Origin of the sequence: Streptomyces sp. NPDC056224, assembly GCF_042267665.1 — a bacterium.
Taxonomy (GTDB): domain Bacteria; phylum Actinomycetota; class Actinomycetes; order Streptomycetales; family Streptomycetaceae; genus Streptomyces.
In genome coordinates, this window is record NZ_JBHJTK010000017.1 from 57,367 (window position 1) to 115,037 (window position 57,671).

Below are 57,671 nucleotides of genomic sequence, written 5' to 3' on the forward strand. Positions count from 1 at the left end.
CTCGCCACGCTGCTGCTGGTGTTCCTGCTCACCGGGAGCCTGCTGATACCGGTCCAGGCGGTGCTCCTCAACGCGCTGAGCCTGACCGCGATGTTCGGGGCGGTGGTGTGGGTCTTCCAGGAGGGACATCTCTCCCGGCTGCTCTCCTTCACCTCCACCGGGGACATAGAGACCACCCTGCCGGTGCTGATGTTCTGCATCGCCTTCGGCCTCTCCATGGACTACGGGGTGTTCCTCATATCCCGGATCAAGGAGGAGCACGACCGGACCGGCGACCACGAAGGGGCCGTGCGCACCGGACTGGCCCGCACCGGCGGGCTGATCACAGCGGCGGCCGTGATCCTGGCCGTGGTGATGGTGGCCATCGGTACCTCGCGGGTGACCAACACCAAGATGCTGGGGCTCGGGATCGCGCTCGCGGTGCTGATGGACGCCATGGTCGTGCGCAGCCTCCTGGTCCCGGCGGTCATGAAGCTGACCGGGAAGGCCACCTGGTGGGCGCCGGGCCCGCTGCGCAGGCTGCACGAGAGGTTCGGACTGAGCGAGGGGGAGTCGTCGCCGCCGGCGGACGTGCCCGCCGAGCCGGAGCGGGTGCCCGCAGGGGCCGCCTAGCGGGGCCTGGGGGACCGGGACCCGGGGAGGCTCCGTCCCCGGGTGAGCGGTGCGGGGTGAGCGGTGGGAGGTGCGGGGCTCACGGGATCCGGGGTACGGGTCAGTCGTCGCGGCGGCCCCGGTTGCCGGGGCGGCGGGCCACCCAGACGCGGATCGTGTCGGCGTGCCAATAGGGCTTGCCGCTCTCCACGTGATCGGGTGGGGGGAGCAGTCCGTGCTTGCGGTAGGAGCGCACGGTGTCCGGCTGGACCCGGATGTGGGCGGCGATCTCCTTGTACGACCACAGCTGTCGGTCGCTCATTGCACGACACCTCCTTGTCCACGCCGCCGGGCCGGCCGGAAGGCCGTCGGGGGAGCCGGGGCGTGGGCAGTGACGATCACTCGGGTTGTGCCCGGGCAACGACGCGGGGTGGGGGCAGGGGAGGGGCTGTAGACCGCCTGTGACGGAAAGCCCGCGTAATGCGGATATGTGTGACACAAAGACGACCTCTGTGACAGATGCGGCACAGAGGTCGCCGGGCAGGAACACGGACGGAGGGGGCAGCGGGAGACCGGGGTCAGCGGTAGAGGGTGGGCCGTTCCACCAGCTCCACGAGGGTCCGTGCGCCGGTGCGCGCGGCTGCGAGCCCCGCCTCCGAGACGGCGGCCGCCGCGTAGCCGTCCCACGCGTCCGGTCCGGCCACCGTGCCCCGCGCGGCCGCGGCCACCCAGCCGCGCAGCTGCCGGTCGTAGGCATCCGCGAAGCGCACCGTGAAGTCCTGGTCGATCTCGCCGCCCCACCGGCCCGCCGCCTGCACCACCATCGCGTGACCGTCGCCGATCCGGGCGCTCCCGGACTCGCCGACCGCCTCGCACTGCACCTGGTAGCCGAAGCCGCAGTTGACGAAGATCTCCACGTCGACGACGGCCCCGCCGGACGTCTCCAGCAGCACCAGCCGGGGATCGCGCAGCCCCTCGGGAGCCGCCGAGGACGGAGTGGGGGAGAGCACGGTGACCGCCGTGATCTCCTGCCCCAGCAGCCAGCGGGCCGCGTCCACCTCGTGCACCACGGAGTCGCTGATCAGCATGTCGCTGGTGAAGAAGGACGGCGAGGCGGCGTTACGGTGCCGGCAGTGCAAGAAGAGCGGCCGCCCGATCCCGCCCGCGTCCAGCAGCTCCTTCAGCCGCCCGTACTCAGCGTCGTACCGGCGCATGAACCCCACCTGCACCAGGCGTCGCCCCAACCGCCGCTCGGCCTCCATGATGCGCACCGCCCCCGCCGGGTCCGGGGTGAGCGGCTTCTCGCACAGCACGGGCAGCCCCCGTTCCAGGGCCAGCCCGATGGCCTCCTCGTGGGCGGGCCCCGGGGAGGCGATCAGTACGGCCTCCACCCCGGGCGCCGCTATCGCGGCCGCCGGGTCGGTGTGCGCGCCCGCGCCGTCCAGGGCGCCCGCGACCTCCTTGACCCGGTCACCGTCCGGGTCGGCCACGGCCACCACCCGGGCCCCGCCGACGGTCCGGCCGATCCTGCGGACGTGGTCGGCGCCCATCTTCCCCGTGCCGATGACGGCGATACCGAGCGTGCTCATGTCGTGTTCCTCCCGGGATGGGTCAGCGGGCGCCACAGGAGCGCAGGTAGGCACGGGTGCGGCGGGCGATCGGCAGCGGCCGGTCGGGCTCGCAGGGGTACATGTCCTGTTCCACGATGGCGAACAGGTCCACGCCGAGCCGCTGGGCCGCCGCCAGCACCGGTTCCAGCGCCGGCACCCCCGACGGCGGTTCGCACATCACCCCGCGGCCCACCGCCGGACCGAAGGGCAGCTGCTCCGCGACGACTGCGGCGAGGATCCGCGGGTCCACCTGCTTGAGGTGGAGGTAGCCGATCCGCTCGCCGAAGGTCTCGATCGCCCGGACGCTGTCGCCCCCGCAGTACGCGTAGTGCCCGGTGTCCAGGCACAGCGAGACCAGGCCCGGGTCGGTGGCGTCGAGGAAGCGCGCCACGTTCGAAGGGGTGTCGATGTGCGTGTCGGCGTGCGGGTGCACCACGATCCGCAGCCCGTACCGGTCCTGGACCTCCCGGCCCAGCCGCTCGGTCTGGGCGGCCAGTTCACGCCATTGACCGGGGGTCAGGACGCGGTCCTCCAGCACCTCGCCGGTCTTGTCGTCCCGCCAGAAGGAGGGGATGACCACGAGGTGGGCCGCGCCCACGGCCCGGGTGAGCGCCGCGATCCGCGACACGTGCTCCCAGGTGTCCTCCCATACGGCGGGCCCGTGATGGAGTCCGGTGAAGACCGTTCCGGCCGAAACCCGCAGCCCGCGCTTGGCCGTCTCCTCGGCGAGTCGCGCGGGATCGGTGGGCAGATAGCCGTAGGGGCCGAGCTCGATCCACTCGTACCCGGCGTCGGCGACCTCGTCGAGGAACCGCTCCCAGGGCGTCTGGCGGGGGTCGTCGGGAAACCAGACGCCCCAGGAGTCCGGAGCCGAACCGACGCGGATACGGGTCAACGCGTGCGGGGAGGACGTCATAGCGGCCACCTTAGGGTGCGAGGCTCGAAGGGACGGTGAGGACGAGTGGGAGGACTGGATGTGACCGGCGACCCGATCAGGTTCGACCTGATCACGATGGGGCGGATCGGGGTGGATCTCTACCCGCTGACGCCCGGCGTACCACTGGCCGAGGCCGAGACCTTCGGCAAGTTCCTGGGCGGCTCCCCGGCCAACGTGGCCGTCGCCGCCGCCCGGCTGGGGCGACGCGTGGCGGTGATCACCCGTACCGGCGCGGATCCCTTCGGCGCGTATCTGCGCGCCGAGCTGCGGGGGTTCGGCGTGGACGACCGGTGGGCGGCGGAGGTCGCCGGGCTCCCCACCCCGATCACCTTCTGCGAGATCTTCCCGCCCGACCGCTTCCCGCTGTACTTCTACCGGCTGCCCAAGGCCCCCGACCTGGAGATCGCGACGGAGGAGCTGGACCTGGAGGCGGTACGCGAGGCCCGGGTGTTCTGGATGACGGGCACCGGCCTGAGCGAGGAGCCGAGCCGCGCCGCCACCCTGGCGGCGCTGGACGCCCGCGCGAAGTCCGGGACCACGGTCTTCGACCTGGACTGGCGGCCGGTGCTGTGGCGCGAGAAACCCGGGCCGTACTACGAGCGGGCGCTGGCCGGCGCGACGGTGGCCGTCGGCAACACCGAGGAGTGCGCGATCGCCACCGGTGAGTCCGAGCCGTACGCGGCGGCGCGGGCGCTGCTCGCGGCCGGGGTGGAACTGGCGGTGGTCAAGCGGGGCCCGCAGGGCGTGCTGGCGGTGCACCGCGACGGGACGGTGGCCGAGGTCCCGCCGGTGCCGGTGGAGGTGGTCAACGGGCTCGGCGCGGGAGACGCGTTCGGGGGCGCTCTGTGCCACGGGCTGCTCGCCGGATGGGAGCTGGAGCGGACCATGCGTTTCGCGAACGCGGCCGGGGCGATCGTGGCTTCGCGGCTGGCGTGCTCGGCCGCGATGCCGTTCCCCGACGAGGTCGAGGAGGTGCTGGGCCGTGCCGGTCGTGTCTGAGTGGAGGATGGACTGGACGAGGCTGGTCGTCCTCGACCTCGCGCCGGGGGAGGTGTACGCGCACGCGTGCGGGGACTCGGAGTGGATCGTCCTCCCCTTGGCGGGCGGGTGCGAGGTCCGCTGCCGGGACTTTGCGCCGCACACCCCGGCGAGCCCGGAAGGCGCGGCGGGCCAAGGCGGTGGGGCCGGGCCGGGCGGCGGGGCGCGGCCGGAGTCGCCGCCGCGCGGCAGCCGGCCCGCCGGGGCGCCCCCCGGAGGGGACGCGCGGAGCGCCGTACCGGCCCCGCCGGGCGGGATCGAGCCGGCCTCGTCGGGCGGGATCGAGCCGGCCTCGTCGGGCGGGATCGAGTCGGCCCCGCGGGGCGAGCGGCACCGGCCGGATCCCGCCCCGCCGGCGTCGGGGGCGCGGGGTCCGGGGCGGAACCCCGCCAGCGGACCGGAGGTGTTCGAACTGCGAGGGCGCGCCGGGGTGTTCGACGCCGTCACCGACTTCGCCTACCTGCCCCGCGACGGGCACGCGGAGGTCGTATCGGCCCGAGGGGGCCGGTTCGCTCTCGCCGGGGCCCGGTGCGACAACCGGCTGCCCGCCCGGTACGGGCCGGCCGAGGCCGTGCCCGTCGAACTGCGCGGCGCCGGGCAGTGCTCCCGCCAGGTCAACAACTTCGCCGCCGCGGGCCCCGCCGGGTTCGGGTGCGACCGGCTCATCGCCGTCGAGGTCCTCACCCCCGGAGGCAACTGGTCCTCGTACCCGCCCCACAAACACGACGAGCACCATCCCGGCGAGGAGTCCCGGCTGGAGGAGATCTACTACTTCGAGATCGCCCCGCACGGGGACACCCCCGGGCTCGGCTACCAGCGCGTCACCCCCTCCCCGGCCGGGAAGACCGACATCCTCACCGAGGTGCGCACCGGGGACGCGGTGCTCATCCCCGACGGCTGGCACGGCCCGTCCATCGCCACCCCCGGCCACGACATGTACTACCTCAACGTGATGGCCGGTCCGGGCGCGACCAGGGAGTGGCTGATCCGCGACCACCCCGGGCACGGCTGGATCCGGTCCACCTGGGACGGCCAGGACATCGACCCCCGGCTGCCCTTTCCCAAGGCGGAGGCACCCCGATGAAACTCACCGTCGCCCAGGCCCTCGTCGCCTTCCTCGCCCGGCAGTACACCGAGCGCGACGGACAGCGCCGCCGGCTGATCGCCGCCACCTGGGGGATCTTCGGACACGGGAACGTCGCCGGGCTGGGGCAGGCCCTCCTGGAGACCGGCCAGGACGCCATGCCCTTCCTCCAGGGCCGCAACGAACAGGCCATGGTGCATGCGGCCGTCGGGTACGCCCGGCAGAGCGGACGGCTCTCCGCGCACGCCGTCACCACCTCCATCGGGCCCGGCGCCACCAACCTCGTCACCGGCGCCGCCCTCGCCACGGTCAACCGGATCCCGGTGCTCCTGCTGCCCGGCGACACCTTCGCCACCCGCCCCGCCGACCCCGTGCTCCAGCAGCTGGAGGTCCCCCACGCCGGGGACGTCTCCGTCAACGACACCCTTCGGCCCGTCTCCCGCCACTTCGACCGGATCACCCGCCCCGAAGCCCTGATCCCGGCCGCCCTCCAGGCGATGCGGGTGCTCACCGACCCCGTGCAGACCGGCGCCGTCACCCTCGCGCTGCCGCAGGACGTGCAGGCGGAGGCGTACGACTGGCCCGAGGAGTTCTTCGCCGAGCGCGTCTGGGGCGTGCGACGGCCCCGGCCCGACCGCCACGAGCTCGCCGCGGCCGCCGAGGCGGTACGGGCCTCCGCGCGGCCGCTGATCGTCGCGGGCGGCGGGATCCGGCACAGCGCGGCCCAGGCGGCCCTCGCCGCCCTCGCCGAGGCCACCGGGATCCCGGTGGCGGTCACCCAGGCGGGCAAGGGCGTCCTCCCGTACGATCACCCCGCCGACATGGGCGGGATCGGGCACACGGGGACCGACGCCGCCGACGCCCTGGCCCGGGAGGCCGATCTCGTCATCGCCGCCGGGACCCGGCTGACCGACTTCACCACCGCCTCCGCGACCCTCTTCCGGCATCCGCGTGTCCGGTTCATCGGCCTCAACCTCGATCCGTACGACGCCCACAAACTCGCCGCCCGGCCCCTGGTCGCCGACGCCCGCGAAGGCCTCGACGAGCTGCGGCTCGCGCTGTCCGGCCACCGGGTGGATCCCGCCTACCGGACGGCCTACCGCCAGGGGCGGGGCCGCTGGGAGGCCCGCGTCGACCGGGCCTACGCCGTGCCCGCCGCCGACGAGGACCTGCCGCCCACCCAGGTGCAGGTGCTCGGCCTGCTCGACGCCCTCGCCGACGGCACCGACATCCTGATCAACGCGGCCGGCTCGCTCCCCGGCGACCTGCACAAGCTGTGGCGGGCCCGGTCGGCGGACCAGTACCACGTGGAGTACGGGTACTCCTGCATGGGCTACGAGATCCCGGCCGCGATCGGGGTCGCCCTCGCCGCGCCCGGCCGCCCGGTGTGGGCGCTGGTCGGCGACGGCACGTACCTGATGAACCCGACCGAGATCGTCACGGCCGTACAGGAGGGCGTCCCACTCAAGCTGGTGATCCTCGACAACCACGGCTACGCGTCGATCGGAGGCCTCTCCGGGGCCGTCGGCGCCGAGGGTTTCGCCACGGCGTACCGCTTCCGGGCACCGGACGCCTCGTACACGGGCGAGCCCCTCCCGGTGGACCTCGCGGCCAACGCGGCCTCCCTGGGGATGTCCGTGATCCGCGCCCGAACCGTACGTGACCTGCGGGAAGCCCTCGCCGAGGCTCGCTCGGCAACATGTCCCACATGTGTCTACGTACAGACCCGAACGCCCGACACTGTGTCGGGCCCGCCCCCCGCACAGGCGTGGTGGGATGTTCCTGTGGCCGAGACCGCGACCCGCAAGGCGGCGGCGCAGGCCCGTGAAGAGTACGACCGGCAAGCCGCGCAGCGACGTCGCCATCTGTGAAGGAGCAAAGGCATGAAGACCGTCAACCACTGGATCGGTGGCAAGACCGTCGAGGGCGCGTCGGGCAACTACGGCCCGGTCACCGACCCGGCCACCGGCGAGGTCACCACGCAGGTCGCGCTCGCCTCGGCCGCCGAGGTCGACGCGGCCGTGCAGGTGGCCAAGGAGGCGTATCTGACCTGGGGCCAGTCTTCGCTGGCCGCCCGCACCAAGGTGCTGTTCGCCTACCGCGCCCTGCTGGACGCCAACCGCGACGCCATCGCCGAGCTGATCACCGCCGAGCACGGCAAGGTCCACTCGGACGCGCTGGGCGAGGTGGCACGCGGCCTGGAGATCGTCGAGCTGGCCTGCGGGATCACCACCCAGCTCAAGGGCGAGCTGTCGACCTCGGTCTCCAGCCGCGTCGACGTCGCCTCCATCCGCCAGCCGCTGGGCGTGGTCGCGGGCATCACCCCGTTCAACTTCCCGGCGATGGTGCCGATGTGGATGTTCCCGCTGGCCGTGGCCTGCGGAAACACCTTCATCCTCAAGCCGAGCGAGAAGGACCCCTCCGCCGCCAACAAGCTCGCCGAGCTGATGAGCGAGGCGGGCCTGCCGGCGGGCGTGCTGAACGTCGTGCACGGTGACAAGGTGGCCGTGGACGCGCTCCTGGCGCACCCCGACATCGCGGCCGTCTCCTTCGTCGGCTCGACCCCGATCGCCCGGCACATCCACACCACCGCCTCCGCCAACGGCAAGCGCGTACAGGCGCTCGGCGGCGCCAAGAACCACATGCTGGTGCTCCCGGACGCCGACCTGGACGCGGCCGCCGACGCGGCGGTCTCCGCCGCCTACGGCTCGGCGGGCGAGCGCTGCATGGCGATCTCCGCCGTCGTGGCCGTCGGCTCCATCGCCGACACCCTCGTCGACAAGATCCGCGAGCGCGCCGAGAAGATCAAGATCGGCCCCGGCAACGACCCGACCTCCGAGATGGGCCCGCTGATCACCGCCGCCCACCGCGACAAGGTCGCCTCGTACGTGAAGGGCGCGGCCGACCAGGGCGCCGACGTGGTCCTGGACGGCACCGGCTACACCGTCGAGGGCAACGAGAACGGCCACTGGATCGGCCTGTCCCTGCTCGACAACGTGCGGACCGACTCCGACGCCTACCGCGACGAGATCTTCGGCCCGGTGCTGTGCGTCCTGCGCACGGAGACCTACGAGGAGGGCGTGGCCCTCATCAACGCCTCGCCGTTCGGCAACGGGACCGCGATCTTCACCCGCGACGGCGGCGCGGCCCGCCGCTTCCAGATGGAGATCGAGGCGGGCATGGTCGGCGTCAACGTGCCGATCCCGGTCCCGGTGGGCTACCACTCCTTCGGTGGCTGGAAGGACTCGCTCTTCGGCGACCACCACATCTACGGCAACGACGGCATCCACTTCTACACGCGCGGCAAGGTCGTCACGACCCGCTGGCCGGACCCCGCGGACGCCCCCGCGGGCGTGGACCTGGGCTTCCCCCGCAACCACTGACCGCCCTCAGCTGACCGCACACGGGCCCATAGGGTCCGCTCGCCCCCCGCACCCTCACGGCGGGGGGCGAGTCCCTTTCCCGGCCCCCTCGGCACAGCGGCGACCAGACGTCGGCGCTGCCTCCCCCGTCGTACGGTGCCTCCCCCGTCGTACGGTGCCGGTCCGACGCCGTCACCCGGGGACCCTCTGCCGGTCAGCGTGAGCGGGCCAAGTCCGGTGCGGAAGCGGCGTGTTCCGGGACGACGCTGCGCCGGCGCCGCACCACCCGGAAGGCGATGCCGGCGCCCGCGAGCACCAGGACCGCGCCCACCGCCGGCCACGGGACGGCGACGAAGTCCGTCCCGGACTCCGAGGCGAGATCGGGATGGGCGCTCGCCCCGGCGGCCACCGTGACGGTCACCCAGTCCGACTGCGGCGCGTCCGGCCACGGTTCGGTCAGCTCGACCCGCTGGCCCGGCAGCAGCACCAGCTTCAGCTCGCGCGCCGGCCGGTTCAGCACCCGACGCCCGAACAGCCCCTCGGCGAAGACGCCCACCTTCGGCTCGACGACCACGTTGCCCCGGTTGACCAGGGCGTACGAGATGGTGGCGCGGGCGTCGCGGACCCAGGGCAGCAGCGGGGCCGACCGGCTGACCTTCACGTCCTCCACGCTCAGCCCCGGGGTCAGCGGCCCCGGCACCCTGAAGTACAGCCGGGCGCCCACCGAGCGCTTCACCCCCACCTGGACCCTGCCCTCCTGCTGCACGCCCTCCACGGCGGTGTTCAGGGCGACGATCCCGCCGACGTGGTCGCCGGGCGTCGCGTCCGCGGGGACCCTGATGCTGAACGGGACGTCCTTGCGGCCCTTGGGCGGCACGGTCACCGTGGTCGCGGTCTCCGGAGGCAGCGCGATCCACGCGCCGACGTCCTTGGGCCTGGTCTCCGCCGGCAGCAGGGCGAAGGCGCCGCCCACCGGGGTGTTCACGGCGTCGGTGGCGAAGATCTGGAACGTCAGCTCCCTGTCGGAGGAGTTCAGGATCGTCGCGCTGTCCTGGACGGTGGTCCCGGCCGCGCCCTGGTGGAAGAAGTACGCGCGGTCGGTCATCGCCGCACCCGCCGGGGGCGTGGGGAAGACGCCCCAGGTGCCGTTGTCCGCCGCCGTCGCGGTGGCGGCGGGGAGCAGGCCCGCGCCCAGCAGCAAGAGGCCGATGAGCAGACCGTACAGAGAGGTGCGGGTGCGCATGGGCGGTTCTCCCGTCGGCACGGAAAGGGGGAAGGGGTGGTGCGGCGCCGGAGCACCGCACCACCCCGGGGGCCCGGGAGCCCGGGGGCCTGGGGGCCGGTCAGGCGATCGAGAAGGTCACGACCGTCTGGTAGGTGTCGGCGAACATGAACGGCGGGAGCTGGATCATCCCGGCGCCGCCGACGGCGAACTCACCACCAGTCAGCTCGTCCCCGCCCGCGGCCTGGGAGGCCACCTTCATCGGGGTCTCGGAGATCGCGCCGGGCGTGCCCGCGGTGCAGGTGCTCGGGCTGTCCGGGTTGGTCACGGTGCAGGACGGCTGGATGCCGATCTGCGCCTTCGCCATCGAGTGGCCGGTCGCCTGGTTCAGGAACGGCGTACGGGTCGCCGTCACGTCCCAGCCGAGCGAACCGCCGCGGAAGTCCTGGACGGTCGCGGCGTTGAAGACGCCGACCACCGACTGGGCCTTGCCGTTGATGGTCACCGCACCGAAGCTGACGGCCGGCTGTCCGTCCTTCGGGCCGAGGGCCAGAGGCCCGGGCAGGACCTCGACGTCGACCGGATTCCTGACGCCCGCCTGCTGCTCCAGGAACACGAAGGCCTTGTACGGGGTGACGGATCCGTCGATCTTGATCGCGTCGGCCTTCTTGGTGACCGTGATGTCGCAGGTGGCGGCGCCGGACGCGGCCGCCGTGCCGGTACCGGTGTCACCGGTCGCCACGCCCGCGAGCAGGGCGGAACAGGTGACGGGGCCGGCCGGGAAGTTGGCGCCGGTGACGACGACGGCGGTGCCCGCCGGGCCGCTGTTGGGCGTCAGCCTGGTGGTGACGGGGTCCTTGGGCAGGGCTTCGACGGCGACCGAGCCGAGGGAGGCGCTGGGGCGCGGCGCCGGGGTACAGGTGGTGGTGAAGACCGAACCGGAGAGGTCCGCGTCGGTCACCGCCAGGTCGAGTGCGACGTCGACCGTGGTGCCCTCGGTGCCGTCGGGGATCTTGATGGTTCCGGAGAACGCCTTGGGGTCCAGCGGCTGCCCGGCCACGACGGTGACGGTCTCGGGCGGACTGGTCACCACTTGCGTGGTCGTCCCCACCTTGAGGGTGATCTTGGAGGTGTTCACCGTGGTGACGGAGAAGCCGGGGACCAGCGGGCTCGCACCCGGGTCGATCGTGATCGGGACGACGTCGCCGGCCTTGGCGCCGTCGGGCAGCGTGATCGTGTAGTTCTGGTTGCCCGAACCGTCCGGCTGCGGCGCCGGGGCGTCGCAGTTCTCGAACACCGCGGTGGTCTTGGTCGCGGCCTCGGCGGAGCCTGCCAGGCCCACCACACCGCCCGTCAGGGCCAGGGAAAGGGCTCCCGCCCCGGCCAGCACTCTTCGTCTGAGCGTTTGGGTACTCACTGGGTCGCGACTCCTTCGTCATGACGAACCCCTCCCCCCACCCGCTGTGTGGGGGAGGCCGAGCCGGTGCGGTGGCCGACATTGACGCGTCGCGGTGATGAGAAGTCAATGACTTGTTTTCGCCCGAAGCACACAGAAATTGATGTGCCATCAGAGCGGGGCTGATGGCACATCGGATACCGACTGGTCGGTGACCGCCGCTAGCGGTCGGTCGGGGTGTGCAGCAGGAGGTTCGGGGTCCCGGCCGGGAGCGCGGTGATCCGGTCCCGCACGGCGCTGCGTACCAGTGCCTCGGACACCTGCGCCGGGGTCTTCGCCGTGCCGTCGGCGAGGACGAGCGCCGCGACTCCGGCCACGTGCGGGGCCGCCATCGAGGTGCCGGAGGCCCGTGCGGTGGCGGTGGCGGAGCCCTTCCAGGCCGAGGTGACGGACACGCCGGGAGCCGAGAGGTCCACGCAGCGGCCGTGGTTGGAGAACGGCGCGCGCCGGTCCGCGGCGTCGGTCGCGCCGACCGTGACGGCCTGCGGGACGCGGGCCGGGGATCCGGCACAGGCGTCCTCGCCGTCGTTGCCGGCGGCCACGGTGAAGGTGATCCCGGCGGCGACGGCCCGCGTGACCGCTGCGTCGAGGGCGTAGCTGGGGGTGCCGCCCATGCTCAGGTTCGCCACCGCCGGGGTGGAGGGGGACCTGGCGGCGTTCTTCACCATCCACTCGATCCCGCCGACCATGGCCGACAGGCGTCCGCCGCCGGAGCAGTCGGCCACCTTCACCGCGACGAGGGAGACCCCCTTCGCGACGCCGTACGTCCGGCCGCCCACGGTCGCCGCGACGTGTGTCCCGTGACCGTTGCAGTCGCGGGAGGTTTCGAGGAACACCCCGTTGTAGCCGGTGCGGGCGCGGCCGCCGAACTCCTGGTGGGCGGCGTTGATCCCGGTGTCCAGGAGGTAGACGGTGACGCCCTCGGCCCTGGTCGGGTACGAGTACGAGCCGTCGAGCGGGAGTTCGCGCTGGTCGATCCGGTCCAGCGGCCAGGGCGCCTGCGGCTGGGTGTCGGTGATGCGGAACTCCGCGTCCGGCTCTACAGAGGCCACCCGGGGGTCGGCGGCCAGGGCGGCCGCCCGGGCGGCGGTGGTACGGACGGCGAAGCCGCTCAGGACGGTGTCGTAGACGGCGACGACCTGGTCACCGGCCTGAGCCGCCTCGTCGGCCAGCGCGCGGGCCGGGGTCCGGGAGACGGTGTCTTTCAGGACGACGACGTACGGGGCGGCGGTGTCGGTGGTGTCGGCGGTGTCGGAGGGCGGCGGCAGGGCGGTGGCCGTCGTGGCCGCCGCGAGGAGGGCGGCGGCGGCCGGGAGGAGGGCGGCAAATGCGATCATGTGGCCGATGCTCGGCGACGGGCGGCGCAGGCGCGCGGAGGGTGCGCCGACTGGGCGCACGACACGCCGCCGCGGGAGCTACCTCGCCTACGGGGGTCGGCCGCGCAGGGCGAGGACGCCCTCGTGGCGGACTCCGGCGGAGGCGTACGTGGCCGGGGCCGCCCCGTCGTCCGTGTCGGCCCCCACCCGCATGCCGTAACGGCCGTGCGGCCGGGCCTCGTCGGCGAGCGCCAGGTCGAAGGGGCAGGGCGAGTGGTCAGGGCGAGGGGTCAGGGCGCGGCCGATCCTGCGGCGCCGACGGCCCTCGTCCGCGAAGAGCTCGTACAGGCACATCTCCGTGCCCTTCGCAGCGGTGGCTCATCCCATGCCGGAGCCACCGAGCTGGCCCGCGGGAGCCGGAGACCCTGACGCACCACCACAGCACCGCACCGCCGCACCACGACAGCACCGCACCCCGGCACCGTCGGACCCGAGATGACGGCCCACCACGACTCCCCGCCGCCGCCCGACCGCCCCTGCCCACGGCCGCGTCAGTGCGGGAACGGAGGCCGGACCCGGCCCCGGCCCCGACCGCCGTGGCGGTCAGGCGCGTCAGGCCAGCACGGCCACGGCCACGGCCGCCGCGTAGCCCGCGGGGGCCGGGAGGTCCCGTAGCGTCCAGCCCGGTACGGGGGCCGGGGCCGGGGCGGAGCCTACGTACGGTTCGGTCAGGCCGAGGGCCAGGCCCGTGCCTTCGGCCTTGAGGCAGGCCTCCTTGCGGCTCCAGACACGGGCGAGGGCGGGCCGGCGGGCGGCCTCCGGCAGGGCGGTCAGCTCGGCGACCTCGTCCGGGTGCAGCATGGGCAGCACGTCGGCCACCGCGTTCTCGCCCGGCGTCTCCTCCACGTCGACGCCGACCGGCACCCCGGCGAAGGCGAGGTAGGCCATGTCGCCGCTGTGCGAGAGGGAGAAGTGGACCGCGCCGCCGGCCACGGCGGGCCGCCCGTGCGGGCCGCCGCAGCACGGACAGTCCTCCCGCACCAGGACGACCTGCTCCGGAGCCTGCCCCAGGTAGCTGCCGAGCAGCACGCGCAGCGCCAGGTGCGAGGCGAGGTACCGCTGCCGGTCCTCGGGCCTCAACAGCTTCCCGGCGCGGTCCTGTTCGCCCGCGTCCAGCAGCGCCGCGGCCTCGGCCACCCGGTGTCCGCCGACCGACTCCAGCGAGGTGTCCAGGGACCACACCACGACGGCCGCGCCCTCGGGGGGCGTGCCGGTCCGCGGTGCGTCGCCGCCGAGCTGGTTCATGTACTCGATCACCTGACCGAGGGTAGACGAGCCGGGACGAGCCGGGATGAGCCGGGACGCGCCCGTCGGGGGCTGGCTATCCTCGGCCCGGAGGTACCGGAAGGTACCTGGAGCGCCGGGAAGTACCGGGAAGCACCTGCAAGTCCCTGCACATACGGGGAAGTACACGGGGGAGCACATCGTGCGAAGCGCTGCCGTCACCGCGAACGGCGACCGGATCCGCTGGGTCGAGCTGCCGGGGGAGGAACCGGCCCGCGTGTACGTGCACGGGCTCGGGGCCGGATCGCCCGCCTACTTCGCGGCGAGCGCCGTCCATCCGCTGCTGGCGGGGCGTCGTTCGCTGCTGGTCGACCTGCTGGGCCACGGGTACAGCGACCGGCCCGAGGACTTCTCCTACACCCTCGAGGCGCACGCCGACGCGCTGGCGGCCGCCCTCACCGAGGCCGGGGCGGAAGGCGCCGAACTGATCGCGCACAGCATGGGCGGCTCCGTCGCCATCGTGCTCGCCGACCGGCATCCCCGCCTGGTGTCCCGGCTGGTGCTCGTCGACGCCAACCTGGATCCGCTGCCCCGCGTACCGGGTGCGTCCGGGAGCAGCGGGATCGCCTCCTACACCGAGGAGGAGTTCCTGGCGGGCGGGTGGGCCGAGGTGCGCGACCGCGTCGGGGCGCACTGGTGGTCCACGATGCGGCTGGCCGGGCGGACCGCACTGCACCGCAGCGCCGTCCACCTGGCCGCGGGCACCGAGCCCACGATGCGCGAACTCCTGCTGGGGCTGCAGATTCCGCGCGGCTTCCTGCTGCCCGAGGCGGACGGTCCGCTCCCTGGAGCCGACGCGCTCCGGGCGGCGGGTGTCGCCGTACTGGCCGTCCCCGACTGCGGGCACAACATCATGCTGGACAACCCGGACGGCTTCGCCGGGGCGGCCGCCCGGATTCTGGCGCGGGACGGGGACGGGGACGGGGACGGGGCCCGGGACGGTGACGGGGCCGGTGACCTCGCCCTCTGACGAACGAGCCGAGTGCCGCTCGGCGGTGACGGGTTGCCGCCCCTGACCGCGCGCCCTCCGCGGCCGGGGGCCGACTCACCCGCCCGGTCATGGCAGAGGCGGCAGGCGGTACGGAGCGGCCCCGTCCCTCGTTGAGAAGGCGGCGCAGGGCGACGAGGCGCGGTCCGTGGCCGCACGGGGAGTCCGGGCGCCGTCCGCTGCCCGCTCCAGGAGGAACGTCATGCGCCGCCGCCTCACCCCCGTCCCCGCCTTTGCCGCTGCCGCCATGGCCGCTGTCCTCGCCGTCGCCACCCCGGCGTCGGCCGTCCCCGCGGACAAGCCCCGGGTGCTCAGCACCTGGACGCAGACCAGCGCGGCGAGCTACGAGGCCTGGGCGGCGGCGCGCGGGAACCGGGCCGGCTGGTCCGCGTACGGATTCGACTGGTCGACCGACTACTGCACCAGCTCCCCTGAAAACCCCTTCGGCTTCCCCTTCCGGATGGCCTGCGCGCGCCACGACTTCGGCTACCGCAACCACCGGGCGGCGGGTCTGTTTCCGGCCGCCAAGTCCCGGCTGGACGAGGCCTTCCACGCAGACCTGAAGCGGGTCTGTGCGCACTACTCGGGCAGCCGCAGAGGCTCCTGCGACAGCACGGCGTGGACGTACTACCAGGCGGTCCGGATCCTCGGGATCTCCTAGCCCCCACGCGCCCGGCACGGCCCGAGCACCCCGCAGGCCGGATCGTGTGGAGGGCCGATCCGGCAGCCGGCAGACGCGGTTGAGCACGGGCGTGTCCGGTCCGGGAGCCGAGACGACCCGAGTGGACGGCCGGTACGGGTGATCCGGCGGTGGCCTCGCCGAATGCGCCCGTACGTGCACGGTTACGCCGGCTACCGGGCGGTGGCGAACTCGCCCTGCCGGGTTCGGCTGACGAACGCGGGGGGCGGGCCACCGGATCGCAGACCCGCCCTCCGCGATGTGCGCGCGGCGCGTCCAGTGCCCAACGCCCCGCGTATCCACCGGAGGAACGCGGTCCGGTATGGCCAACGGTGGTCATGCCTTCCCCGTCGCGCCGCGGCTCCCCCTGTTTCGGAGAGCCTGCTGGTTGCGGCGATCTCCGATGGTCTTTGGAAGTCTGCGAACTGTGCGCGGTCGCTCGTCGCGCTTTAACGGCAGGTCCACAAACTGCACGGCGATACCGGCATAAGGGGTGGCCGAGGAAAGCAGCCTCAGCGATCGGGAGCCCAACATTTCCAAGATGCCCGGTCGTAGAAACTATCTAGCCCTGCCACGGCATCCCGCCTGGAATACTGCCACACGCAAAGGCGATCCATGTCAATACTCACCATTCGACCACCAGGGTAAACGCATCGCCAATCGTATGCATTTCCGCCGAGGGCGGTGAAAGTCGGAGCACCAAGCGACTGACAATAGCCCGACAAATTAGGCTTCCCCAAAAATGCGCCGCGAGTAGATGGCGACTGACTGCCCTTACGGTGGACAACCTCAAGATCCCAGGATCCAGTATTATCGACGAAGCTGTTATACTCGTCATTAATCCCAAGATAGAGTTTTCCGTCAGCCCGTACGGAGAATTCCTTTCCTTTGGTGACCTCGAAGATGGGGCCCTCTCCGATTCGCGCAATGAGGGCATAGCAGTGCAGTCCTGGCGCGGTCCACTGGCCTCCAAAGGTTTTCTGGTCTGCAACGCAGGATTCTTTTCGGAACGGGGTCCTGTCCTCACCTCTGTACGCAACGCGGATCGTCCCGCCGATATATGCGACACGGAACATCCCTTCATGGAGAATGATCCCGGTGTCAGTCCAGGGATCGCCGCCTGTAACGGTCACCCCTGTTCTCGATTCGGAGACTCCTCCGCAGGAGAGCTTGAATACTCCACTCAAATACAGGATCAGGAGCAGGATGGCGATGGCCGTGAATGGAACTAGTGTCCACCACAGGGTGGCCTTCCATCTTTCCCGAGTCGAATGATGACGCTCCGAATAGTAGACGCCACCCCCTACCGCCACTAGAGATAGAATGACAGGGATAATTACGCTGCCGATAAGTGTATTGCTACTGCAATCCATTATGTGAGCCCCGATTGATTCGACCCAGTCATCGAATTCAGATGTGTGATCGCGTCGTTGAACCGGCCGGTGATCTGCCCCTGCTCCGCGATCCGCAGTTCTCTGTTGCGCCGGCTCCAGTCCCCGTTGCCCTGCCTCGAGAGCGGCTGCGGCGGCAAGCCCAGGCAGAATGGAGCCAATGATCAATGAAGGGGAGGTGCCCGAGCGGCCATGGTGGTCCTCACCAGCCTTCAGACTCCTTCCCCGCCTCCGGAGCCGTGATCGATCTTCCGTCACCTCTCTATGGCACCTGAAGAGGCGTGATCCTGGGCTTCAGGCGCGCCCTGTGTCGGCTTGCCTCGGCCTCGGACGGCCCAGAGGTGACCCCAGGGGCCTTGCGCCGGCCGACAAACTCGGTCAGGCATTGGGCCTGACAGCAAATGTGGTCGAGTGGCCCCTGATCATGCTCGACCCCAAGCCGGGCAGGACACCGGCCAAAGCGCTCCGCGACCTCTGGGCTACCTTGAGGCCGTGAACAAAGACGTAAGCGAGTGTCATCGGCCGATGAGCTTGTATGCCTGCGACGCGTCGAACGAAGGCCCACGCAGCGGCCAAGAAAGATTGGCTCAGCTTCCTTCCTGACCCGCCAGAAGCCGCATCGTCGCAGCAAGCCGTCAACGCGGTGGCCCGCCACTTCCGCGTCACCCACTTCCATGGGTGGGTGCATCGGACACGACTGATGGAAGTGCCCCGGAGGGGCGCGTGCCTTACTCGTGCCCGATGCGCTGGGGCGGGGTCGGTCCCGGCAGGAGGCATGGAAGCGGCCCCCGACCGTTCATGGCGGTTTCTAGGGGCCGTTCACGTGCGGTGTGTGCGGGATTTGAACCCACGGTGACTCGCGCCACGGGTTTTGAGATCGTCGCAATCTGTGATCGAAGATGCCCCACTGCTACTCGCTCGTAAAGGGCATGGTGTCAGCACGGGAATTACTTCATGCACGTAACCCCGAATGGTAGATCCAGTGGATCTGTGTTGACCGCAAATGCACCGCCTCCGTATTCGAATTCGCATGCTTCATCCCACGACAAAGATCCACCATTCGTGATAGGCGTTGTCCTGTTTCCTGGTCCCTTACATTTCCAGTCCTTGACCCTCTCGACGTCTTGGGGGTAGCTCGCCCGCTCGAACCCCTTGGACTGGCAGTAGCCGGTGAGCTCTACTCCACCAACCTCGTGCGGCTCACTTGGCGGTGACGTCTGCATCTGAACCCAAAGGCCAAGCACTGAGATACTCGTACCCAAGGCTAGGCCAATTTTCTCAAGAGTGATCGGCCCCCGGTGCGTAATCATAGTGACGACACAGGCAATGATCAGCACTGCCCCCCCCGGTCATAAGCAATATCGCAAGGATTTTGCTTAGCATTGAGGATCTGCCGTTCCTGTCGAAGAAGGCGGCGGGTCAATCGGGTCCGGCTTACCCACGTCTACGTTACCGAGCGCTCGGCAGCTAGCCACTCGGACTGCCCCTGCCCGTAGCGCTCACCCAGAACACGTAGCTGACGACGTCACCCATTTGCCTGGCTCGTGCTCGGCCAAAGCCGCTTGACCCTGGTGGGCCGAGTGCAGCAGCGGATGCAGCAACCATGGTCATCGCCCACGTTCGGAGGCGTCGCTCAGCAACCCCGCAGCGGCCGGAATGACCGTCGCCGAGCGATCCGGCTAGAGCTACGGACCAGATGGCGGGGCCGTGCCCTTCTCGTGCCCGTTCCGCGGGAACCGCGGGGAATAGTGGCGCCAGAAGACAACACTCATATGGAAACCGGCACATGCCCTGACCTGTACTTCAAGAGACTTTCACTCGGTCGAACCTCGCGAGCTGGCCAAAGGCTGGTCATGAGCCGTGATCAGGGACAGTTCGGGGGGGCCGGTGCCGTCGGCGGGTGCCAGGAAGACGGAGACTCCCCGTCCTGGCCGCCGTGGCTGCTAGGCGGTCTTCGGCGCAGTGGCATTGAGGTGCGTTCGGGCCGCCAGGATGAAGCTGCTGAGAGCTGTGTCCATCTTTGCCTGCACCGAGCTCAGCAGATCTCCGACACTGCACTCCTGTTTACCGGCGTGCCGGACGATGGCCTCCACCTCGCCCTCAGCGAGGATCCCCTCCTCCACGTAGGGCAGCAGCAGGGACTTGGCGCGCAATAATTCTGTACGGCATCGGGCGCCGATCCCCTCGATCGCGTCTGCAGTCGACAGGATGTTGGGGCTGCACATCAGGTGCATGCGGTCCTGCAGGAACGGCTCCCCAGTGATGGCCCGCAGTCGGTCTAGAGACCCGATGGCCGGGAAGTCCCTGAGAGTATCGTCGAAGTGCATCGCCACTTGTTCATTGCACGGTAGACATGCCCGCCGACTTCCAGACGTTCTTGAAAAACGAAGGATTCGCGCGCGAACTCTATGGCCCTCACCAACACCACTTCAGGCCCTTCCAACTCCACTGCAAAGGCTGTTTGGATCTGATGAAGAGGCTCACTCAGGTCCTGAGCGCTACGGTCACGATCCCCCTCAGAGGTGCGTGTGTACTCGGCACGACGCACGAAGTCTCTGGCTACGGCCAAGAAGCCGACGCATGCAGTCCTCTGAGCAGCTCGATTCTGCTGTTCTAGGGCGGCTGCATACTGCCTGGTAGCCGTCGTCTGGGCCGCCCGAAAGGTCGCGTCTGCCTGAGCGTGACTGTCCTTGGCCTGGATGCGTGCGGCAGAGAGGGTGCCTGCGATGCCTAGTGCAACGCCAGCCAGGGTGGCTATCGCGGTGATCAGTTCCGGGGACATGCCCGGCATCATCCCCCGAGCCATGAAGGGCGCGCTGCCCTTCGGCCGGACTGGCAGGGAGTACCGGCGAGACGCCCCGGGCAGCCTCCGGACGTTTGCCCCGTGCCCCAATATCAACGGGAAGAGAGATAGGTAATGGCCGACTCCCCCGAGCTGGCTCCCGACTACGCTGGCTGGTGCCGACCGATGAACGGGGAGAGTGCTCTGAGGATGGGACCGAAGTGCTCCTGCGGTCGCCAGTGCCCAGCACGTTCGACCCCGTGGTCGTGCGCACGGCGCTGCGGGAGTTCGCTTTCAACGCCCGCCGACGGGGTGACACACCTCCTGAGATTGACTCCATCCTGAGGTGGGTCGAGCGCAACTGCCTGACCATGGCGGCCTGGGAAGACCCGTCGCGGGTGGACGCGGTTTTGCGCGCGGTGTCGAGTCGGCTCGACGGCTCCGTGACAGCGGCCAGCACCATCAAGCGCAGTCGGCGGGTGCTTGACCGCATGCTGGAGCATGCGGTCAAGCAGAACGTACTGCGAACCAAGCCCTTACCTAAGGGGCGAGGGACGACACCGAAGACGTCTCTCGCCGTTGATAAGCGATCTCTGATCAATCGCTCGCAGGCGGCCGGTCTGCTGGGCTGGGTACGCCGACGGCCCCGCGGTGGGGCGCGCCTACATGCTTTCTTCGCCACGATGTATTGGGCCGGGCCGAGGCCGGAAGAAGTGGTCGCCATGTACGTCATGGATGCCCGGCTCCCCCCGGCGGACGCCGGCGACCAAATGGGGTGAGCTGCTCATCCACACTGCTCAACCCGAAGTGGGGAAGCACTGGACGAACGATGGTGCCATCCACGAGGAGAGGGGCCTGAAGGGGCGAGCCAAGGACGACATGCGGACGGTTCCGTGCCGCCCTGCCCTGACGAAGGTCCTGAGGGAACACACCGAGCGCGAGGGGTTGAAGCCGGGCGATCTGGTCTTTCCGGGTGAGAAGGGGGAGATGCTCGCGGGGTCCGTCATCCGGCGTGCATGGCGCTCTGCTCGCCAGGAGACCCTCACCCCCGAGGAGTTCGCGTCCCCCTGGGTAAGCGCGTGTACGACCTGCGGAACACCTGCCTGACGAACTGGCTCAACGATGGCGTTCCGCTGGCGCAGGTAGCTGAGTGGGCGGGCAACAGTGTTCCGGTGCTCCTGGCGGTGTACGCCCGATGCATCGTGGGCCATCTGAAGGACCTGAAGCAGCGCATTGAGGCTGGAGGAGACCTCCCCGAGGTCTGAGCCTCGCGCCCGGGAACGCCACCGCGTATCCACCGTGGCAACCCGTGGAAAGCGGGAATCAGCCGGATAGAGCCGGACTGCCGTTCGAGCTTACCGGGCGGCTGTCCGGCTCTTACCTCGCTGCTACGAACGTCTCGATAAACTGCCCTGACCTGCACGAAAGCCCTCCGCGAGGGAGGGCTGAAGGTGGTGCGGAAAGAGTGCCCCCGGCAGGACTCGAACCTGCGGCCAAGTGCTTAGAAGGCACCTGCTCTATCCACTGAGCTACGGGGGCCGGAAGGTGGCCGTGGTGGGCCTGGAGCCCCTGGTGGGGGTGGGACTGCGGTCCGTGCCGGGTCAAGGATAGGGCTCCGGTCGCCTTGTCCCGGTTGCTTCACCCGCGTGCCACGATGTGGAGGTTCGGTGAAGCGGTCCCGATAATCGCAGGCAGGTGCGATTCTCGCATCGCTTTTGCGCCGCGGCGCCCCTGGTGTTGTGCACTCGTTATGCCTGCGCCCCACTCGTCCGCCGTGTCCAGGATGTCCCGCTGGAGTAGCGCTCGGCGCGCAGAGGACGTATAAGCTTCAAAAATGGTCCTAAATTGGGCATTCTTCGCATGTGGTGACCTTGGATGTTCGGCCTCAGCTGCTCGATGCCCTGTCCGCCCTGCGCGACCGGGTCGCGTCCGTGCGTCTGCCGCTGCCCCTGCCCGGCGCTCCGCGCGCCCGCCAGACCAGAGCCGAGCTGCTCGCACAGCTCGATGACTACCTCGTACCCCGGCTGAAGGCGCCCGAGGCGCCGATGCTCGCCGTCGTCGGCGGGTCCACCGGGGCCGGAAAGTCCACCCTCGTCAACTCGCTCGTCGGACGGCAGGTCAGCGAGGCGGGGGTACTGCGTCCCACCACGCGTACGCCCGTGCTCGTCTGCCATCCGGATGATCATCACTGGTTCGCCGGGATGCGGGTACTGCCCGACCTCATGCGGGTCTGGGTGCCGCACGGCGAGGAGGAGCCGCCCCCCGCCGCCAAGACCCGGCCCCGGGAGCGCGGTCACCCGCACGGCCACCGTCCCCCGAACAACCACGGTCACGCCACCCGCGAGATGCGGATCGAGACCGTCTCCACCCTCCCGCGCGGACTCGCCATCCTCGACGCCCCCGACATCGACTCCCTCGTGGTCGAGAACCGGACACTCGCCGCCGAACTCATCTGCGCCGCCGACGTCTGGGTGATGGTCACCACCGCCTCGCGGTACGCCGACGCCGTCCCCTGGCACCTGCTGCGCACCGCCAAGCAGTACAAGGCCACCCTCGTCACCGTCCTCGACCGGGTGCCGCACCAGGTGCTCGCCGAGGTCTCCCGGCAGTACGGGGCCCTGCTCACCCGGGCCGGGCTGGGCGACGTACCGCGCTTCACCGTGCCCGAACTCCCGGAATCGGCCGGCGGCGGCGGACTGCTCCCGGGCAGCGCCGTCGCGCCGCTCGCCGCCTGGCTCGCCCACCACGCCCAGGACCCAGCCGCCCGGCAGTACGCCGTCGGGCGGACCGCGCTCGGCGCGCTCGACTCCCTCGGCCGCCGGATGCCCGAACTCGCCTCCGCCGTCGCCGCCCAGTACGCCGCCGCCGTACGGCTGACCTCCGCCGTGGAACAGGCGTACAAGAGGGAGGGCAAGCGCGTCCGCAACCGACTCGACCAGGGGGCGGTGCTGGCCGGCGACGCGCTGACCCGGTGGCGCGGCTACCCCCTCGACACGACCGCCGACGAACTTCTCGATTCGCTCGCCGAATCCCTCACCGCACTGCTCCAGTGCGCCGTCGCCGCCGCCGACGAGCGGATCGCCGAGTCCTGGCGGCGCGAACCCGCCGCGGGCGCCGTGCCCCTGCCCACGCCCGACAAGGAGGCGGGGGAACGTATCGGCCTGGCCGTACGGCGCTGGCGGCGCGTGCTGGAGGAACTCGCCGAGGAGGAGGTCGCGCAGCTCGACCGGCAGCCCGCCCCCGACCCCGACGCCGTCGCGGCGCTGCTCGTCGCAGCCCTCCTCGGCGGCAAGCGGGCCAGGCCCGCGGGGGAGAAACTCGCCGAACGGATCGGCGCCCAGGCCGCCCTGCGGCTGCGCGACCGGGGCGCGGAGCTGGTCGGCGACCACCTCGACCAAGTGCTGCGCGCCGAACGCGACCGCCGGCTCGCCCCGCTGGAGGCGCTCGAAGTGACCCCGGAACCACAGGCCGAGCTGATTGCCGCGCTGTCCGTACTGCAGAAGGAGAGGTGACGAGGTGACCGCCCTGACCGACCGCACCGACGACCGCTGGGACGACGGACTCATCGCGCGCTCGCGCCCCAAGGCCGTCGAGGCCGCCGCGGCCGACGGCGAAGACAGCGAAGGCAGGGAGGGCAGGGAGGGCAGCGAGGGCGACGAAGGCGACGAGGCCCTCGTCCGGGCCGTCTCCGGCGCCGGCAGCGACGGCGGCAAGGCCACCGCACCGCCGCTCAGCCCCGAGGGGCGGGCCCTGCGCCTGCGCCTGGACGCGCTGCGCCAGCTGGTCGGACTGTCCCGGACCCGGCTCGACGGCAAAACTCTCGCCGAGGCGGGCCGGGTGCTGGACGAAGCGGCGGCGCGGCGCGGGCTGTCACCGCAGCACACGGTCGTCGCGATCGCCGGAGCCACCGGAAGCGGCAAGTCCACACTCTTCAATTCACTCGCGGGGGTGCAGATCTCCGAGACCGGCCTGCGCCGGCCGACCACCGCCGCCCCCATCGCGTGCAGCTGGTCGGACGGGGCCGCCGGACTGCTGGACCGGCTGGAGATCCCGGGCCGGCTGCGGCGCCGGCCCCGCGAGACCTCGGAGGCGGAGGCGCTGCGCGGGATGGTCCTCGTCGACCTGCCCGACCTGGACTCGGCCGTCGGCGCGCACCGCGACCACGTGGACCGCGTACTGGCGCTGGTCGACGCGGTGGTGTGGGTGGTGGACCCGGAGAAGTACGCGGACGCGGTGCTGCACGAGCGGTACCTGCGGCCGCTGGCCGGGCACGCGGAGGTGACCTTCGTCGTGCTCAACCAGGTGGACCGGCTGCCCGGAGAGTCCGCCGACCTCGTACTGGACGACCTGCGCAGGCTCCTCGACGAGGACGGGATCGCGCTCGGCGAGCACGGGGAGCCGGGAGCCACGGTGCTCGGACTTTCCGCCCTGACGGGTGAAGGCGTCGGGGAACTGCGCGAACTCCTCGGACAGTTCACGCAGGAGAAGGGCGCCGCGACCCGGCGGATCTCCGCCGACGTCGACCGCGCGGCCGTGCGCCTGCGGCCGCTCTACGTGGCAGCCGGGCACTCCGGGCCGGAGATCGGGGAGGCGGCGCGCGCCGAGTTCGAGGACCGGCTCGCCGAGGCCGTCGGGGCCTATGCGGCCGGGCTGGCGGCCGAGCGGGCCTGGCGGCGCAATGCCGGAAAGGCGTGCGGAACGCCGTGGCTGCGGCTGTGGCGGTGGTACGAGAGCCGGCGCGCACCGCGCACGCTGGCGGGCCTGGCCGCCCTCGCGGTGATCGGCGGGCGGGGCACGCCGGTCGCCGAGGCGCCCGTCGAGGAAGAGGTGACCGCGCGCCAGAAGGTGGAGCAGGCCGTGCGGGCGGTCGCCGACGAGGCGGTCACCGGCCTGCCCGAGCCTTGGGCGCAGGCGGTACGGGAGACGGCCGTGCGCGGTGCCGAACGGCTCCCGGAGGCGCTGGACGAGCTGGCGGTGACCCTCGGGGCGGCCGTCGCGGTGCCGAGCGTCAAGCCGCCGCGGCCCACGTGGTGGCCGGCGGCGGTACTGGGGCAGGCGGCGATGACGCTCCTGCAGATCTTCGGCGGGCTGTGGCTGGCGGGGCAGATCATCGGGGTCCTGGAGCCGCGGCTGCTGCCGCCGGTGCTGCTGATGGTGGCGGGCATCATCGGCGGACCGCTGGTGGAATGGGCCTGCTCGATCGCGGCCCGCGGCCCGGCGCGCAGGTACGGGCAGGACGCGGAGCAGAGGCTGCGGCAGGCTGCCGCCGGGTGCGGGCGGGCCCGGGTTCTGGAGCCGGTGGCGGCGGAGCTGCTGCGCTACCGGGAGGTGCGGGAGCAGTACGCCGCTGTCGCCGCAGGGGGGACGAGGTTGTCCACAACCCGCCAGTAGTCCACAGGCCGGAGCGGGAACGGGCGGGCGGCCCCAGCATGGTGCGTACCTCGTGCGGATGGTCCGTACGGGTGCGAATCACGGGGGAGGGCGGCCGGGATGAACGACACCCAGGTGACGCTCGTGGGGTACGTGGCGACCCAGATCGACTACAAGGAAACGGTCAACGGCCCGTCGGCGAGGTTCCGTTTCGCCGTGACGCCGAGGTACTACGACCGGCGCAAGGAGGCCTGGACCGACGGGTTCACCAGCTTCTACACGGTGCGGGCGCGGCGCACCCTCGCGGTGAACCTGGCCGGTTCCGTGGCGGTCGGCGAGCCGCTCGTGGTGCACGGCCGGCTGAGGGTGCGGGAGGACCCGCCCGACGGGGAGGGTCACCGGTGGGTATCGGCGGAAATCGACGCCACGGCCGTCGGGCACGACCTCAACCGGGGGACGGCCGCGTTCCGCCGCGTCGTCAAGACCGATACGCCGCTGATGGACACTCAGAAGGCGGCGGTGGTCTGAGTGTTCGAGGCGGATAGGATTCCCCGGTACTCACGGGCACCTGGGTCTTTGGCCCGAAGGGGAAGACTGTGTCGATTGCCGTTCCCGCATCCTCCGTTCCTGCTTCCGTTCCAGTTCCGGCTCGCTCCTCCGGCCGTCCTCCCGGTCGTTCCGCCGCTCTTTCATCCGCTCCTTCTTCTGCTGCTGCCTCCGTTCCCGAGGCCGCTCCCGAACCCGTTTCCGCTCCCGAACCCGTTCCCGGTGTCGTTCCGGTACGGGGCTCCGCGCGCCGTCCGCTGGCGGTGGCCCTGCTGGCCGCGGCCCTCGCCGCCGCGCCCGGCGCCCAGGCGGCCGCCGACTCCGAACCGGCGGCTTCCCGGGTGCCGGAGGGTGCGAGCGCCGTGCTGGACGGGCTGAAGACCTACGGGCAGGCGGTCCTCCGTTCCGGTGACGGCTCGGTCCGGCAGATCCCGGCCGGCCTCTACGAGATGCGGGTCGACGGCGGCGGGATGCTCCAGACGTACGGGGTCGGCGTCGCGGGCAACGCGCAGCCCCAGGCGCGGTACACCGAAAGCGGCTGGGCCGGCAGTCCGCTGGCCGGGAACAGGGAGGCGGGCCGGATCCGCTGGGTCCTGGAGCACTCCTATCCGCAGCTGAACGATCTGGCCGGGCTCGCCAAGGTGGCGGGGGCCGGGGCGCTCACCGCGGAGAGCGCGGCGGCCGGGACCCAGGTGGCGATCTGGCGGCTGGCGGACGGGGTGCAGGTGGAGGCCGCGGACCCGGCGGCGGAGAAGCTGGCCGACTACCTGCAGCGGCAGGCCGGACAGCTGCCGGAGCCGCCCGCCTCGCTGCGGCTCGACCCGGGCGGTGTGACCGGGGCGGTGGGCACCCGGCTCGGCCCGGTGACCGTGCGGACCGGGGCGCGGAGCGTGTCGGTCATCCCCGACGCGGCGGCCGTCGCGATGGGGGTGCGGGTGGTGGACGCCGAGGGGCGGCCGCTGGACTCCGTCGGCAACGGCAGCCGGCTGTACTTCGAGGTACCCGCGGGCACCCCGGACGGGACGGCCTCGGTCACCGTCCAGGGCGCGACCAAGGTGCCGGTCGGGCGGGTGTTCACCAGCGGGGTGCCCGCCCAGGCGCAGATCGTGGCGGGCTCCAGCGAATCCGCGGCCGCCGCCACGGCCACGGCGGTCTGGCCCGAGCCCCCGGTGGTCGGGACGGCCGCCACGGCCGCCGGGAACGCGGTCACGCCCACCGGGCAGCAGGGCAACCAGTCCGCCGCCGTCCAGGCCACACCGGACTCCCCGGACGAGGAGCGGCTGGCCACCAGCGGCAGCTCGGCGGCCACCCCGGTCATCGCCTCCCTGGCGGTGGGCCTGGTGGTCCTCGGCGGTCTGGTGGTCCTCCTGCTCCGCAAGCGCCCGCTGGACGAGGGGGAGGACGGCCGGTCCTGATTTCGGATCCCCGCCCCGGGGTAGGGGCAGGCAATGGTGGATCAAGAGCTGACCTGGCAGGGCGCGTTCGCACGGTGGGACCGCCGACTGTTCGACATGGTGGCCCGGCGGCACTGGCCGGGGGCCGACCGGGTGCTGCCGCGGCTGGGGCGGGCCGCGAACCACGGGGTGCTGTGGGGCGGGGCCGCCGCCGCGCTCGCCGTCTTCGGATCGGCCCGGGCCCGCAAGGCCGCCGTGCGCGGGGCCGCCTCGCTGGCACTGGCCTCCGCGACCATCAACACCGTCGGCAAATGGTCCGTACGCCGCCCGCGGCCGCTCCTGCACGGCGTACCCGCGGTGCGGCAGCTGGCCACGCAGCCGCAGACCACCTCCTTTCCCTCCGGGCACTCCGCGTCGGCCTTCGCCTTCACCGCGGGACTGGCGCTGGCGTCCCCGGGCTGGGGTGCCGCGCTGGCCCCGGTGGCCGCTGCCGTGGCCTTCTCCCGCGTGTACACCGGCGTGCACTACCCCTCCGACGTGCTCGCGGGGGCCGCGCTGGGCGTGACGGCGGGCTTCGTCGTGGACCGGCTCGCGCGGGACGCCCAGGAGGCCAGGATCGTGCCGGGCGACGAGCGGACCGCCACCGGCGTGCCCGCGCTGCCCGACGGGGAGGGACTCGTCGTGGTGGTCAACACCGGCTCGGGGACGGCCGGGACCGCCGGACTCGACGTACTGCGCACCCGGCTCCCCAAGGCCGAGGTGGTCGAGTGCGAGGGTTCGGACCTGGCCGCCCGGCTGGACGAGGCGGCCTCCCGGGCCACCGTCCTCGGAGTCTGCGGCGGTGACGGCACGGTCAACGCGGCCGCCACCGCCGCACTGCGCGCCGGGCTGCCGCTGGCGGTGTTCCCCGGGGGCACCCTCAACCACTTCGCGCTGGACCTCGGCCTCGGCGGACCCGAGGACACCTGCCGCGCGGTGGCCTCCGGCCACGCCGTCCACATCGGCGTGGGCCGCTTCACCCCCGGACCGGAGGGCCGGCCGGGGTATTTCCTGAACAACTTCAGCATCGGCGCCTACCCGGAGCTGCTACGCCACCGGCTGCGCTGGGGCCCGCGCATCGGCGGCGCCCCCGCCGCGCTGCTGGCGGCCTGGAAGGTGCTGCGCGCCGAGCGCCCCGTGCGGCTGCGGCTGGCCGGGCGGTCCCGGAGCGTATGGCTGCTCTTCGCGGGCAACGGCACCTACCACGGGACCGGTCCCACCCCCAGGCGCCGCGACAGCCTCGGCGAGGGCCTGCTCGACGTCCGGCTCGTCTACGGCGGCGGCCGCCCCGGCCCCCGCCTGCTGGCCGCCGCCTTCGCGGGCCCGCTGTCCCGTTCCCCCGTCCACACCGCGACCCGGCTGCGGAGCCTGCGGATCGGGGACATCCCGGCGGGCACCCCCCTCGCCTACGACGGCGAGTACGCCGAGACCCACGAGGCCCTCGTCCTCGACGAGCTCCCCGACGCCCTCACCGTCTACCGGCCGCGGACGTGACCGGTAGCGGCCGGGGCGGCCGCGACCGTCACCTCCCCCGCGGTCGCCGCCCAGGTCAGGCGGCCGGGACCATACGGGTTTCCCCCGAGGTATGGACGGCTGGCAAGATGGGGTGTATCTGCCCACCCATCGATCTGCCGGACGGTTTCTCTTGGCTGAGTTCATCTACACCATGCGCAAGACGCGCAAGGCGCACGGCGACAAGGTGATTCTTGATGACGTCACCTTGAACTTCCTGCCCGGCGCGAAGATCGGTGTGGTCGGCCCGAACGGCGCCGGTAAGTCCACCGTTCTGAAGATCATGGCGGGCCTGGAGCAGCCGTCCAACGGCGACGCCTTCCTGTCGCCCGGCTTCACCGTCGGCATCCTCATGCAGGAGCCCAAGCTCGACGAGTCGAAGACCGTCCTGGAGAACGTCCAGGACGGCGCCGCCGAGATCATGGGCAAGCTCAAGCGCTTCAACGAGGTCGCCGAGGAAATGGCGACCGACTACACCGATGCGCTCATGGACGAGATGGGCAAGCTCCAGGAAGTCCTGGACCACGCCAACGCCTGGGACCTCGACGCCCAGCTGGAGCAGGCCATGGACGCCCTGGGCTGCCCGCCCGGCGACTGGCCCGTCACCAACCTCTCCGGTGGCGAGAAGCGCCGCGTGGCGCTGTGCAAGCTGCTGATCGAGGCCCCGGACCTGCTCCTCCTCGACGAGCCCACCAACCACCTCGACGCCGAGTCGGTGAACTGGCTGGAGCAGCACCTCTCGCAGTACAAGGGCGCCGTCGTGGCCGTGACCCACGACCGGTACTTCCTGAACAACGTCGCCGAGTGGATCCTCGAACTCGACCGCGGCCGTGCCCACCCCTACGAGGGCAACTACTCCACCTACCTGGAGAAGAAGGCCACCCGCCTCAAGGTCGAGGGCCGCAAGGACGAGAAGCGCCAGAAGCGCCTCAAGGAAGAGCTGGAGTGGGTCCGCTCCAACGCCAAGGGCCGCCAGACCAAGTCCAAGGCCCGTCTCGCCCGCTACGAGGAGATGGCGGCCGAGGCGGACAAGATGCGCAAGCTCGACTTCGAGGAGATCCAGATCCCGCCGGGCCCGCGTCTGGGCTCGATCGTGGTCGAGGTCAACAACCTCTCCAAGGCGTTCGGCGACAAGGTCCTCATCGACGACCTGTCGTTCACGCTGCCGCGCAACGGCATCGTGGGCATCATCGGCCCGAACGGCGCCGGCAAGACCACGCTCTTCAAGATGATCCAGGGCCTGGAGGCGCCGGACTCCGGCTCCGTCAAGATCGGCGAGACCGTCAAGATCTCGTACGTCGACCAGAGCCGCGCCAACATCGACCCCAAGAAGACCCTCTGGGCGGTCGTGTCGGACGAGCTGGACTACATCAACGTGGGCCAGGTCGAGATGCCGTCCCGCGCGTACGTCAGCGCCTTCGGCTTCAAGGGCCCGGACCAGCAGAAGCCGGCCGGCGTCCTGTCCGGTGGTGAGCGCAACCGCCTCAACCTGGCGCTGACGCTCAAGGAGGGCGGCAACCTGCTGCTCCTCGACGAGCCCACCAACGACCTCGACGTCGAGACCCTGTCCTCGCTCGAGAACGCGCTGCTGGAGTTCCCCGGCGCGGCCGTGGTCATCTCCCACGACCGCTGGTTCCTCGACCGGGTCGCCACGCACATCCTGGCGTACGAGGGCGAGTCCAAGTGGTACTGGTTCGAGGGCAACTTCGAGTCGTACGAGAAGAACAAGGTCGAGCGTCTCGGTGCGGACGCGACCCGTCCGCACCGTGCCACCTACAAGAAGCTCACCCGAGGCTGAGGTCCGCACCATGGCCAGACACCACTACCGGTGCCCCCTGCGCTGGTCGGACATGGACTCCTTCGGACACGTGAACAACGTGGTCTTCCTCCGCTACCTGGAGGAGGCGAGGATCGACTTCATGTTCCGGCTGGCGCCGGGGGAGGGCAGCGAGTCCTTCACGGGCGGGTCCGTCGTGGCCCGGCACGAGATCGACTACAAGCTGCCCCTCGTGCACCGGCACGAGCCGGTGCTCATCGAGTCCTGGGTGACCCGGATAGGCGCCGCGTCCCTGACCATCGGCTACGAGGTCAAGGACGAGGCGACCGAGGACGCGCCCGAGAAGATCTACGTGCGCGCCTCGACCGTGGTCGTGCCCTACAACCTCGCCGAGGGGCGGCCCCGCCGCATCACGGCCGAGGAGAAGCACTTCCTCGAGAAGTACCTCGACGAGCCGGACGGCCCGGAAGGACGCCTCGCGGCATGAACGAACGGCTGCACTTCGCCGACTCCGGGGAGGCGGCGGACCTCGCCGCCTTCCTGGGCCGGCTGGTGCACTACGACCGCGCCGCCGTCGTCCGCCTGCAGGGCGGCGGCGGCGCGCTCGCCGTCTTCGGACGGCCGCCGTCCTTCGAGGTCCTGGCCATCCGCACGGTGCGGCTCGCCGCGCCGGTGGAGACGCCGCTCGACCTGACGGTCTCCGCCGGTGAACTCCTGGAATCCGTGGACGAGGCGTCGGCCGCGGCCACGGTGCCGCGGCCGGTCACCGGGCCGCCGTGGACCGGGGTGCTCCCGCCGCGCGGCGGCTGGCGGCAGCTGTCCGGGCTGCCCGGGGCCGAGGAGATGGGGGCGGCCGTCGCCGGCGCCGTCGCCGAGTTCCGCGCCCGCGACGAGGCCCTGCCCGCACAGCACCGGACCCGGTCCGAGCGCGACCGCATCGGCCGCGAGATCTGGTCCCGGACGCTGGGCGACACCGAGCTCCCGCTGCGCGTCGTGCACGCCGCCCAGTCCCTGGGCTTCCTGCGGCCGGTACGGTCCACCGTGCCCGCCGCCACCCCGCGTACGGCCGCGAACCCGCGTCCGGCGACCGCCCCCGACCCGGTGGCCCTGCTCGCCGCCGGGAGCTGGCTGCGGCTGCGCACCCCGTACGGTTCCGTCGCCATGCGCCGCCCCGGCCTGGGCGGCGGCCTCGGCGCCCTCCAGGTCCGCCCGGTCCGGACCTCGGGCTGAACAGCCAAGGGCTGGCCCGTAGTCCCCGGCGGGCCCACGACGTCGGCCACGGCACGTCGCCGCGTTGTCGGAACGCCCGAATACGCCCAGATGCGGGGGCGCCCCTCCGCCTTGCGACGCACCGCATCTGACGCCGTGCCCTGACCCACCGGGCACTACGAGACAGCCTCAGCCCGCCGTGTTGATCATCGATGCGGCGGCGTAGGTGAGGTACTTCCACAGCTGCGCCTCGTGCTCCGGCGCCAGGCCCAGCTCGTCCAGCGCGACCCGCATGTGGCCCAGCCAGGCGTCGTGCGCCTCCGCGTCCACCTGGAACGGGGCGTGCCGCATCCGCAGGCGCGGATGGCCGCGGTGCTCGCTGTAGGTGGTCGGGCCGCCCCAGTACTGCATCAGGAAGAGCGTGAACCGCTCCTCGGCCGGGCCCAGGTCCTCCTCCGGGTACATCGGACGCAGCAGCGGGTCCTCCGCGACCCCCTGGTAGAAGCGCCGGACGAGGCGGCGGAAGGTCTCCTCGCCGCCCACCTGCTCGTAAAAGGTCTGCTCCTGAAGCGTGCCCCGCGGAATCTCGTTCACCCGACCATCGTCTCAGACGCCCGGACGGAGGACCGGGGTCCTAGGACCCCGGGCACCGCGCCCGTGCGGACTCCGCGAGGTCGCACCCGAGCGCGGCCCGCAGGACAGTTGAGTCATGGGCGCACACACCACACGCACCACCCGCGCACGGGACCTGCGCGAGACCGCGCACGCCGCCCAGGTCCGCGAGCTGACGGCGGCCGGGGTGCTGGACGACCCGGCCTGGCGGGCTGCGTTCGCCGCCGTTCCCCGGCACGTCTTCGTCCCCTACTTCTGGACCGGCCGCGGCGCCGGCCACGAGCGGCTGTGGGCCGAGGACCCCGATCCCGAGCGCCGGGCCCGCTGGCTGCGCGGCGTCTACGAGGACACCCCGCTCGCGACCCGGCTGCGCGACGGCCAGCTGGTCTCCTCCAGCAGCCAGCCCTCGCTGATGGCGAAGATGCTCCATGCCCTGGACGTGCGCGACGGCGACGACGTGCTGGAGATCGGCGCGGGCACCGGCTACAACGCCGCCCTGCTGTGCCACCGGCTCGGCGATGACCACGTCACCACCGTGGACCTGGAGGAGGAGATCACCGAGTCCGCGCGGACCCACCTGGCCGAGCTCGGATACCACCCGGTGGTGGTCACGGGCGACGGGGCGCGCGGCTGCCCCGCCCGGGCCCCGTTCGACCGGATCATGGTGACCTGCGCGCTGCCGCTCGTCCCGCACGCCTGGCCGTCCCAGTGCCGGACCGGGGCGCGGATCCTGGCCCCGCTGTCGACCGGGCTGATCGCGCTCACGGTCGGGGACGCCGACTTCGCCGAGGGCCGCTTCCTGCACAATCCGGCGTACTTCCTGCCGCTGCGCGGGGCCACGGCGGCGCCGCAGCCGCCGGCCGGGGTGCCGTACGGGCTCCCGTACGAGCTGGTGGAGAACGACCGTTTCCAGTTCATGCTCGTGCTGACTGCGGGCGCCTTGCACCCCCGCGAGGCCCTGGACCTGTGGCGGCGCGAGGACCGCCCGGGCCGGGAGCGCTTCGGGGTCACCGTCACCGCCGAGGGCCAGTGGTCGTGGCTCGACGATCCCCAGGGGCCCTACACATGGCCCCTGGGGGAGGGGTGAATCAGCCCCGGCGGATGGTGATCGTGGTCCAGGCGCCCACATGAACGCGGTCGCCGTCGGCGAGCGGGACCGGGACGTAGGGCTGGATCGGCTCCTCGCCCCCGTTGATGGTGGTGCCGTTGGTGGAGTTCTGGTCCACCACCGCCCAGCTGAGGTCGGGCTGCTGGACGAGGACCGCGTGCTGGTGGGAGACGCCCGGGTCCTCCGGGGGCACCGACAGGTCGATGTCCGGGGACTCGCCCGTGGAGGCACGGCGGCGGCCGATGGTGATCTGGCCGCCGGCGAGCGGCAGGTGCTGCTCCGGGGAGTACGCGGGCAGGTTGAGCCCGGCCGCCTCGGGGCCGCTGCGCTGCATCATCGCCATGAAGTACGAGCGGTCGGGGCCGATCGTCACGGCCCACGAGCCGCCCTGGGGCGAGTAGGACTGCTGCTGTGGCGGAGGCTGCTGCTGGTACTGCTGCGGCTGCGGGGGCTGGTGCTGCGCGGGCTGGTGCTGCTGGTACTCCTGCTGGTACTCCCGCTGCTGCGGCGGCGCCGGGGGCTGCTGCTGGTACTGAGGCTGCGCGGGCTGCTGGTACTCGTGCTGCGGCTCGTGAGCGGGAGGCGGCAGCAGCCAGTCGTCCTCGCGCTGGAGCGGCTCGGCCGGCCGGTTGACCCGGGACGGCCGCGAGCCCTGGTACTCGAAGTGGTCCTGGGAGTACGCCCCGGGCGTCGGCACCGGCGGCGGAGGCGTGGACGGCGCCGCGGACGGGGGTGCGGACGGTGGCGTGGCGCCGCTCCCCTGGGGCCCCGGGTCCGGGGTGAGAGGGGTGTACGACGTCGCCGTGCGCGTCAGGAAGTTGTACCGGCACTCCTCGCAGAACGGGGCCATGGCCTCGCGCGGGGTCCGGCACTGGGGGCAGAGCTCCGCCTGGGCGGTCGGCTCACCGGCGGTCGGGGGGAAGCCGTAGCCGTAGGAGGGAGCCGGAGGGGGACCCTCCGAAGCAGCCATGCGGTGGCCGCAGACCTCGCACCAGTCGTCGGAGGCGGACTGGTGCCCGTTCGGGCAGGTCGGCATGGCGGCGCTTCCCCCTTCTTCTCCCTGCGTCATCGCGTCAGGTCTTCTCAGGTCTTCTTCACTCGGACGGTCTGCGTCGAACGCGTTTCGAGAGTCATCTCGTCGGCGTCCGCAACCTTCGCTTTCAGGCGCACAGTACCCGCCGCCGCATCCACGACATCCACCACCTTCGCGAGGAGTTTCGCAGTGTCGGCGTTTCCGGACGCGCTCGCAAGCTGCACGGCCCGGCCGAGTTTGGCCGTGGCCCCGCCCACATCGCCCAGTTTGCGGGCCTCCAGTCCCTGCTGGATGGCCTGCGCGAGCTCCGCCTGCCCGGTGTAGTGGGCGACCTGCGGGTTGATCGCGGTGGAGGCGGCCAGATCGTCCGTCCACACCGCGCGCACCAGCCCCTGCGCGAGGACGAGCGGTCCCTGATCCGGCGTGCCCTGCGTGCCCTGCGTGCCCGGCAGGACGAGCGTGGCGCGGGCGGCGAGCATCTCCTGGCCCACGGAGGCACTCGGGACGCGGACGCACACGTGGTAGTCGCGTGACTCGTCGCCCCAGGAGCCGGTCGGGTAGTCGCCGGCGCGCGGGCCCGCCCCGGTGCGGCGGCCGGTCAGGTCCTGGACGGCGGGCGCGACCTGCTTGACGTACTGGATCTCCGCCCCGACCGGGGTCCACAGGCGCAGCGCGACGTCCGCGACCTCCTTGCCCATGACGTTCTCCATCATGCGCGTGAAGTCCTCGGCGAGGTGGGCGGGATCGGCCACGATGTCGGCGGAGCCGAGCAGCGCGCCCGCGATACCGGTGACCTCCTTGACCTCCCAGTCGGTGCCCACCCCGCGGGCGTCGCAGGTGAAGCGGCCCGCGCACGCGTCGAGGGTGGCGCGCAGCACGGCCGGGTCCTCGTGCTCGTTGCGGCCGTCGGTGAGCAGGACGCCGTGCCGTATGGCGGCGGGCGACTGGCGCAGCAGGCCGTCGGCCAGGCGCAGCCAGGTGCCGATCGCGGTGCCGCCGCCGGAGCTGAGCCCGCGCAGCGCCTCCTTGGCCTGGGCGCGGGTGACCGGGTCGGCGACGGCGAGGCGGCCCTGGCCCGGGTAGACCTCCTTGGCCACGTGCGTACCGGCGATCACGGCGAAGGAGGTGCCGTCGCGCAGGGTGTCGACGGCCGCGGCCGTGGCCTCGCGGGCGCCGCGCATCTTCTCCGGCGGGTAGTCCATCGAGCCCGAACAGTCGACCATGATCACGACGGCCGCCGTGCCCCGGGCGGCCGTCGCGCGGGTGGCGGTGGCACCGCCGGTGGAGGTGACCGTGACGATGGCGTGGACGTCCCGCCCGCCCTGCGGGAGGAACTCGTTCTGGTACACCTCCACGCTGAAGCGCGGGGCGCTGGGCTTGGCGAAGTTCGCCATCGGTGGGACTCCTAGGGGCTGGCTCGGGCAGGCGGGTCAGGCCTGGGGGCGCACTTCCGGTTCCGCTCGTGTCCCCGGGCCCGGTTCCGGTTCCGCGCCCGGTTCCGGTTCCGGCCCGCTCTGCGCGGAGGGCTCGGCGGCGAACGGCACCACGGCCACGGTGACGTTGTCGTGTCCGCCGCCGTCGAGGGCGTGCCCGACCAGGACCTGCGCGCTGTGCAGGGGTCTGACGGCAGCGTCCGCGGGCAGCACCTGGGCCATCTCCCGGGCGGACTCCGCGTAGTTCCACAGGCCGTCGGTGCAGACGACGACCACGCCGGGGTGGTCCGGCTTGAAGATGGCGGTGTGCGGTTCGAGTTCGTACGCGTCGGCGCCGAGCCAGCCGGTGATGGCGTGGGCGCGGACGTCGGCGTAGGCCTCGGCCTCGCCCATCAGCCCGGCCGCGACCATCTGGGCGGCCCAGGAGTCGTCCTCGGTGAGCCGGCGGGGCAGGGCGGCACGGTCGTCGGGGACCCAGTACGCGCGGCTGTCACCCACCCAGCCGATGGTCAGCAGGCCGCCGCTGACGACGGCGCCGACCAGGGTGCAGGCGGGGGCGTTCTGCGCGCCGGGGCTCTGCGGTGCCAGCGCGTTGACCGCGGCGGCCGCGGCCAGGATCGCGTCGTGCATGGCCTCCTGGGGGTGGGCGCCGCGCGGGAGCGCGTCGAGGAGGGCCTCGTTGGCGGCGGCGGCCGCGGCGGCCGACGCCTCGTCGGGGCGGCTCGCGGAGGAGACGCCGTCGCAGACGATGGCCACGGTGGCGGCGGAACCGTCGGGCAGGGCGGTGGCGGCGACCGCGAACGAGTCCTCGTTGCGGTGGTGGCGCAGCCCGCGGTCGCTGACGGCGGCGACGCTCCCGAGCTCTTCCTCGAGGTGGTCACGCTCCCGCGGCTGGGCGTGCCCGCAGTGTTCGCAGTACCCGTCGGTGTCCACGTAGCCCGAGCGGCAGGCGACGCAGGTCTTGCCCCCGTCCGCCTGCGCCGGCGGGGTGCCGTACGGGGTTTCGTGCTCGGGCCCGGCGTCCCGCGGGTTCTCCTCCGGGGGCGTGCCGGCGCCGCCGGGTGTGTCGTACCGGGCCTGCGGACCGTCCGGCGCGGCGCCGTGCGCGTGCTCGGCCGAGCTCCACGGGGTGCCCTGCGACGGCGTGCCGGCGGGGTGCGGGCCCTCGCCCGCCCCCCACGGCGTCCCCTCGGGGGGCGTGCCGGCGCCGCCGGGCAGGTCGTACCGCCCGGCCGGGGCGGCGGCCGGCACCGCGGGCACGGGCGCGGCCGGGCGCGGCTCGGGCTCGGGCTCCGGCGCGGGGGCGGTCCAGTCGGCCGGGCCGTCGACCAGGGTCGGCGCGGCCGCGGCCACGCTGCCCCACCCGGGCGCGGGCCCGGGAGCCGGCCCGGCGGCGGCAACGGGTGGCGCCGTCGGCAGGGGGATCGTCGGATGGTCCGCGGACGCGGCCGGGGGAGGGGCGGTGACGGCGTAACCGCAGACGCCGCAGAAGCGGTCACCCTCCTCCAGCGGTTCCGCGCAGCTGGGGCAGCCCGACAGCCGATGCATCGACATCAATCACACCCACGTCCGGGGACGGAAACGGTTTGCCCGCTCCACCAGTTCGATCCTTTCCTCGCCCCGCTGCGCCAGCCGTGCGAGTACGCGGTACGAGCGCTCCAGTCCGAAGCGCAGGCCCCGTTCGTCCAGTTGACTGCCGAGCAGCGAAGTACTTCCGGGGTCGCGGCCCCGGCCACCCGACAGTACCCAGTCGAGGGCCGAGCCCAGAACTTCCGTCGTGAGCCGCTCGTGGCGCTCCGGGTCCAGCCCGAACCGCCGCAGCGCCTCCACCTGGGAGGCGGCGGCCGTCAGATCGCCCAACAGGGGCTCCTGCGGGGACCGGTCGCGCAGACGTGCGCGTACGGCCGCCACCCGCGCGGCGGTGTAGTGGATGGAGGCCTCCGGTACGGACTCCAGCGTGCGCACGGCTCCGGCCCGGTCACCGGCGGCCAACTGGACCCGGGCCAGCCCGAAGGCCGCGCTCACGAATCCGGGGTCGGTGATCCAGACGAGGCGGTAGTACTCGGCGGCGTTGTCCAGCTGGCCCAGGACCTCCGCGCACAGCCCGAGGGCCAGCTTCGGCGCGGGCTCGCCCGGGAAGGCGTCGTAGATCGCGTCGAAGGACAGGGCCGCGATCTCGTCCTCCCCGGTGGCCAGCGAGGCGATCCCGCGGGCCCACACCACCCGCCAGTCGTCCGGATGCCGGGCCTCCAGCTCGGCCAGGGCGCGGCCGGCCGCGGCCGGTTCGCCCAGTTCCAGCCGCGCCCGCAGCTCCCGCAGCCGCAGCTCGGCCGAATCGGCGGGCGCCGAGGCGAGGGCGCCCAGGAGGTCGCCGGGGGCGGTCGCCAGCAGGCCGGCGAGGAAACCGGCATTGGGGTCGGCCGCGTCCACGAGCGGTACGGGCAGCGCCAGCGCGGTGTCGCGTGCGTCGAGCATCGTCGCTCTCGCGGGCGGCGGCGGGGACACGGGCGCGGTCCCCGGTGCCCCGGCCGGAGCGGTCGGCCGGGAACGCGCGGACGGATCGGGCGGATTCGGCGCCGTCCCCGGTGACCCGGGCGCCGACCGCGGACCGGGCACGGGCGCACCCGCCACGTGCGTGGCCGTGGTCCCCAGCGGGGGCGGAGCCGCTGCGCCGGGCGGGGTCCCGCCCAGGGGCGGGTGCGGCCACGGGCCGGGTGCGCCGGCCGCCGCGAGCGGGGCAGCGCCTGCCGACGGCCCGGTCGCGGGAGCCGCCGCGGCGAGGGCGACGGCGGGGGCGACGGCCGGGGCACGGCCGGAGCCGAACAGCCTGCTCCGCCGGGAGGTGACGACCCGCTCGCCCAGCCGGGAGACCGCGGCCCCCGGCGCGTCGGTGAACAGCCGGGTGTCCGCAACGCGCAGCTCCGGGCCGAAGAGCGTGGACAACTGCGGCCGTGGCCGGCCCGTCTGGAGGGCGACCACCTCCCGCAGCACGCCCGTCAGCTGGTCGGCCATCTCCTGCGCGGACGAGAACCGCCGCCCCGGATCCGGGTCGGTGGCCCGTACGAGCAGCCGGTAGAAGGACTCGTACCGCCCGAACACCTCGATGTGCTCCGGGTCCGGGAGCGAGTCCACGAACACGTTGGTGTAGCCCTGGAAGTCGAAGGTCAGGACGGCCAGCGTGCGCGCCACCGTGTACAGGTCGGAGGCGACCGAGGGGCCCAGCTCCGCGACCTCCGGGGCCTGGTAGCCCACCGTGCCGTAGATGGCCGACTCCTGATCGTCCATCCGCCGCACCGCGCCCATGTCGATCAGCTTCAGCTGGTCCTGCTGCTGGATCGCGTTGTCGACCTTGAAGTCGCAGTACAGAAGGTTTCTGCTGTGCAGGTGACCGAGGGCCTCCAGGGCCTCGATGCCGTACGCGCACGCCTGCTCCACCGGCAGCGGGTCACGCCGGCCGTCCGGCCGGCGCCGCTCGTTCGCGATCTCCTTCAGCGATTTGCCGCCCACGTACTCCATGACGATGTACCCGTCCAGCGAACCGGTGCGCTGGTCCAGGTGCTCCACGAAGTTGTAGATCCGCACGATGTTGGAGTGCTCGATCTCGGCGAGGAAGCGCCGCTCGGAGATCGCGGCCTCCATCGCGTCCTGGTCCCCCGTGTCCAGCAGGCCCTTGAGCACCACCCACCGGTCCGAGACCGCCCGGTCCACCGCGAGGTACACCCAGCCGAGTCCGCCGTGCGCGAGGCAGCCGGCCACCTCGTACTGGCCGTGCACCACATCGCCCGCGCGCAGCTTGGGCACGAAGGAGTACGGGTGCCCGCACTTGGTGCAGAACCCCTCCGTACGGCCCGGCCGCTCGCCCCGGGCCCGCCCGACCGGGGCGCCGCAGTCCGAGCGCGAGCAGAACCGCTTGCGCTCCGGCACCTCCGGGTTCGCCAGGACCGCCGCCGACGGATCCGGACGGGGTACTTCCGGTACGTTGACCAGCCCGGCCCCGAGCCGCCCGCGCCCCGAGGACGAGGGCGCCGAGCCCGAACTGCGCACCGACACCGACCGGGTGGAAGCGCCGCCCGACAGCGAGCGCGAGAGCCGCCCCGAGACCGAGCGGCGGGACGACGACGAGCGCGACGAGCGGGCCGAGGCCGAGGACCGTGCCGAACCGTGCGAGCCCTGAGAACCGTGCGAGCCCTGAGACCCCTGAGACCCGTGTGAACCGAACGACCCCCGGGACCCCCGGGACCCCGCGGACCCCAGGGAGCCGCGCGCCGCGCTCGTCATCCCCGTCGGCGGCGACACGAGCTCCTCCGCCCCCGCCGCGACGGAGCCGACGGGCGCCAGCCCGCAGGTGTCGCAGTACAGTTCGCCGCCGCCCATGTCCTCGTACGTCCCCGGGCAGCCCGGGCGAACGCACGCCGTTCCGATCAGGCTCATGCGCCGTCCTTTCCGGGAGCCCCCGTGCCCTGCAACGCCTCGGCCGCCGACTGCTGGTAGCGCAGCACGGCCTGTTCGGCGGCCCGCAGGTCGCAGGGCGCGCTCCACAGCATCCGCCGGGCCGTGTCGTACCGCTCCATCAGCAGCGGGTCCTCCGACAGCCCGTGCCGGGCCACCTTCGCCTTGTACGCGTCGAGCCGGCCGCGCAGTTCGGCCCGTACCGCCAGCGGCGCCGTCACCGCCGTCAACGATTCACGGGCCCTGCGGAGTTCCTCCTCGGCCCGCTCCTCCAGCGACTCCAGCAGCGGCGAGAGCCGGTGCCAGCGGGACCGGCGCCGGTGCTCGGCCGCCGCCGCGAGCTGCTCCTGCAGAGCCGTCGGCGGGCCGCTCACCGCGGGCACCTCCGACGCGGCGATCTTCGCCAGCACCTCGCCGCGCGCGGTCCGCGCCTCCGCGAGCGTCCGGTCGGCCCGCGAGAGCACGTCCCGCAGGCTGATCAGCCGCTGCTCGGCGTCCTGCCGGACGTCCAGCACCGCCTCGACCTCCCGGCGCACGTCCTCCAGCGCGAGCGCGGCCCGGTCGTAGCGGCCGGTGTCGGGGCGGCCGCCGCCGGGCGCGGAACTGCCCGCCGCCGGCACCCAGAACGCCAGCGGGTCCGCGATGACCTGCGCGCGCAGCTCCGCCAGCTCGGCGGTGATGGCCTCCAGGTCGTCGCCGGAAGGGTGTTCACCCGGGCGCACCCCCACCGAGTGGGCCAGCGAGCGGGTGCGGTGGAGCTCGGCGGCGAGCAGGTCGATCCGCGCGGGCAGCGCCGACCACACCGCGTCGGCAGCGACCACCACGTCCAGCGAGCCCGCGTACAGCTCGTTCATCCGGGCCACCAGCTCGGCGAGCGAGAGCCGCTCCGCCAGCGCGACGCCCTCCTCGGCGGCGCCGGCGATCAGCACGCCGGGCCCGCGCAGCCGCTCGGTCAGCTCGACCAGGTCCTCGCGGTTCGGCCAGCGGCGCCGCTCCCGGACCTCCCGGGCGGCGCTCAGGGCCCCGCTGTAGGCGTCGAAGTACCGCCACAGCCGGGTGATGTCCGCGTCGGCCGCCGCCCACCGCTCCTTGGTGATCCCGGTCAGCCCGGCGCCTTCCAGCAGCCGGCGCCCCGCGTGGTCCTGGAGGGCCAGCAAGGAGGTCTCGACGGCCTCGTGCTCCGCGCCCAGCCGGGCCAGCGCGCGGTCGACGCCGTCCCGGTCCATCACTGCCGACCACGCCTCCAACGACTGTGCCTCCGCTTCCGCCTCCGTGTCCGGCCGGGTGCCCGGCCGGGTGTCCGGCCCGGTGTCCCGCTCCGCGCCCGGTCCTCTGCCCGCCACCGGCCTCAGCCGTCCCGGTACTTGGGCGCGGGCGGTCCGGTCACACCGGGCAGTACGGGCGCCAGGTGCTTGAGGTAGGACCTCATCCACGGGCTGTCATTGCCGCCCGCACGGTAGCCCTCCAGCACCTTGTTGACCCGGCGGACCAGGTCGGAGGCGTCCTTGTTCATCGCCACGCCGTAGAACTCACGGGTGAAGGGCGAGCCGACCAGCCGCACCGAGGGGTCCTGCGCGGCCTGGCCGGCCGCGAGGGCGTTGTCCGTGATGATGCCGTCCACCTCGCCCAGCTGGAGGCGGACCAGGCAGTCCAGCTGGTTGGGCACGGTGACCGGCACCGAGCCGTACGGCTGCGACTTCAGCGCGGCCTCCGCCGTGGAGCCGGAGGCGAAGCAGATCCGCTTGTCCTTCAGGGACGGGTCGTACCCGGTGATCGGCGAACCCTTGGGGGCCAGCACCTGCTGCCCGGCCTCGAAGTAGGCCGTCGAGAAGGCGACGTCCTCCAGCCGCTTGCAGTTGATGGTCATGGTTCGCACGACGATGTCGACGCGGCCCTCCTGGAGCGCCGGTACGCGCTGACTGGTGGGGATGGCCCGGTAGATCACCGCGTTCGGGTCGCCCAGGATGTCCTGCGCGATGGCCTTCACCAGGTCGATGTCGAAGCCGTCGAGGCCGCCGCCCTCCCTGGCCTGGTTGCGGTAGCCCCAGCGGAAGCTGTTCTGGTCCACGCCCGCGACGAGCTTGCCCGCCGCCTTGATCCGGGCGATCGCCGCGCCGTCCAGACCGGACGGGCGCAAGCTGGCCTCCGGGTCCGGGCAGGTGTCGGTGAGCACCCAGGGCGCGGCCGGCGCCACCGCGACCGAGGCGGGTTCGCGGAACGCCGGCGGGCGGCCGGCGTCCGGTGTCGCCCGGGCCATCGGCAGCAGCACGGCCCCCGCCGTCACGGCGCAGGCGGCGGCCATCGCGGTCACCCCGCCCCAGCCCCGCAGCCGGCCCGCCAGCCGCCGCATCCCGGACACCCGGGGCGCCCGCGGCGCGCCGGACGTCTCGCCCCCGCCGTTCCCGTGTCCGCCGCCGGCCCGCACCGCTCGTATCCGCATCGCTCTCACCTGTACTCCGAAAGCCTGCGCCCGATACCGAGCAGCGCCGCCGCCGCGCCGAGGACCGCGAGGGCCGCGGTGCCGGTCGGCAGACCGCCCAGCGCGCCGAGCCCATCCCGGGCCGCACCGGTGAACTCCTGCTGCTCGTGGGCGACCGCCTGCTCCAGGGAGGCGTCCACGACGTCGAAGGCGGCCCCGCTGCTGTCCTTGTGGTCCTTGTCGCCGACGACCTGGGGCAGGGCGGCCTCGTAGTCCCCCTTCAAGTCCGCCTCCCGAGCCGCCGTGTGCCGCTGCTTCCACTGCTCCACGCCGTCCGCGGCGCGGGTCACCGGCGCCCGGCCCGCCTCGTCGTCGGCCAGCCGCAGCGCGGTCGCCAGCCCGGCGTCCAGCGCCTTCATGTTGGCGGTGAAGTCCACGTCGTACTTGTCGGACTTCTTGTCCTCGGCCAGGACGGCGCCCCGCGCGATCAGCGTCAGATTCTCGCCCGCCCGCGCCTGGAGGGAGGCGATCCGCGCGTCGTTGAGCACCTTCAGGGACTCCTGCCCCTGCGCGCGGGCCTCACTCAGCGAGGACCGCGCCACCGTGTGCCCCACGGCCAGCCACAGCAGCACCACCACGGACGCGGCCGTCGCCGCCAGCAGACCGTGGTTGAAGACCCTGTTCGTACGCCGGTAGTTGCGCCGCTGCGCCCACGCCAGGGCTGCGAGCGCGACCAGGCCCGCGGCGAGCGAGGCCAGCGGCCAGGACCGGGCGTCGTCGTAGTCCGTGTAGAGCCGGCCCGTCTCGGCCTCGTACAGCCGCTGCGCGGCCGGCAGCAGCTGGGTGGTCATCTGCTCGTTGGCGTAGCGGAGATAGGCGCCGCCCAGTGGCAGGCCCTGCCGGTTGGCGGCCCTGGCCTGCTCGATCAGGCCGGTGTAGCGCGGCAGCTGCTCGCTCAGCAGGGTGATCTGGGCGCGCCCGTCCTGGCTGCCCCCGGTGTTGGCGGCCGCACTCACCAGCAGCCTGGAGGCGTTGGCGATGTCCTTCTCGTACCGCTGGCGGACCTCGCGCTCGTCCGTGGCGCCCAGCAGGAAGCCGCTGGAGGAGGCGGTGTCGGCGTCCGCGAGGGAGCGGTAGATGCTCGCCGCGTCCGCGCTCAGCGGCTGGCTGTGGCCCACGACGTCGTCGGCGGCGGCGGACCGGCCGGAGATCTCCCAGACGGCGACCGCGCCGAAGAGCAGGACCAGGGCGGCCAGCGCGGCGCCGATGATCCTCAGCCGGCCGGGTTCGGTCGTCGCCGCGACGCGCAGCCGCTCCACGCCCTCGGCCCAGGCGGTGCCCCGCCCCGGCGGGGCGCCCGGCGGCATCGCCTGCGGCCCGGCGGGCGGCACGGCGAGACCGCCCCCCGGCGCGGGCGCGCGTGATGTGATGGCCACCGTGACCTCCCCCTCGGTCCTGCCCCTGCTCGTCCTGTCCGTGCTCCGCAGCAGTATGGACGTAGCGACGGCCGACCACAGCACCCGGTGCCGGATCCCGGGTGGTCCGCCCCCGCCCTCCCTTCACCGTCTATACGCCCGTACGACCGCCACGGTTCCAGACAGGACGCCCCCCGGGGCGGGTTCACCCGAAATGGGCACGGAGTTTTCCGTGGGCGGACGGCGGGGCCCCGAGGGCGTCCAGCCCGAGCAGTCCGGCGCCCAGTACCGGAGGGGCCGTCACGACCGAGACCCTCGCGCGCGGGGCCCGTTCGGAGAGCCCCTGCGCGATCCGGTCGTCCAGCTGCGGGTGCCGGGCGGCCAGCACACCGCCGCCCAGTACGACCGGCACCTCCTGCTCCAGCAGGCCCAGGCGGCCCAGCGCCACCGCCGCCATGGCCACGATCTCGTCCGCCTGCCGGTGCACCAGCGACAGCGCCACCGGGTCCCCGGCGGCCGCCACCGCGAACAGCAGCGGGGTCAGCTCGTGCCGGCGCGTGCCCGGGATGCGGCCCAGGTGCAGCTCCTCGACCAGTGCGTACACCGTGTCGTGGCCGAAGTGCGCGGGCAGCGCCCGGGCCAGCTCCGTCGCCTCGCCCCGCCCGTCCTCGGCGCGGGACGCGAACCACAGGGCCTCCTCGGCCAGCCCGCCCCCGCCGCCCCAGTCGCCGGAGATCCGGCCGACCGCGGGGAAGCGTGCCGTCCGCCCGTCGGGGGTCATCCCGACGCAGTTGATGCCCGCCCCGCACACCACCGCGACGCCGCACGGCTCGGCGTCCACGGGCAGTCCGGCGCGCAGCAGCGCGAAGGTGTCGTTGTGCACCGCCGTCGCCCGGCCCCAGTTCCGGCCGCGGATCTCCCGGGCCAGCTCCCGCTCCTCCACCGGGAAATCGGCGTTGGCCAGACAGGCCGACACGTGCAGGGCGCCCGGTCCGCGATCCGCGCCGATCCGCAGCCCGGCCGCGGCGATCGCCTCGGCCAGCACGTCGACGGCCGCGGGCACCCCCGTCCGGAACGGCTGGAAGCCCCCGGCCTGCCCGGAGCGCAGCACCGAGCCGTCCGGACCGAGGAGCGCCACGTCCGTCTTGCTGTTGCCCGCGTCGATCGCCAGCACGGAAGGGAGGGCGGGCGGGGCGGGGAGGGCGGGGAGCACGGGGAGGGTCACGCCCATGCCAGGTGCTCCTTGTTGTGCGCGAGGAGCCGGTCCGTCAGCCCCTCGGCACGGTCGAACTGGCCGACCAGCGGGTGCGCCAGCAGCGCCCGGAAGACCCGGTCGCGGCCGCCGCGCAGCGCCGCGTCCAGCGCGAGGTCCTCGTAGGCCGTCACGTGCGAGATCAGCCCCGCGTACAGCGGGTCCGGCCGCGGCACGGCCAGCGGCACCGGACCGGAGCCGTCGACCCGTGCCTGCACCTCGACGACCGCGTCGTCCGGCAGGAACGGCAGCGTCCCGTTGTTGCGCGTGTTGACCACCTGGACGGCCGGTGCGCCGTCGCCCAGCAGCGAGGCCGCCAGGTCCACGGCCGCCTCGGAGTAGAAGGCGCCGCCCCGCTTGGCCAGCAGCGCCGGCTTCTCGTCCAGCGCCGGGTCCCCGTACAGGGCGAGCAGTTCCCGCTCCATCGCGGCGACTTCGGCGGCCCGCGAGGGCTTGGTCGCCAGCTCGCGCACGACCTCGTCGTGCGCGTAGAAGTACCGCAGGTAGTACGACGGCACGACGCCCAGCCGGTCCAGGACGGCGCGCGGCAGACGGAGGTCGGCGGCGACGGCCCCGCCGTGGTCGGCGAGCAGCCGTGGCAGCAGGTCCTCGCCGCCGGGGCCGCCCCTGCGCACGCCCAGCTCCCAGGTGAGGTGGTTGAGCCCCACGTGGTCCAGGTGGATGTCGGCCGGTGCCAGGTCCAGCAGGGCCGCGAACTTCCGCTGGAGGGCAATGGCGACGTTGCACAGGCCGACCGCCTTGTGGCCGGCCTGGAGCAGGGCCCGGGTGACGATGCCGACGGGGTTGGTGAAGTCGATGATCCAGGCGTCGGGGTTGGCCCGGCGGACCCGCTCGGCGATGCCGAGGACCACCGGGACGGTGCGCAGCGCCTTGGCGAGCCCGCCCGCGCCGGTGGTCTCCTGCCCGACGCAGCCGCACTCCAGCGGCCAGGTCTCGTCCCGGAGCCGGGCGGCCTGCCCGCCGACGCGCAGCTGGAGCAGGACGGCGTCGGCGCCGTCGACGCCCGCGTCGAGGTCGGAGGTGGTGGTGATCAGGCCGGGGTGCCCCTGCCGGGCGAAGATCCGCCGGGCCAGGCCGCCGATCAGCTCCAGCCGCTCGGCGGCGGGGTCGATCAGTACCAGTTCGCCGATCGGCAGGGTGTCGCGCAGCCGCGCGAAGCCGTCGATCAGCTCGGGGGTGTAGGTGGAACCGCCACCCACCACTGCGAGTTTCATCGTCGCTAGCCTTTCACTCCGGTCAGGGTGACTCCCTCGACGAACGCCTTCTGGGCGAGGAAGAACAGGAAGATCACGGGCGCCATGACCAGCACGGTCGCGGCCATGGTCAGGTTCCAGTTGGTGTGGTGCGCCCCCTTGAAGGACTCCAGTCCGTAACTGAGGGTCCAGGCGGCCGGGTTGTCGGAGGCGTAGATCTGCGGGCCGAAGTAGTCGTTCCAGGCGGAGAAGAACTGGAACAGCGCGGCCGCGGCGATCGCGGGCTTCGCCATCGGCAGCACGACCCGCAGCAGGGTGCGCACCTCGCCGCAGCCGTCGACACGGGCCGCGTCGAGGTACTCGCCGGGGATGGTCAGCAGGAACTGGCGGAGCAGGAAGATCGTGAAGGCGTCGCCGAACGCCATCGGGATGATCAGCGGCCACAGGGTGCCCGACAGGTCGAGCTGCTTGGCCCAGAAGAGGTACATGGGGATGACCACCACCTGCGGCGGCAGCATCATCATCGCGATGACCAGCAGCAGGGAGAGCCGCCGGCCGCGGAAGCGGAACGTGGCGAGCGCGTAGGCGACGGGCAGGGAGGAGGCCACGGTCAACAGGGTGCCGAGTCCGGCGTACAGAAGGGTGTTGCGCCACCAGGTGAGGAAGCCCGGCGTGTTCCACACCTGGGCGTAGTTGTCCCACTCCCAGGTGTCCGGCCACAGGTCGCTGGTCAGCGCCTGCCGGTCGCCCATCAGGGAGGTGAGCAGCAGGAACACGAACGGGAGGACGAAGAACAGGGCGGCCGCCACGCCGAGGGAGTGCACGGCGATCCAGTGCAGTACGGGCTTGTCGACGCGCGTGCTCATTCGCCCGCTCCGATCAGTCCGCCACGGCGCCGCATCAGGAGCGCGGTGAAGGCCATGGAGAGGGCGAACAGGACCAGTGCGACGACGCACGCGGTGCCGTAGTCGAAGCGCTGGAAGCCGAGGTTGTAGACGAGCTGGGGCAGGGTCAGGGTCGACTTGTCGGGGTAGCCGGGCTCCAACTGCTGGCCCGAGCCGCCGATCACGCCGGCCGCCACCTTTCCCGCCACCAGCGGCTGGGTGTAGTACTGCATGGCCTGGATGACGCCGGTGACCACCGCGAACAGGATGATCGGCGAGATGTTCGGCAGGGTGATGTGCCGGAACCGCGCCCATGCCCCGGCCCCGTCCAGCTCGGCGGCCTCGTACTGCTCCTTCGGTACGTCGAGCAGCGCGGCCATGAAGATGACCATCAGGTCCCCCACCCCCCACAGTGCGAGGGCGGTCAGCGCGGGCTTGGACCAGTCGGCGTCGGTGAACCAGCCGGGCGTGGGCAGCCCGGCCGCGTCCAGCAGGCTGTTGACGGGGCCGGTGCCCGGGTTGAGCAGGAAGACGAAGGCCAGGGTCGCGGCGACCGGCGGGGCCAGGTAGGGCAGGTAGAAGAGGGTCCGGAAGATCCCGGCGCCCGTCTTGATCTTCGTGATGAGCAGGCCGGTGCCGAGGCCGAAGACGACCCGGCAGCCGACCATCACCACGACGAGCCACAGGGTGTTGCGCATCGCCGGCCAGAACAGCGGGTAGTCGGTGAAGACGTAGGCCCAGTTGTCCAGGCCGTTGACGGCGGGCTGCCGGAAGCCGTCGTACTTGGTGAAGGAGAAGTACACGGTGGACAGCAGCGGGTAGGCGAAGAAGACCGCGAACCCGATCAGCCAGGGGGACATGAAGGCCGCCGTCCGCAGGGCGGACCGCCGGTGCTTCGTCCGCAGCGCGCGGGTGGTCGTCGAGGGCATCGGGGCTACTCGGCCTTCGCGATGTCCGTGTCGATCTGCCGGTCGGTCCTGGCGAGACCGGCCGGGATGTCGGTGACATCGCCCTTCTCGACCCCGTAGGCGAAGTCCTGGAAGGTCAGCTGGTAGGTGCCGCCGTCGGCCTGGGCCGGGGTGGTGCTGGACTTCGGGTGCCGGGCTATGTCGAGGAAGGTCTTGAACTCCGGGGACACCTGGAGGTTCGGGGACTCCAGGGCCGCCAGGGTGGACGGCACGTTGTGGATGGCGTTGGCGAAGGCCACCACCGCCTCGGTGTCGGTCGTCATGTACTTCACCAGCTCCCAGGCGGCGTTCTGCTTCTTGCTGCCCGCGGCGATGCCCATGATCGTGCCGGAGAGGTAGCCCTTGCCGTAGTCGGCGGCCTGGTCGTCGGGGACGGGCAGCGGCGCGGTGCCGATCTCGAAGGGGACGCCGGCCTCCTTCGCCATCGAGGCCCGCCATTCGCCGTCGATCTGCATGGCCACCTGGCCGGTGTGGAAGGGGTGTTCGGCGCTCCACTCGTCACCGAAGGTGTTGCGGAACCTCTCCAGCTTCTCGTAGCCGCCGAGCTTGTCGACCAGGTCCTTCTGCGCGGTCAGCATCTTCGCGAAGGCCGGGTCCTTGGCCAGGTTGGACGTGCCGTCGGCGCTGAAGTAGGAGGGGCTCCACTGCGCGGCCAGCCGCATGGGGGCGGTCTCGTAGCCGTGGTAGGTGGGCATCAGGCCGACCTGCTCGTACGATTCTCCCTTGGGTTTGGTCAGCTTCTGCGCGACCTCGGTGAACTGGCTCCACGTCCTGGGCGGCTCGGTGATTCCGGCGGCCGCGAAGGCGGTCTTGTTGTAGACGAGGCCGTACGCGTCGTGCAGCAGCGGCAGCGTGCACTGGTTTCCGTTGAACTGGGTGTACTCCAGCAGGGTCTTGGGGAAGACCTTCGCCTTGTCCACGCCGGACTTCTTGAGGAAGGGGTTCAGGTCGGCGAAGGCGCGGGAGTTGCAGAACTTGCCGACGCTGTCGGTGGTGAAGGAGGCGACCGCGTCGGGGGCCTTGTCCCCGCCCGCGCGCAGCGCCTGGTTGATCTTGTCGTCCGTCATGTTGCCCGTGACCTGGACCTTGATGTTCGGGTGCGCCTTCTCGAACCGGGCGATGTTCTCCTCGATCGCCTTGGTCTCGCTCGGCGCGGACCAGCCGTGCCAGAAGTTGAGGGTGACGTCCTTGGCCGGGTCGTCGTCGGCCCCGGTGCCGCTCTGGCCCGTACAGGCGGTGGCGAGGACGGATATCGCTGCGATGACGGTCGCGGTGGTGGTCAGGCGTCCGGTTCTGGGCATGGCGGGGCTCGCTCTCTGAGGGAGGAACTTCCTGTGGGGTGCCAGTGAGGGGGTGTGGGCCTGCGGGGGGTGTGTCCGGGGGTGCGGGAGGACCGGTTCAGCGGGAGGGGGTTCAGCGGGAGGTGTCGAACACCTCGTCGCGGGTGGCGGCCAGCGCGCTCTCCAGCGCACCGCGCAGCACCGGCCGCTCCGGCACCTCGCCGGAGACCAGGCGGGGCCGGGAGGGGGCCAGTTCGGCGAGCTCGGCCTCCAGCAGGCCGCGCAGCGGGTCGCCGCCGGCGGCGATCACCGCCCCGGACAGCACCACGATCTCCGGGTCCAGCACGGCGACGAGCGAGGCGAGACCGGTGGCGAGCAGGGTGGCGTACGCCTTGAGGAAGCGCAGGTGGGCCCCTTCGGGCGTGGCCGCGGCCTGCCCGAGCAGGGCGACGGCGGCGGCCACCTCCGTGCTGTGCGAGCCCTCGGAGGCGGGGAGCGGCGGGGCCTCGACGCCGAGTTCCGCGGCGAGCCCGGGTACCACCTGTGCGCCGGCCAGCTCCTGGTAGCCCCCGGTGTTGGCCCGGGTCACCTGGCGGACCAGTGGGTGGCCCGGTACGGGCAGGAAGCCCACCTCGCCCGCGCCGCCGGTCCAGCCGCGGTGCAGCCGGCCGCCGAGCACCAGGGCGGCGCCGAGGCCCTCCTCGTTCCACAGCAGGACGAAGTCCTCGTGGCCGCGCGCCGCGCCGAGGCGCTGCTCGGCTACGGCGGCGAGGTTGACGTCGTTCTCGTACCCGACCGGCATCGGCAGGGCGGCCGCCAGGTCGTCGAGGAGGGTGGGGGAGTGCCAGCCGGGGAGGTGGCTGGCGTAGCGCAGCCGGCCGGTCTGCGGGTCGAAGGCGCCCGGGGTGGCGATGACCGCCCGGTGCAGGTCGGACAGGTGCAGCCCGGCGGCCTTGACGGCTCCGCCGAGGGCTTCGACGACCTGCTCGACGGCGTGCGCGCCCTCGGTGTAGGGGACCTCGTGCGTGCCGGTCACCGTGCCGGTCAGGTCGGCGACGGCCGCCAGTACGCGGTCCGGTGTGACGTCGAGCCCGCCGACGTACGCGGCCCGGGGGTTGACCGCGTAGAGCTGGGCGCTGGGCCCGGGGCGGCCGCCGTCGGTGCCGGTGGCAACGACGAGCCCGGCGGTCTCCAAGCGGGCCAGGAGCTGGGAGGCGGTGGGCTTGGACAGCCCGGTCAGGTGCCCGATCCTGGTGCGGGACAGCGGGCCGTGCGTCAGCAGCAGCTCAAGCGCGGCCCGGTCGTTCATGGCGCGCAAGAGGCTGGGCGTTCCGGGCGTGGCGGCGGGCATGGTGCGCTCTCTCCCTCACCGAGGTCAACTGTTAAGTAAGTTTCCTATCGCTGTTCAGGCCGTGTCAATGCCGCTGCCCCGCGGGCTGTGTCATCGACACGAACGACCTGCGGGGCAGCGGGGGGCGCCCGGGGGGTTATTTGGTGATCCGCGGGCCGCCCTGCGGCGGGATCGGGGCGGTGGCCAGCGACTGCGGGGAAGCCGGGTTCGCCAGCGCGGACGGCGCGGCGACGGCGGCCGACGGGTCCGCCGCCTCCTCGTCCTCCTCCGCGGCCGGCAGACCGCCGATGATCCGGATGCCCGCCGCGTCGAAGGCCTCCTTGATCCGCCAGCGCAGCTCCCGCTCCACCGCGAACTGCTGGCCCGGCATCGTCTTCGCCGACACCTTCACCGTCATCGAGGCGAGCAGCACCTCGTCCAGGCCCAGCAGCTCCACCGGACCCCACAGGCGCTCGTCCCAGGGGGACTCCTTCACCAGGGCGTCGGCGACCTCCCGGACCACCTCGCGGATCCGGGCCAGGCTCTCCGACGGCTTGACCTGCACGGCCACGCCCGCGGTCGCCCAGCCCTGGCTGAGGTTGCCGATCCGCTTGATCTCGCCGTTGCGCACGTACCAGATCTCGCCGTTGTCCCCGCGCAGCTTGGTCACGCGCAGGCCGACCTCGATCACCTCGCCCGAGGCCACGCCCGCGTCGATCTTGTCACCGACGCCGTACTGGTCCTCCATGATCATGAACACGCCGGACAGGAAGTCCGTCACCAGGTTCCGGGCACCGAAACCGATCGCCACGCCGGCCACACCGGCACTCGCCAGCAGCGGGGCCAGGTCGATCTTCAGCGCGGCCAGCACCATCAGCGCGGCCGTGCCGAGGATCAGGAACGAGGCGACCGAACGGAGCACCGAACCGATCGCCTCCGAACGCTGGCGGCGTCGCTCGGCGTTGACCAGCAGCCCGCCGAGCGCGGTGCCCTCGACCGCCTCGGCGCTGGTGTTCATCCGGTTGATGAGCTTGGTCAGCGCCTTGCGGACCACCGAGCGCAGCGCCGCCGCTATCACGACGATCAGGAGGATGCGCAGGCCGATGCTCAGCCAGGTGGCCCAGTTCTCCTCGATGAAGCTCGCGGCTTCCGTGACGCTCTCGTGCGTCTCCTTGAGCGTCTTGGTCGCGTCCGGGGTGTCTGTTGCCAGGGGCAGCAGGGCGGCAGGCCAGGGCACGGCGGAAACCTCCAGGTGTAGCGGTCCGCCCGCGGGACTCGGGGTGTACCCCCGGACGGGATCCGGGGAAGTGCGGGCAGACCAACCACACTAACGGGGCATTCCCGTCCCCGTATTTGCTTAGGGGGTCGGTGTTCGAGGGAGAGACCAGACTCACGTGGGGAGGACGTGGGTGTGGTTGAAAACACCTCGGACCCGTTACGGGCTCGTGGTGGCGCTTCGACCAGCCGTAAGGAGAGACTGGAGAGCAGATCGTCCCGGCGCGAGCCACGCGCCGCCGGCGTACAAGGAGGCAGTCCGTGCCGCACGTCCTGGTCCTCAATGCGTCGTACGAGCCCCTCGGCGTCGTACCGCTCCGCCGCGCGCTCGTCCTCGTCCTGGAGAACAAAGCGGTCTCCCTGGAGGAATCCGGCGCCTATCTGCACAGCGCGACCAGAGCCGTCCCCGCGCCCAGCGTGGTCCGGCTCAAGCGCTTCGTGCGGGTCCCCTACCGGGGGCCCGTTCCGCTCACCCGGCGCGCCCTGTTCGCCCGGGACGGCGGCCGCTGCATGTACTGCGGCGCCGTCGCCACCAGCGTCGACCACGTCATCCCGCGCAGCCGGGGCGGCCAGCACGCGTGGGACAACGTCGTCGCCGCGTGCCGCCGCTGCAACCACGTCAAGGCCGACCGGCACCTGCTGGAACTCGGCTGGCGCCTGCGCCACCAGCCTGCGCCCCCCTCCGGCCTGGCCTGGCGCATCATCGGGACGGGTCACCGGGATCCCCGCTGGATGCCGTACCTCCAGCCGTACGGGGCCGAGGACGCCCTGGACCGCATCGGCGTCGCGGCGTCCTGACCCCGCGTCCTGGGGCCCCGCCCCAGGACGCCGGCCCGCGGGGCTACGGGGTGACCGCGTAGGCCTCCGCCGACCAGAGGGAGCAGCCGTAGCGCGTCGCGCGGGTGTCGCACGTGACCCGCAGGAAGCGGGTCCCCGGGGCGTCCAGGCGGAGGGACTCGCGGCCGCCCGCCGAGGCCGACACGGTGGCGGCCGTCCGCCAGGTCAGCCCGTCCGCCGAGGTCTCCACCCGGTAGGACGAGGGATGGGCCTCCTGCCAGTGCAGGTCCAGGCGGCCGATCCTGGCCGGGACCGGGAGTTCCGCCCGCCACCACGCGCCGTCCACCGGCGGCGAGGACCAGCGCGTGGCCGTGGATCCGTCCACGGCCGCCGAGGCCGGGAACGCGGGCGTCTCGTTCCCCGAGGAACCCGCCCGCGCGGTGCGCAGCAGGTCCGGCCCGCCGGTGCGGAGCACCGCCCGTACCGTCAAGGTGCGTGACTCCCCGTCGAAGACCACCGGCACCTGGTAGGTGCCCGGCGGCACGTCCCGGGCGACCGCGACCTCGAACGGGATCGTCACCCGGCCGCCGCGCGGCGCCACGGCGCCCTGCGGCAGCCGGACCTCGATGCCCTGCGGCGGGCGGGCGGACAGCGGTCCGCGGACCTCGCCCGGTCCCAGTGCGGTCAGCTCCGCCGAGACCGGCCGCGCGGCCCCGCCGATCTCGGCGTCGACCGCACCTCCGTCCGCCAGTTCGAACCCGGCCCGGGGTCCGTCCCCGAGCCAGGGGACCACCCGGTGCACGGTGGGCGCGGTCCCGGCCCAGGACAGCCGTACCGCGTCGGCGCGCAGCCCCGCCGTGTCCACCTGGGTCCAGCCCGACGCGGCGGCCTCGCCGACCTTGCGCCAGCCCTCGCCCGGTACGTGGGCCTCCACCGCCGCGCCCCGGATCCCGGCCGGGAGCGGGTCGGTCGTCACCGTCACCGCCGCCACCGGGCGCTGCCCGTCCAGCCGTACCGTCCAGGCGCCCGCGTCCTTCGTCACCTCGCCCGTCCGGCGGCCGGCCCCGGTCCACGCGTCAGCCTCCGCCGTGACCTTCGCCAGGAAGGGCTCCAGGACGGCCTTGTCCACCGTGGCCGGGCCCGCCTCGGCCAGTGCCTGCCGGGCGCGCGCCAGCGCCTGCGCGGCCTGCCAGGCCGCCGCGCCGTCGCCGCGGGCCTGGGCCCGCAGGACGTCGACCGCCAGCTCGCCCGCCGCCCCGTAGCGCGAGAGCCGCTCCAGCCAGGGCCCCGCCTCGTCCGAAAGGGCCGGGAGCCGATCGGGGGCCTCGCGCAGGACCGTGAACGCCTTGCGCAGCTCGGTCCCGGCCGCCGGGTCGCCCGCGGCGCGCGCCTTCCAGAACTGCTCGACCAGCGGCCGCAGGTATGCGGACTCCTCCAACTTCAGACCCGACGAGGCCGTGTTCCCGGCCAGCGCCGCGACCGCCTCGCGCGTGCGCGGGTCGGGGCCGGACAGTTCGCGCACCGCCGCCGCCCAGGACTCGCCGGGCCGGTAGCCGCGCGCGTTCCAGGCGAAGTCCGCCGCCGTGAAGACCGGGATGCGGGACAGCGTGCCCTGCGGCATGGCATTGGCCAGCAGCGCCGCCGAGCCGCCCGCGACCGCCGGATCGCGTCCCGCGTACGGTCCGAGGAAGATCCGGCCCGGATCCCAGTCGTTCACCGGGTAGTTGTCCATGGTGACCAGCGGGTGGCCCAGCGCCGAGCGCGCCCCGGCCAGTTCCCTGCCGGTGATCGTGCGCGGCACCACGCCCACGCCCGTCCAGGCCACCTCCACGCGCGGGTCCAGCGCTTTCGCCAGAGCCGTCCGGTAGGTGGTGGCGCCCTCCTGGTAGAACTCCGTCGGCAGCAGCGACAGCGGGGCCGCCCCCGGATGCCGCGCGGCCAGGTGCGCCGCCAGCTCGGCCGCGACCTCCGCATGGGCCTTCGCGGCCGCGGCCGGGCCCTTCCCGAACCGCTCCCGGTCCGCCCTGCAGCCCCACTCGGTGTAGCTGATGTCCTGGAACTGCACCTGGAAGGCCCGGAAGCCCAGCTCCCACATCGCGTCCAGCTTGCGCGCGAGCGCCGCCCGGTCGCCCACCGACGACAGGCACATCGACTGGCCCGGCGTCACCGCCCAGCCCAGGACGACCTGGTTGGCGCGGGCCCGTTCGGCCAGGGCCCGGAACTCCGCCTGCCGCTCCGCGGGGTACTCCTGGCGCCAGGCCGTCGTCCGGTACGCGTCGTCACCGGGCGCGAGCAGCAGTCGGTTCAGCTTGGTGCGGCCCATGAAGTCCAGCTGGGCCAGCCGCTGCTCCTGCGTCCAGGGCTGCCCGTAGAACGCCTCGGCGATCCCGCGCACGGGCGCCGTCGGCCAGTCCCGCACCAGCACGCCGGGCGCCTTCCCGGATCCCGCGGCGAGCAGCTGACGCAGCGTCTGCGCCGCGTGGAACAGCCCGTCCGCCCCGACGCCGGCCAGCGCGACCGTGTCCCGGCCGCCGGGCCGTCCCACCGCCAGCCGGTAGCCCCCGTCCGGCAGATCGCGGGCTTCGGCCGCGCCCAGCGCCCGCAGTGCCTCCTGCGCGTCCGGGCCCTGGATGCGCACGACGGTGCCCCGCTCGGGCAGCGGCGCCCCGGGAGCCCGCTCGTGCAGGGTCCGCACGCCCGCCGCACGCAGGGCGTCCCGGACCACCTGGACCGCGTACGGATCGGCGTCGGCCGGGGCCACCAGCACGGCCTCCGCGCCCAGCGGCACCTCGCGGGCCGGGTCGGCGGCCATCGACTGCGGCCGGGGCCACACGGCCGGGCCCTCGGCCGCCGTGCGCGGGGTGTCGGCTCCCGGGTCGAGGAGGGGTCCGGGGACGCCGGCGGCCGCGGCTTCCCTGGCCGCTCCGGCGGAGCCGCCCGGTACGGACGGTACGCCCGGTGCGGACGGCGCCGAGAGGGCCCCCGGAGGCGCGGCCGACACGGCCCCGCCCAGCAGTGTGCCGAGCACCGCGACGGCGGCCGTCGCCCGTTTACTGCCCCTGAGCTGCACAGAGTCTCCTCGTCGCGAGACGTCCCCCACCCGTACGAATGAGCCCGAGCCCACCACCCGTGCGGCTCATGTGTCAATCCGGGAAGTCAATTTGTTGATTCGGCCACAGCGGGCGGACCGCGGCGGCGAGGGATGGCCGGTCGGCCGTCGGGTATCTCGTTTGGGTGAACGGGGCTGCAAGGCGCCACCTCGGCTAGGAGCGGTGAACGCCGCAGCTGTAGAACCTTCTGACCCACCATCACGCACGAAGGAGTGCCCGTAGATGGACGACCTGGCCCGGCTCGCGGCCCTGCACGGCATCGCCACCGCCTACCAGCCCGCCGCGGACGTCACCGTCCAGGTGCCGCGGGCCACGGTCGCCACCGTGCTCGGGCTGCTCGGCATGGCCACCGACACCCCCGAGGACGTCCGCCGGCACCTCGCAGACGCCCAGCGGGAGGCCGGGACCCGGCTGCTCCCGCCCGTGCTGGTGTGCTGGGCGGGCGAACCGCCGCCGTCCGCGCTGGCCGCCCTGCCGCCCGGGACCCGGATCCGCCTGGAGCCGGAGGAGGCCCCGGAGGAAGCCGCCGAGGAAGCACCGGGGGGAGCCGCCGAGGAATCCCGGGACGATGCACCGGACGGCGCGGGGCACGAGGTGCTGGGCGGGGCGCGGGACGCGGCACGGGGTGAGGCGCCGCACCCGGCCGCCGAGTGGCGGACCGGCTCCGGGGAGCCACTGCCCGACGGGCTGCCCCTGGGCGTCCACCGGATCACCGTCACCCTGCCCGACGGCCGCACCGCCGAAGCCACCCTGATCGCGGCCCCGGACCGGGCCCCCGCCGCGCCCGAGCGCGCCCACGGGCTGCTCGTCCAGCTCTACTCCCTCCTGTCGGAGCGCTCCTGGGGCATGGGCGACCTGGGCGACCTCGCCGACCTCGCCCGGTGGGCGGGACGCACCCACGGCGCCGGCTTCATCCAGGTCAACCCGCTGCACGCGGCCGTGCCCGGCACCCCCACCGACCCGTCCCCCTACCGGCCCTCCTCCCGCCGCTTCCCCGACCCGGTCCACCTGCGCGTCGAGGACGTGCCCGAGTACGCCCGCTGCCCCGACCGCGCGGCCCTCGCCGAACTCGCCGCCCGGGGCGGGGAGCTGCGCCGCGAAGTGCTGGAGAAGGGCGCGCTGATCGACCGGGACGCCGTCTGGGCGCTCAAGAGGGCAGCCCTGGAGCTGCTGTACGCCGTTGCGCGCACGCCCGAACGGGAAGCCTCCTACCGGGAGTTCCGCGCCGGGCAGGGCGCGCCGCTGGACAGGCACGCCGCCTGGTGCGCGGCGGCGGCCGGCGAGGACCCCGCCCAGCGGCTCGACTTCCACCGCTGGCTGGTCTGGCTGACCGACACTCAGCTCGCCGCCGCACAGCGGGCCGCCCGGGAGGCCGGGATGGCCGTCGGCATCGTGCACGACCTGGCCGTCGGGGTGCACCCCGACGGCTCGGACGCCCGTACCGGCACCTTCCACGCCCGGGACA

Annotated in this window: 46 protein-coding genes and 1 tRNA gene (2 of these 47 only partly in view); 21 read left to right on the forward strand and 26 right to left on the reverse strand. The window is 72.8% G+C overall.

Annotated features, from left to right (window positions below; genetic code table 11):
- Positions 1-612, forward strand: the final stretch of a protein-coding gene (locus ACFCZ1_RS20845; RefSeq protein WP_376679752.1) for an MMPL family transporter. The gene continues 1,635 nt to the left of window position 1, outside the view; the window shows 612 of its 2,247 coding nt (coding positions 1,636-2,247); its start codon lies off the left edge, out of view; it ends in the stop codon at positions 610-612.
- A 100-nt stretch (positions 613-712) separates the two neighbouring features.
- On the opposite strand, the gene ACFCZ1_RS20850 is transcribed toward ACFCZ1_RS20845, so the two are convergent.
- From ACFCZ1_RS20850 to ACFCZ1_RS20860, 3 genes are all read right to left on the reverse strand, one after another.
- Positions 713-913, reverse strand: coding sequence for a helix-turn-helix transcriptional regulator (locus tag ACFCZ1_RS20850; RefSeq protein ID WP_376679753.1), 201 nt, complete (start codon positions 911-913; stop codon positions 713-715).
- Positions 914-1,169: 256 nt separating this feature from the next.
- Positions 1,170-2,180, reverse strand: a complete 1,011-nt coding sequence (locus ACFCZ1_RS20855) for a Gfo/Idh/MocA family protein (RefSeq protein WP_376679754.1) — start codon at positions 2,178-2,180, stop codon at positions 1,170-1,172.
- A 22-nt stretch (positions 2,181-2,202) separates the two neighbouring features.
- A complete protein-coding gene (locus ACFCZ1_RS20860) occupies positions 2,203-3,117 on the reverse strand; it encodes a sugar phosphate isomerase/epimerase family protein (RefSeq protein WP_376679755.1) in 915 nt (304 codons plus the stop codon).
- Positions 3,118-3,213: 96 nt separating this feature from the next.
- On the opposite strand from ACFCZ1_RS20860, the gene iolC reads away from it, so the two are divergent.
- The 4 genes from iolC (at position 3,214) to ACFCZ1_RS20880 (ending at position 8,643) form a co-directional block, all read left to right on the forward strand.
- On the forward strand, positions 3,214-4,137 hold the full coding sequence (gene iolC, locus ACFCZ1_RS20865) for a 5-dehydro-2-deoxygluconokinase (protein WP_376679815.1): 924 nt from the start codon (positions 3,214-3,216) through the stop codon (positions 4,135-4,137).
- Between the two features lie 295 nt (positions 4,138-4,432).
- Positions 4,433-5,260: a 5-deoxy-glucuronate isomerase gene (gene iolB / locus ACFCZ1_RS20870; protein WP_376679816.1), complete on the forward strand. Its 828-nt coding sequence runs from the start codon at positions 4,433-4,435 to the stop codon at positions 5,258-5,260.
- The gene (gene iolD / locus ACFCZ1_RS20875; RefSeq protein ID WP_376679756.1) at positions 5,257-7,131 is read left to right on the forward strand and encodes a 3D-(3,5/4)-trihydroxycyclohexane-1,2-dione acylhydrolase (decyclizing); all 1,875 of its coding nucleotides are present in this window, start codon (positions 5,257-5,259) and stop codon (positions 7,129-7,131) included. The genes iolB and iolD overlap by 4 nt, the downstream gene beginning before the upstream one ends.
- 12 nt (positions 7,132-7,143) lie before the next feature.
- Positions 7,144-8,643 carry a CoA-acylating methylmalonate-semialdehyde dehydrogenase gene (locus tag ACFCZ1_RS20880; protein WP_376679757.1) on the forward strand — a complete coding sequence of 500 codons (1,500 nt, stop codon included), beginning with the start codon at positions 7,144-7,146 and terminating at the stop codon, positions 8,641-8,643.
- Between the two features lie 193 nt (positions 8,644-8,836).
- On the opposite strand, the gene ACFCZ1_RS20885 is transcribed toward ACFCZ1_RS20880, so the two are convergent.
- The 5 genes from ACFCZ1_RS20885 to ACFCZ1_RS20905 form a co-directional block, all read right to left on the reverse strand.
- Positions 8,837-9,865 carry a WxL protein peptidoglycan domain-containing protein gene (locus ACFCZ1_RS20885; RefSeq protein WP_376679758.1) on the reverse strand — a complete coding sequence of 343 codons (1,029 nt, stop codon included), beginning with the start codon at positions 9,863-9,865 and terminating at the stop codon, positions 8,837-8,839.
- A 100-nt stretch (positions 9,866-9,965) separates the two neighbouring features.
- Positions 9,966-11,261 carry a hypothetical protein gene (locus tag ACFCZ1_RS20890; protein ID WP_376679759.1) on the reverse strand — a complete coding sequence of 432 codons (1,296 nt, stop codon included), beginning with the start codon at positions 11,259-11,261 and terminating at the stop codon, positions 9,966-9,968.
- A gap of 200 nt (positions 11,262-11,461) precedes the next feature.
- Complete coding sequence (locus tag ACFCZ1_RS20895; protein ID WP_376679760.1) at positions 11,462-12,637, reverse strand: S8 family peptidase; 1,176 nt, start codon at positions 12,635-12,637, stop codon at positions 11,462-11,464.
- 87 nt (positions 12,638-12,724) lie between these two features.
- Positions 12,725-12,970: a hypothetical protein gene (locus tag ACFCZ1_RS20900; protein ID WP_376679761.1), complete on the reverse strand. Its 246-nt coding sequence runs from the start codon at positions 12,968-12,970 to the stop codon at positions 12,725-12,727.
- Positions 12,971-13,228: 258 nt separating this feature from the next.
- A complete protein-coding gene (locus tag ACFCZ1_RS20905) occupies positions 13,229-13,933 on the reverse strand; it encodes a 4'-phosphopantetheinyl transferase family protein (RefSeq protein ID WP_376679762.1) in 705 nt (234 codons plus the stop codon).
- 169 nt (positions 13,934-14,102) lie between these two features.
- Here ACFCZ1_RS20905 and ACFCZ1_RS20910 point away from each other — a divergent pair, with 169 nt between their 5' ends.
- The 3 genes from ACFCZ1_RS20910 (at position 14,103) to ACFCZ1_RS20920 (ending at position 16,859) form a co-directional block, all read left to right on the forward strand.
- Positions 14,103-14,930, forward strand: coding sequence for an alpha/beta fold hydrolase (locus ACFCZ1_RS20910; RefSeq protein ID WP_376679763.1), 828 nt, complete (start codon positions 14,103-14,105; stop codon positions 14,928-14,930).
- 220 nt (positions 14,931-15,150) lie between these two features.
- Positions 15,151-15,609, forward strand: a complete 459-nt coding sequence (locus tag ACFCZ1_RS20915) for a phospholipase (RefSeq protein WP_376679764.1) — start codon at positions 15,151-15,153, stop codon at positions 15,607-15,609.
- 797 nt (positions 15,610-16,406) lie between these two features.
- Positions 16,407-16,859, forward strand: a complete 453-nt coding sequence (locus ACFCZ1_RS20920) for a hypothetical protein (protein ID WP_376679765.1) — start codon at positions 16,407-16,409, stop codon at positions 16,857-16,859.
- 2,102 nt (positions 16,860-18,961) lie between these two features.
- Here ACFCZ1_RS20920 and ACFCZ1_RS20925 read toward each other — a convergent pair.
- Positions 18,962-19,351: a hypothetical protein gene (locus ACFCZ1_RS20925; RefSeq protein WP_376679766.1), complete on the reverse strand. Its 390-nt coding sequence runs from the start codon at positions 19,349-19,351 to the stop codon at positions 18,962-18,964.
- 709 nt (positions 19,352-20,060) lie between these two features.
- Here ACFCZ1_RS20925 and ACFCZ1_RS20930 point away from each other — a divergent pair.
- Positions 20,061-20,579 carry a hypothetical protein gene (locus ACFCZ1_RS20930; protein ID WP_376679767.1) on the forward strand — a complete coding sequence of 173 codons (519 nt, stop codon included), beginning with the start codon at positions 20,061-20,063 and terminating at the stop codon, positions 20,577-20,579.
- A 300-nt stretch (positions 20,580-20,879) separates the two neighbouring features.
- The gene (locus ACFCZ1_RS20935; RefSeq protein ID WP_376679768.1) at positions 20,880-21,065 is read left to right on the forward strand and encodes a hypothetical protein; all 186 of its coding nucleotides are present in this window, start codon (positions 20,880-20,882) and stop codon (positions 21,063-21,065) included.
- A gap of 201 nt (positions 21,066-21,266) precedes the next feature.
- Here the strand turns inward: ACFCZ1_RS20935 and ACFCZ1_RS20940 are convergent.
- Positions 21,267-21,339 (reverse strand) — tRNA-Arg (locus ACFCZ1_RS20940).
- Between the two features lie 332 nt (positions 21,340-21,671).
- On the opposite strand from ACFCZ1_RS20940, the gene ACFCZ1_RS20945 reads away from it, so the two are divergent.
- From ACFCZ1_RS20945 to ACFCZ1_RS20980, 8 genes are all read left to right on the forward strand, one after another.
- Positions 21,672-23,312, forward strand: a complete 1,641-nt coding sequence (locus ACFCZ1_RS20945; protein WP_376679769.1) for a dynamin family protein — start codon at positions 21,672-21,674, stop codon at positions 23,310-23,312.
- A gap of 4 nt (positions 23,313-23,316) precedes the next feature.
- Complete coding sequence (locus ACFCZ1_RS20950; protein ID WP_376679770.1) at positions 23,317-25,191, forward strand: GTPase; 1,875 nt, start codon at positions 23,317-23,319, stop codon at positions 25,189-25,191.
- A gap of 99 nt (positions 25,192-25,290) precedes the next feature.
- Entirely contained in the window at positions 25,291-25,698 is a 408-nt protein-coding gene (locus ACFCZ1_RS20955; protein WP_376679771.1) for a single-stranded DNA-binding protein, read from the forward strand.
- Between the two features lie 275 nt (positions 25,699-25,973).
- Positions 25,974-27,131: a thioester domain-containing protein gene (locus ACFCZ1_RS20960; protein ID WP_376679817.1), complete on the forward strand. Its 1,158-nt coding sequence runs from the start codon at positions 25,974-25,976 to the stop codon at positions 27,129-27,131.
- A gap of 33 nt (positions 27,132-27,164) precedes the next feature.
- Positions 27,165-28,643, forward strand: coding sequence for a bifunctional phosphatase PAP2/diacylglycerol kinase family protein (locus tag ACFCZ1_RS20965; RefSeq protein WP_376679772.1), 1,479 nt, complete (start codon positions 27,165-27,167; stop codon positions 28,641-28,643).
- A gap of 151 nt (positions 28,644-28,794) precedes the next feature.
- The gene (gene ettA / locus ACFCZ1_RS20970; RefSeq protein WP_376679773.1) at positions 28,795-30,459 is read left to right on the forward strand and encodes an energy-dependent translational throttle protein EttA; all 1,665 of its coding nucleotides are present in this window, start codon (positions 28,795-28,797) and stop codon (positions 30,457-30,459) included.
- Positions 30,460-30,469: 10 nt separating this feature from the next.
- Positions 30,470-30,925 (forward strand): acyl-CoA thioesterase, encoded by a 456-nt coding sequence (locus ACFCZ1_RS20975; protein WP_376679774.1) that lies wholly within the window; start codon positions 30,470-30,472, stop codon positions 30,923-30,925.
- The gene (locus ACFCZ1_RS20980) at positions 30,922-31,668 is read left to right on the forward strand and encodes a hypothetical protein (protein ID WP_376679775.1); all 747 of its coding nucleotides are present in this window, start codon (positions 30,922-30,924) and stop codon (positions 31,666-31,668) included. Before ACFCZ1_RS20975 ends, ACFCZ1_RS20980 begins: the two co-directional genes overlap by 4 nt.
- A gap of 168 nt (positions 31,669-31,836) precedes the next feature.
- Here the strand turns inward: ACFCZ1_RS20980 and ACFCZ1_RS20985 are convergent, their stop codons facing one another.
- Positions 31,837-32,241 (reverse strand): globin, encoded by a 405-nt coding sequence (locus ACFCZ1_RS20985; RefSeq protein ID WP_376679776.1) that lies wholly within the window; start codon positions 32,239-32,241, stop codon positions 31,837-31,839.
- A 115-nt stretch (positions 32,242-32,356) separates the two neighbouring features.
- Between ACFCZ1_RS20985 and ACFCZ1_RS20990 the strand changes: the two genes are divergently transcribed.
- Complete coding sequence (locus tag ACFCZ1_RS20990; protein ID WP_376679777.1) at positions 32,357-33,346, forward strand: methyltransferase domain-containing protein; 990 nt, start codon at positions 32,357-32,359, stop codon at positions 33,344-33,346.
- A gap of 1 nt (position 33,347) precedes the next feature.
- Here ACFCZ1_RS20990 and ACFCZ1_RS20995 read toward each other — a convergent pair whose 3' ends face one another.
- The 14 genes from ACFCZ1_RS20995 to ACFCZ1_RS21060 all read right to left on the reverse strand — a co-directional run bounded on the left by ACFCZ1_RS20995 (position 33,348) and on the right by ACFCZ1_RS21060 (position 52,281).
- A complete protein-coding gene (locus tag ACFCZ1_RS20995) occupies positions 33,348-34,403 on the reverse strand; it encodes an FHA domain-containing protein (RefSeq protein ID WP_376679818.1) in 1,056 nt (351 codons plus the stop codon).
- Between the two features lie 47 nt (positions 34,404-34,450).
- Positions 34,451-35,794, reverse strand: coding sequence for a VWA domain-containing protein (locus ACFCZ1_RS21000; protein ID WP_376679778.1), 1,344 nt, complete (start codon positions 35,792-35,794; stop codon positions 34,451-34,453).
- A gap of 36 nt (positions 35,795-35,830) precedes the next feature.
- Positions 35,831-37,387, reverse strand: coding sequence for a protein phosphatase 2C domain-containing protein (locus ACFCZ1_RS21005; protein ID WP_376679779.1), 1,557 nt, complete (start codon positions 37,385-37,387; stop codon positions 35,831-35,833).
- A 3-nt stretch (positions 37,388-37,390) separates the two neighbouring features.
- A complete protein-coding gene (locus tag ACFCZ1_RS21010; protein ID WP_376679819.1) occupies positions 37,391-40,255 on the reverse strand; it encodes a tetratricopeptide repeat protein in 2,865 nt (954 codons plus the stop codon).
- Between the two features lie 5 nt (positions 40,256-40,260).
- Entirely contained in the window at positions 40,261-41,508 is a 1,248-nt protein-coding gene (locus tag ACFCZ1_RS21015) for a hypothetical protein (RefSeq protein ID WP_376679820.1), read from the reverse strand.
- Positions 41,509-41,630: 122 nt separating this feature from the next.
- Positions 41,631-42,632: a glutamate ABC transporter substrate-binding protein gene (locus tag ACFCZ1_RS21020; RefSeq protein ID WP_376679821.1), complete on the reverse strand. Its 1,002-nt coding sequence runs from the start codon at positions 42,630-42,632 to the stop codon at positions 41,631-41,633.
- A 95-nt stretch (positions 42,633-42,727) separates the two neighbouring features.
- Positions 42,728-44,068 (reverse strand): hypothetical protein, encoded by a 1,341-nt coding sequence (locus ACFCZ1_RS21025; RefSeq protein WP_376679822.1) that lies wholly within the window; start codon positions 44,066-44,068, stop codon positions 42,728-42,730.
- A 253-nt stretch (positions 44,069-44,321) separates the two neighbouring features.
- The gene (locus ACFCZ1_RS21030; protein ID WP_376679780.1) at positions 44,322-45,347 is read right to left on the reverse strand and encodes an N-acetylglucosamine kinase; all 1,026 of its coding nucleotides are present in this window, start codon (positions 45,345-45,347) and stop codon (positions 44,322-44,324) included.
- Positions 45,338-46,603: a 6-phospho-beta-glucosidase gene (locus ACFCZ1_RS21035; RefSeq protein WP_376679781.1), complete on the reverse strand. Its 1,266-nt coding sequence runs from the start codon at positions 46,601-46,603 to the stop codon at positions 45,338-45,340. The genes ACFCZ1_RS21030 and ACFCZ1_RS21035 overlap by 10 nt, the downstream gene beginning before the upstream one ends.
- Before the next feature lie 5 nt (positions 46,604-46,608).
- Entirely contained in the window at positions 46,609-47,448 is an 840-nt protein-coding gene (locus ACFCZ1_RS21040) for a carbohydrate ABC transporter permease (protein ID WP_376679782.1), read from the reverse strand.
- Positions 47,445-48,395, reverse strand: coding sequence for a carbohydrate ABC transporter permease (locus tag ACFCZ1_RS21045; protein WP_376679783.1), 951 nt, complete (start codon positions 48,393-48,395; stop codon positions 47,445-47,447). Before ACFCZ1_RS21045 ends, ACFCZ1_RS21040 begins: the two co-directional genes overlap by 4 nt.
- A gap of 5 nt (positions 48,396-48,400) precedes the next feature.
- Positions 48,401-49,735 carry an ABC transporter substrate-binding protein gene (locus tag ACFCZ1_RS21050; RefSeq protein ID WP_376679784.1) on the reverse strand — a complete coding sequence of 445 codons (1,335 nt, stop codon included), beginning with the start codon at positions 49,733-49,735 and terminating at the stop codon, positions 48,401-48,403.
- Positions 49,736-49,847: 112 nt separating this feature from the next.
- Positions 49,848-51,065, reverse strand: a complete 1,218-nt coding sequence (locus ACFCZ1_RS21055; RefSeq protein ID WP_376679785.1) for an ROK family protein — start codon at positions 51,063-51,065, stop codon at positions 49,848-49,850.
- A gap of 136 nt (positions 51,066-51,201) precedes the next feature.
- Positions 51,202-52,281 carry a mechanosensitive ion channel family protein gene (locus ACFCZ1_RS21060; RefSeq protein ID WP_376679786.1) on the reverse strand — a complete coding sequence of 360 codons (1,080 nt, stop codon included), beginning with the start codon at positions 52,279-52,281 and terminating at the stop codon, positions 51,202-51,204.
- Between the two features lie 299 nt (positions 52,282-52,580).
- On the opposite strand from ACFCZ1_RS21060, the gene ACFCZ1_RS21065 reads away from it, so the two are divergent.
- Positions 52,581-53,117, forward strand: a complete 537-nt coding sequence (locus ACFCZ1_RS21065) for an HNH endonuclease (protein ID WP_328925761.1) — start codon at positions 52,581-52,583, stop codon at positions 53,115-53,117.
- A 43-nt stretch (positions 53,118-53,160) separates the two neighbouring features.
- Here the strand turns inward: ACFCZ1_RS21065 and ACFCZ1_RS21070 are convergent, their stop codons facing one another.
- The gene (locus tag ACFCZ1_RS21070; RefSeq protein ID WP_376679787.1) at positions 53,161-56,166 is read right to left on the reverse strand and encodes a beta-N-acetylglucosaminidase domain-containing protein; all 3,006 of its coding nucleotides are present in this window, start codon (positions 56,164-56,166) and stop codon (positions 53,161-53,163) included.
- 262 nt (positions 56,167-56,428) lie between these two features.
- Here ACFCZ1_RS21070 and ACFCZ1_RS21075 point away from each other — a divergent pair, with 262 nt between their 5' ends.
- Positions 56,429-57,671 carry the 5' portion of a 4-alpha-glucanotransferase gene (locus ACFCZ1_RS21075; protein ID WP_376679788.1) on the forward strand. The gene runs 875 nt beyond the window's last position, so 1,243 of the gene's 2,118 nt are visible here — the first part of the coding sequence; the start codon lies at positions 56,429-56,431; the stop codon falls past the right edge of the window.

Coding starts and splice junctions, on each gene's coding strand:
- ACFCZ1_RS20850 (WP_376679753.1), bottom strand. CDS start 913: ATGAGCGACCGACAGCTGTGGTCGTACAAGGAGATCGCCGCCCACATC.
- ACFCZ1_RS20855 (WP_376679754.1), bottom strand. CDS start 2,180: ATGAGCACGCTCGGTATCGCCGTCATCGGCACGGGGAAGATGGGCGCC.
- ACFCZ1_RS20860 (WP_376679755.1), bottom strand. CDS start 3,117: ATGACGTCCTCCCCGCACGCGTTGACCCGTATCCGCGTCGGTTCGGCT.
- iolC (WP_376679815.1), top strand. CDS start 3,214: ATGGGGCGGATCGGGGTGGATCTCTACCCGCTGACGCCCGGCGTACCA.
- iolD (WP_376679756.1), top strand. CDS start 5,257: ATGAAACTCACCGTCGCCCAGGCCCTCGTCGCCTTCCTCGCCCGGCAG.
- ACFCZ1_RS20880 (WP_376679757.1), top strand. CDS start 7,144: ATGAAGACCGTCAACCACTGGATCGGTGGCAAGACCGTCGAGGGCGCG.
- ACFCZ1_RS20885 (WP_376679758.1), bottom strand. CDS start 9,865: ATGCGCACCCGCACCTCTCTGTACGGTCTGCTCATCGGCCTCTTGCTG.
- ACFCZ1_RS20895 (WP_376679760.1), bottom strand. CDS start 12,637: ATGATCGCATTTGCCGCCCTCCTCCCGGCCGCCGCCGCCCTCCTCGCG.
- ACFCZ1_RS20900 (WP_376679761.1), bottom strand. CDS start 12,970: ATGTGCCTGTACGAGCTCTTCGCGGACGAGGGCCGTCGGCGCCGCAGG.
- ACFCZ1_RS20915 (WP_376679764.1), top strand. CDS start 15,151: ATGCGCCGCCGCCTCACCCCCGTCCCCGCCTTTGCCGCTGCCGCCATG.
- ACFCZ1_RS20955 (WP_376679771.1), top strand. CDS start 25,291: ATGAACGACACCCAGGTGACGCTCGTGGGGTACGTGGCGACCCAGATC.
- ACFCZ1_RS20965 (WP_376679772.1), top strand. CDS start 27,165: ATGGTGGATCAAGAGCTGACCTGGCAGGGCGCGTTCGCACGGTGGGAC.
- ACFCZ1_RS20975 (WP_376679774.1), top strand. CDS start 30,470: ATGGCCAGACACCACTACCGGTGCCCCCTGCGCTGGTCGGACATGGAC.
- ACFCZ1_RS20980 (WP_376679775.1), top strand. CDS start 30,922: ATGAACGAACGGCTGCACTTCGCCGACTCCGGGGAGGCGGCGGACCTC.
- ACFCZ1_RS20990 (WP_376679777.1), top strand. CDS start 32,357: ATGGGCGCACACACCACACGCACCACCCGCGCACGGGACCTGCGCGAG.
- ACFCZ1_RS20995 (WP_376679818.1), bottom strand. CDS start 34,403: ATGCCGACCTGCCCGAACGGGCACCAGTCCGCCTCCGACGACTGGTGC.
- ACFCZ1_RS21000 (WP_376679778.1), bottom strand. CDS start 35,794: ATGGCGAACTTCGCCAAGCCCAGCGCCCCGCGCTTCAGCGTGGAGGTG.
- ACFCZ1_RS21005 (WP_376679779.1), bottom strand. CDS start 37,387: ATGTCGATGCATCGGCTGTCGGGCTGCCCCAGCTGCGCGGAACCGCTG.
- ACFCZ1_RS21015 (WP_376679820.1), bottom strand. CDS start 41,508: ATGGACCGGGACGGCGTCGACCGCGCGCTGGCCCGGCTGGGCGCGGAG.
- ACFCZ1_RS21020 (WP_376679821.1), bottom strand. CDS start 42,632: ATGCGGCGGCTGGCGGGCCGGCTGCGGGGCTGGGGCGGGGTGACCGCG.
- ACFCZ1_RS21025 (WP_376679822.1), bottom strand. CDS start 44,068: ATGCCGCCGGGCGCCCCGCCGGGGCGGGGCACCGCCTGGGCCGAGGGC.
- ACFCZ1_RS21030 (WP_376679780.1), bottom strand. CDS start 45,347: ATGGGCGTGACCCTCCCCGTGCTCCCCGCCCTCCCCGCCCCGCCCGCC.
- ACFCZ1_RS21035 (WP_376679781.1), bottom strand. CDS start 46,603: ATGAAACTCGCAGTGGTGGGTGGCGGTTCCACCTACACCCCCGAGCTG.
- ACFCZ1_RS21040 (WP_376679782.1), bottom strand. CDS start 47,448: ATGAGCACGCGCGTCGACAAGCCCGTACTGCACTGGATCGCCGTGCAC.
- ACFCZ1_RS21045 (WP_376679783.1), bottom strand. CDS start 48,395: ATGCCCTCGACGACCACCCGCGCGCTGCGGACGAAGCACCGGCGGTCC.
- ACFCZ1_RS21050 (WP_376679784.1), bottom strand. CDS start 49,735: ATGCCCAGAACCGGACGCCTGACCACCACCGCGACCGTCATCGCAGCG.
- ACFCZ1_RS21055 (WP_376679785.1), bottom strand. CDS start 51,065: ATGCCCGCCGCCACGCCCGGAACGCCCAGCCTCTTGCGCGCCATGAAC.